Raw genomic sequence first — 45704 nt, forward strand, 5'->3', positions numbered from 1 at the left:
TCTCGGGGCCGAAGGGGAACTTGGTGATGTTCTCGACCGAGTCCTCACCGATCACGAGGATGTCGTGCTCGCGGTAGCCGCCCGCGCCGGGGAGGCCGTCGGCGACCGTGATCATCGGCTCCATGGAGACGACCATGCCCGGCTCGAGCACCGTCTCGATGTCCTCGCGGAGCTCGAGGCCGGCCTCGCGGCCGTAGTAGTGCGAGAGGACGCCGAACGAGTGGCCGTAGCCGAACGTCCGGTTGGGGAGGAGGCCGTAGCCGATGTAGATCTCGTTGAGCTCGGCGGCGATGTCCTTGCAGACGGCGCCCGGCTTGATGAGCTCGAGGCCGCGGCGGTGCACCTCGACGTTGATGTTCCACAGGCGCAGGCTCTCCTCGTCCGGCTGGCCCAGGAAGAGGGTGCGCTCGAGGGCCGTGTAGTAGCCGGAGGTCATCGGGAAGCAGTTCAGCGAGAGGATGTCGCCCTTCTCGAGCTTGCGGGTCGTGGCCCAGTTATGGGCGCCGTCGGTGTTGATGCCCGACTGGAACCAGACCCAGGTGTCGCGGACCTCGCGGTGCGGGAACGTCTTGGCGATCTCGTGCACCATGGCCTCGGTGCCGGCGAGGGCGACCTCGTACTCGGTGATGCCCTCGCGGATCGCGTTGCGGATGGCCTCGCCGCCCAGGTCGCCGATGCGGGCGCCGTGCTTGATGACCTCGATCTCCTCGGCGGACTTGATCATGCGCTGGCGCATGGCGTCCTGGGAGATGTCCAGGAGCGCGGCGCCGGGGAACGCGGCGGCGATCTTCTCGCGGGTCAGGGTGGGGAGGGCGTCGTCCTCGACGCCCAGGCGGTTGGCCCGGACGCCGCGCTGGCGCAGGGCCTCCTGGAGGCCGAAGTAGAAGTTGTCGCGGCGCCAGTCGGTGTAGACGATGTTCTCGCCGTAGGAGGTGCGCCACGGCATGCCGGCGTCGATGTTCGCGGTGACGGTCACCGAGTCGTCGGCGGTGACGACCAGGGCGTAGTTGCGGCCGAACGTCGTGTAGAGGAAGTCGGAGTAGTACTTGATGCCGTGGTAGCTCGTCAGGATGACGGCGTCGAGCTCCTTGGCGGCCATGATCTGGCGGAGGCCGCCCAGGCGGCGCTCGAACTCTGCGTCGGAGAACGTGAGCTTGCCCTTGGTGCCGTTGTGGAGCACCTTGAGGCGCTCGAGCTCGGCGACGTTGGTGACGGACGTGGAAGCCGTGTCGACGGACATGGTGTCTCCTTTTCAGGGATCGTTGTGTGGTGTGAAAGAAAGTCATTGGTTGCGTTGGCTGCAACCTCGTTGCATCAGACTAGCTGTGGTACGCGTCACGGTCAAGCCACGCGCACTTCAGTTGCGATGAGCGCAACTTGGCGGTGGTCAGGGCCGGCTGACCTCGGCGGCGATGGACTCCGCGAGGGCCTTGGAGGTGCGCTCGAGCAGGAGTTGCCCTGCCGCCTCCGAGGCGGACTTGGCCGAGGACAGGCAGCCCGAGGCCGGGGTGAGCTCCGGGCGCACGGGGAGCACGTCGTAGCGGGGCAGCTGGGCCGCCGGGAGGTCCATGACACGGTCCAGCTGGACGAGGTGCGGGTAGAGGTGGAGCATGAGCGAGGTCTCGAGGACGCCGCCGTGCTCGACGTCCCAGCCCGGGAACGAGCCGCGGTAGATCTCCTCGATCGTCTCCTCGTCGACGAAGTCCCAGTAGGAGAGCAGGACGGCGGAGAGGTCCTGGCCGCGCAGGCCGAGCTCCGCTGTGGCCTGCTCGACGCCCTCGTAGATGAACTGGTAGTTCTCGAAGTGGCCGTTGAGGAAGATGATCCGCCGCGCCCCGTGCCGGGCGAACTCGAGCGTGAGTGTCCTGGCGATGGAGATGAGCGTCGTGCCGTCGAGGCTCGTCGTGCCGCCCAAGTGGTTGCCACCGCCGGAACGCTGTTGCGACTTGTAGCCGTACACGATCGGGGCGGCGACGAGGCCTCCCAGCGAGGCCGCGAGGCGCTCGCCCATGGCCTTCGACAGCAGGACGTCGGTGTTGAGCGGCAGGTGCGGCCCATGCTGCTCGATGGATCCGACGGGGACGATGACAGGGGCGCCGGAGGCGATTGCCTCCCGGTAGCTGAAGGCGTCGAGCTCCTCCATGAAGACGCTGGTGGCCATGGTTCCTCCTGGATGCAGGGTGTGAAGGCGTGCTGAAGGGCGCCGGCGGCGAGGGTCGTGCCCCGCCGCCGGCGGAAGGTGGTGTCGCGGGACGCTAGGGGATCGTCGGTGCGGTGGCCGGCGCGGTGGCCGGCACCTCCGGCGAGGTCGCGGGCGACGCCGGGGACTCGCCGTCGTGCGCCGCGTTCCCGTGGGCCTCGAGGTAGTCCTCGTCCCGGATGTCGGTGCGGATGCCCAGCGGGACGCCGTGGTGGATCCGGTCGCGGAAGCGCGGGTAGCCGAGTGCGAAGTACGTTCCGCCGGCGACCACGGTTCCGGCCAGCCAGGAGAGGTCCACGCCGCCCATCGCGGTGGCGATCGGGCCCTGGAAGATCGGGATCGCGCCGTACATGAAGAGCCAGGTCGCGAAGAGACCCAGAGCGAAGGCGATGAGCGCGGACGGGTTCACCGCTTTGAGGTGGGTGTCGCGGGGGCTCATGAAGAGGTAGTCGAACTTCTTGTGGCGGCGCTCGAAGATGAAGTAGTGGACCGCCATGATCCCGCCCCAGGTCGCGACCCATGCCGCGATCGCGATGACCCAGGTGTCCAGGAGGGTCGCGAAATCCTCGGCGAAGAGGAAGAGGATGACCGCACACATCGAGAAGCAGCCGACGATGATCGAGATCTTCTTGCGGGAGATCCTGATGTCGAGTGCCTGGGTCGCGACGCCGAACGTGTAGAGGTTGATGATGTTCGTGGCGATCGGGCCGTGGATCACGAGCAGGATCACCGGGATCGCCATGGCGCCGAAGCTCTTCACGATGAGCTCGCCCGGGTCCGCGGTGCCGTTCATGGTCGCGAGGCTCGCGCCGAGGAGGCCCAGCCAGATGACCGGCAGGAACTGGCCCAGGACCGAGGTGAGGTAGAGCTTGCGGGCGGGGATCTTCTTGGACACGAACCGCGAGTAGTCGGGGGCGTAGGTGAACCAGCCGATGCCCCAGCCGATGCCGATGGCGGTCATGATCCCGGACATCGCGGCGATGCGCTCGCCGCCGGTGAGGACGGCGCCAGCCGGGCCCGCGTAGGACCAGTCGATGGGGAGCTGAGTCCACGCGATGATCGACATCCCGACCAGGACCAGGAGCGTGGGCGGCATGGTGATGCGCTCGAACTTGGCGATTGCGCTGTAGCCGCGGTAGCAGATGCCCACCTGGACACTCATGATGATGGCCGCGACGGCGATCTTCCAGACGAGGTTCTCCTCGGCCGGGTCGACCCAGCCGATCATGCCGAACAGGGCCATGACGAGGTCCAGGATGACCCAGGTGTTCACGGCGGACCAGCCCACGGCGACGATCGCCTGGATGGCCGCGGGGATGTAGGCTCCGCGGCGGCCGAAGGCGCCGCGGGCCAGCAGCATGCCGGTCGCGCCGGTCTTCTGGCCGAGGAGGACGAAGAATCCGAACCCGACCATGCCGATGATGTTGCCGAGGACGAGCACGGTCATGGTGTCCGCGAGGCCGAGGCCCATGTTGATGCCCAGGGCGCCGAGGATCCAGTTGATGGGGGCAACGTTGGCCCCAGCCCAGATCCAGAACTGCCCGGAGACCTTGGTGGTGCGAGCAGACTCGGGGACGGGCTGCAGCACGTCTTCGACGACGTGCGTGGCATCCTCAGTCTTGCTCTGAGTGCGAAGGCTCATGTGAGACTACTTTCTCGAAGGTATCGCTTGGGGGAGCGAGTAGCCGGCTGCCTTCAAGCGTAGATGTGCGCCACGTCACCACCTAGACTCGTTCTGTCGCCTGCAGTGCCTGTTGCGGGGGACACTCTGTCTCCTTCCGATGGGATTTGCCGTGGCCCTGCCTCTCACCGAAGTCCTCGCCAGCAGCGTGCTCGCCGTCGGTGCGCCGGTTGTGGTGGGCGGCGGTGCCGCGGTGGAGCAGGCGCGCGTCCGATGGGTGCACTCCTCGGAAGTCCTCGAGATCGCTCCGCTCCTCTCGGGCGGCGAGCTCCTGCTCACCGGCGGGTCCGCCCTCCTCGCGCTCAAGCCGGCCGCGCAGTCCGAGTACATCTGGAGCCTGTCGAACCGGAGGGTCGCGGCGCTCGCCGTGCAGACGGCGGGAACCGGCAGGCGCCTGCCGTCCGAGCTCGTCGCTGCCGCGGACGAGGCGGCCTTGCCGCTCATCGAGCTCAGGCAGGTCGTGCCCTTCGTCGAGGTGGCCGAGTCCGTCAACCGGCGGATCGTCTCGGGCCAGGTCACGGCCCTCCAGCTCGCGGACAGCCTCTCGCAGGCCCTCACCGAGCGCATTGCCAACTCCGGGGCGCTGCTCGGTCCGCTCGTGGCGCTCATCGCCGAGACGATGGGGGTGTACGTGCGGGTGGTCGACACGCGGGGTGCCGTGCTCGCATCGGCCGGCCAGGAGCCGGGCGAAGGCGCGCACGGTCCCGACACCGAGCTCGCCGTCGGCGGGATCGGTGCAGCCCGGCTCGAGCTCATCGGGGGCCGCGACGCCGACGACGAGCTTCTCGAGACCGTCCTCGCGCGGGTCCGCAGCATCGTGGCGCTCGCCCTGGCCCAGCAGCACCGCCCGAGCCTCGCGCGTCTCGCCGAGGACGAGCTCCTGCGGCTCATCGACGCCGGCGGCGGTGGCGACCGGCTGCTCGAACTCAGCCAGGCCGCCGGCATCCCTCCCGAGCAGCCGCTCGTCATGGCCGTGGTCCGCAGGCCCGTCGACCGGTCCGCCGACATCGAGCAGCGGGCCCGCACCGCCCTTCCGTCGGCGCTGCTGGCGGTCGACGGCGACTGGGTCGACATCCTCATGACCCTGCCCCCGGGCGCCGGGTCCCAGGACCGGGAGCGGGTACTCGCCGTCCTGCGCGAGGCTGTCACGCCCCGGGGGCTCACAGGAGCCCTAGGCCCCACCGCCCCGACCATCCGCCAGGCCGCCTACTCCCTCGCGGAGGCCAGGGCGACGTGGCGGATCGGCCGGTCGTCGAAGTGGACCGACGCCATCCACGACGCGTCCGACTTCCTGGTGGAGCGGATGGCCGAGCGCTCGCTGTCCCGCGGGGCCGTCGACGCCATCGTGGAAGAGTCCATCGGCGAGCTCATCCGCCTCGATCAGCGCAACGGCGGCGAGCTCGTGCGGACGCTCGACGTGTGGATCACCACCGGGTGCAACGCCACTGAGGCGGCCGAGCTCCTCTTCCTCGAGCGCCAGTCGCTCCACAAGCGGCTCCGGCGGATCTTCTCGGCGCTGGGCGGGGATCCGCGGGGGCGGGGGAAGCTCGGGGCGCTCGCGTTCGCCGTCAAGCTGGTGCGCGGCAACGCCCAGCTCCGGGACGACGCCCGTCCCTGATCCCCCGCCGAGGTCACCCCGTGTGGCGCCGAGGTCACCCCGTGTGGCGCCGAGGTCACCCGGTGTGGCGCCGAGGTCACCCCGTGGGGTGCTTCAAGGGGTGACGTCGCCGTCAGAGGGGGTGACTTCGCGGTCAGAGGGGGTGACTTCGGCGGGGGTGTGCGCGGCCGAGGCGCGCGACGTCGTCGACCATCAGGACACCGATCCGCGGATCGAGCTCGAGCACCTCCCGCTCACCCTCGCGCCGGTCGTCGTGGCGCACGACGGCGCGGCGCTGCAGCTCCCGCTCGACGACGCCCGCGCGCTGGCGGCGGCTGAGCGGGAGGGCGTGAACCTGAAGGCGACGGCGCGCGAAGCCCAGGCATGCGGCGAGCAGCCGGTCGCGTCGGGGATGGGGCGCGCCGTCTGACCCGACGGAGCGCGAGGACACTACGGTCCGGCCGTTCAGGAGCGATCCTGGGCGGCCGGACCTCCCATGAGTTCAGTGATCTCCTCGCCCGCGGCGATCACGGCCTTGACGAGCGCGGGGTCGGTGTCGGGGTCGAAGCGGAACGCAGGGCCGGAGATGCTCACGGCCCCGATGACCTCCCCGGTGTGCCCGAAGACTGGTGCCGCGATCGCGTTGAGGCCCTCCTCGAGCTCCCCCCGGGTCGCGGCGTAGCCCAGGCGCATGATCTCGGGCAGCTGCTCGTCCAGCTGCTGGCGCGTGAGGGTGCGCGGCGTGAGCGTCTCGGGAGGGGCATCCCGCAGCACGTCGTCGCGCAGGCCCGGGTGCATGTAGGCGAGGAAGACCTTGCCGCTCGAGGTGGCGTGCAGGGGCGTGAGGTTGCCGATCCAGTCGAAGCTCGCGAGGTTGGTGGGGCCCATGGCCTGGTCCACGTTGACCGCGTACCCGCCGCGGAGCACGGCGAGGTTGACCGTCTCGCCGTACTGCTGTGCGAGGTCCTCGAGGACGGGCCTGGCCGCATGGACCAGGCTGAGGCGGCGCGGGATCGAGCTCGCGATCCGCAGGAGGCCCACGCCCAATTGGTACTTGCCGCGCCGGGAGCTCTGCTGCACGAACCCGTGGGCCTCGAGCGCGCCGAGGATGCGCGACGCCGTCGACTTGTGCACGCCGATGCGGTCCGCGACGTCGCCGACGGCGGCGCTGCCCTCCCTGGCGAGGATCTCGAGGGCCTGGACGACGCGCTCCACGGCTTGGACGCCATTGGCTGAGCGGCCCACGTCCGGATCATCGTCGCCGGATGTTCTGCTCATGGCCTGATTCTGCCAGACCTGTCGAGCCGGCCCCCGGAGCGCCGAGGTCACCCCGTGTGGCGTCGAGGTCACCCCGTGTGGTGCCGAGGTCACCCCGTGTGGCGTCGAGGTCACCCCGAGCGGTGCCAGCTGAGGTTTCGAGATGACGGGCGGTTGAGGCACAACAACGGCCGGCACCTTCCGCAGGGAAGGTGCCGGCCGTTGTCCGTCGGTCCAGGTCGTTCTGGATGCCAGCACGGGGTGACCTCGGCCTTACACGGGGTGACCTCGGCCTTACACGGGGTGACCTCGGCCTTACACGGGGTGACCTCGGGCTCACGCGGGGTGACCTCGGGCCCACTAGGGGTGACCTCGGCGGGCCCAGACGGGCGCAGAGGGACCTCGGCGGACCTCGGCGGCGGCGGGGCGGGGTGGGGTCAGTGGCCCCGGTCGATCCACTCCTGCAGGTGCGGGGCCTCGTCGCCGATGGTCGTCGAGTCGCCGTGGCCGGTGTTCACCACCGTCTCGGGCGGCAGCGTGAGCAGCCGGCCCTCGATGGACTCGATGATCGTCCCGAAGTCCGAGTAGGACCGCCCGGTCGCGCCCGGGCCGCCGGCGAACAGCGTGTCGCCGGTGAAGACCGTCCCGAGCGCCTCGGCGTAGAACGACACCGAGCCGGGGGAGTGGCCCGGCGTGTGCAGGGCGCGCAGCTCGGCCCCGCCGACGCTGAACACCTCCCCATCGGCAATCTCGGCGTCCGGCGCGGTTCCCGGGTACACGTCCTCCCACAGCATGAGGTCGCCGGGGTGAAGGAGTACGGGCGCCCCGACCTTGTCGGCGAACTCCCGCGCGTGGCGGATGTGGTCGTCGTGCCCGTGCGTGAGCAGCACCGCGGTCACGGTGCGGCCCGCGACGGCGTCGGCGACAGCCCCGGCGTCGTGCGCGGGGTCGATGACGATGGCATCCGCGTCGTCGCCCACGATCCAGACGTTGTTGTCCACATTCCACGTGCCCCCGTCGAGGGAGAACGTGCCGGACGTGACCAGGCGCTCGATCCGAGCCGTCACAGCTCGACCACCGAGCGCAGGACCTCCCCGCGGTGCATCTTCTCGAATGCGGCCTCGACGTCGTCAAGCCCGATCCGCTCGGTCACGAACGCGTCCAGCGGCAGGCGGCCGAGCTTGAACTGCTCGACGAGCATCGGGAAGTCGCGGCTCGGGAGGCAGTCGCCGTACCAGGAGGACTTGAGCGAGCCGCCGCGGCCGAACACGTCCAGGAGCGGCAGCTCGAGGGTCATCTCGGGCGTCGGCACGCCGACGAGGACCACGCGGCCGGCGAGGTCGCGGGCGTAGAACGCCTGCTTGTACGTCTCCGGGCGGCCGACGGCGTCGATTACCACGTCCGCGCCGAAGCCGTTGGTGAGGTCGCGGATCGCCTCGACCGGGTCGGTCTCCTTCGACACGACGCCGTGCGTCGCGCCGAGTCCCTTGGCAAGCTCGACCTTGGCGGGGTCGAGGTCGACGGCGATGATCGTCGTCGCGCCCGCGAGCTTGGCGCCCGCGATGGCGGCGATGCCCACGCCGCCGCAGCCGATGACGGCCACGGACTCGCCGCGCTTGACCTCGCCGGTGTTGATCGCGGCGCCGATGCCCGCCATGATGCCGCAGCCGAGGAGGCCGACGGCGGCGGGGTCGACGTCGTCGTCGATCTTCGTGCACTGCCCGGCGGCGACGAGCGTCTTCTCCGCGAAGGAGCCGATCCCGAGGGCAGCGGTGAGCGGCGTGCCGTCCTTCAGGGTCATCTTCTGCGTCGCGTTGTGGGTCGCGAAGCAGTACTGGGGCTGGCCCTTCTTGCACGCACGGCACTCGCCGCAGACGGCGCGCCAGTTCAGGATGACGCGGTCGCCCGGCTTGAGGTCGGTCACGTCCGGCCCGACCGCCGAGACGACCGCGGTGGACTCGTGGCCGAGGAGGTAGGGGTAGTCGTCCCCGATCCCGCCGAGCTTGTAGTGCAGGTCTGTGTGGCAGACGCCGCAGGTGAGGACGTCGACGAGGGCCTCGCCCGGCCCCGGGTCCGGGACGAGGATCGTCTCGACCGTGGCGGGCGCGTTCTTCTCGCGCACGACGACGGCCCTCACCTCGTGCAGCTGCGTTCCGTTGGCGGTGGTGGTCATGAAGGAACCTCCAGATGGGTCTGAGGGGACGGTGCCTAGACGACCATAGCCGGTCGGGCGCGGACGCATCGGCGCTCACGGCTCAGGTACACGTCTGATATACCTGACCAGCCTAGGGAGCCTTTGGCCTCTGGTCAACGCCCTGGCCACAGCCCGTGTTTCGTGCCGGTGACATTCTTCTCCGGCTTCCCGAAACGCTTGACAGCCATCTGTGAAGCACATCACTGTTGTGCATGCCGAAGCTTGTTGCATCTTTTGCAAGTGATGAAGGAGAAGGCATGCCCGCTGGAAAGAAACCCCCGGTTCAAGGAGCTGCGCACATCATGTCAGGCAAGCAGTACGACTACATCATCGTCGGCGGTGGCAGCGCCGGCTCGGTCCTGGCGGACAGGCTCAGTGCGGAGGGGGACCGCACCGTTCTCGTCCTGGAAGCGGGGCGCAGCGACTACCCCTGGGACCTGTTCATCCAGATGCCGGCGGCGCTGACGTTCCCCAGTGGGAACCCGCTGTACGACTGGCGCTACGAGTCGGACCCGGAGCCTTTCATGGGCGGCCGGCGCGTGGCGCACGCCCGCGGCAAGGTTTTGGGCGGGTCCAGCTCCATCAACGGGATGATCTTCCAGCGCGGGAACCCGCTGGACTACGAGCGGTGGGGCGCCGATGCGGGGATGGAGACCTGGGACTTCGCGCACTGCCTGCCCTACTTCAAGCGCATGGAGACCTGCCTCGCCGCGGCCCCGGAGGACCCGTACCGTGGCCACGAGGGCCCGCTGATCCTCGAGCGCGGCCCGGCGCAGAACCCGCTGTTCCAGGCGTTCTTCGACGCCGCCGTCGAGGCCGGCTACCCCCGCACCGAGGACGTGAACGGCTTCTGCCAGGAGGGCTTCGGCCCGTTCGACCGCAATGTGCACAAGGGCGAGCGCTACTCGGCCTCCCGCGGCTACCTCCGCCCCGCGCGCCGGCGGCCCAACGTCACGGTGCAGACCCTGTCCTTCGTCACGGGGATCGTCATGGACGGCGCGCGGGCCACCGGCGTCCGCTACCGCCGGGGCCGGCAGGAGCATGTGGTCTCGGGCGGGGAGGTCATCCTGTGCGGTGGCGCGTTCAACACCCCGCAGCTGCTCCAGCTCGCGGGCATCGGCGACCCGGAGCACCTGCGCTCGGTCGGGGTCGCGCCCCGCGTGGCGCTGCCCGGGGTGGGGGAGAACCTGCAGGACCACCTCGAGGTCTACATCCAGCACGCGTGCCTGCAGCCCGTCTCCCAGCAGCCGTCCCTGGACCTGTGGAGGATGCCGTTCATCGGCCTCCAATGGCTCCTGGGCCGCACCGGCCCGGCCTCGACCAACCACTTCGAGGGCGGCGGGTTCGTCCGCTCCAACGACGAGGTGGGCTACCCCAACCTCATGTACCACTTCCTGCCGGTGGCCGTGCGCTACGACGGGAAGAAGGCCGACGTCCAGCACGGCTACCAGGTCCACGTGGGCCCCATGTACTCCGACGCCCGCGGCCACCTGAGGATCCGCTCCGCCGATCCCGCCGAGCGCCCCTCCATCCTCTTCAACTACCTCTCCACGGAGCAGGACCGCCGCGAGTGGATTGAGGCCATCCGCGTCTCCCGCGAGATCCTCCGGCAGCCGGCCATGGCCCCGTTCAACGGCGGGGAGATCTCCCCCGGCGCCGCAGTCACCACCGACCAGGAGATCCTGGACTGGGTCGCCCGCGACGCCGAGACCGCCCTCCACCCCTCCTGCACCGCCAAGATGGGCCCCGACTCGGACCCCATGGCCGTCGTGGACCCCCTGACCATGAAGGTCCACGGCACCGAGGGCCTGCGCGTCGTGGACGCTTCCGCGATGCCCTACGTGACCAACGGGAACATCTTCGCCCCCGTCATGATGCTGGCCGAGAAGGCCGCAGACCACATCCTCGGACGCGCCCTCCCCGCCGAGGACCTCGCCTACCACCGCCACGAACTGGCCCAGACCGAGGAGGCAGCATGAGCGCCACCGTCCTGGATCCGACCGCGACCGGACGCCACGCCGCCGCCGGCCGGGACTCCCGAGAGCCCGCGCTGAAGGTCGAGGGGCTGTGGAAGATCTTCGGGGCGAAGGCGGACAGGATCATCGGCACGCCCGACGAGCATCTGGGCCGCAAGGAACTCCAGGCCAAGACCGGGTGCCTGGCGGCGGTGAAGGACGTCTCGTTCGAGGTCGCCCCTGGCGAGGTCTTCGTCGTCATGGGCCTCTCCGGCTCGGGGAAGTCCACGCTCGTGCGCCTCCTGACCCGGCTCATCGAGCCCACCGCGGGCACCGTCACGATCGACGGCGAGGACGTCACCCGGGCGGGCAGGGCCAGGCTGCGCCAGATGCGCCGGAACCACATGGCCATGGTCTTCCAGCAGTTCGGCCTGCTGCCGCACCGGAAGGTGATTGACAACGTGGCCTACGGCCTCGAAGTCCGCGGGGAGTCGAAGCCGAAGCGGCTCGCGAGGGCCCAGGAGATGGTGGACCTCGTGGGCCTTTCCGGCTACGAGGGCTCCTTCCCGGACCAGCTCTCGGGCGGGATGCAGCAGCGCGTCGGGCTCGCTCGGGCGCTGGCCGTCGACCCGCAGGTCCTCTTCTTCGACGAGCCGTTCTCGGCGCTGGACCCGCTGATCCGCCGCGACATGCAGAACGAGGTCTGCCGCCTGCACGAGGAGGTGGGCAAGACGATGGTCTTCATCACCCACGACCTCCAGGAGGCGCTCAAGCTCGGGGACCGGATCCTCATCATGCGCGACGGCGAGGTCGTCCAGATCGGCACGCCCGCCGAGGTCGTGGCGAACCCCGCCGACGACTACGTGCGCGACTTCGTCTCCGACGTGCCCCGCTCGCACGTGCTCACGCTGCGCTACGTGGTCCGGCCCCCGCGCGCGGGCGAGTCCCTCGAGGGCCCGGTCATGCAGGCCGACTGCGTGGTGCGGGACGCGGCAAGGCAGGTCCTTGCCTCGGCGCTGCCGGTGAGGGTGTTCGAGGGGGAGCGGTTCCTGGGCGTGGTCGACGACGAGGACGTCCTCCGCGTCGTCGTCGCCGAGGAGCCCGCTGCGCTGGGCGGCGCGGGGGCGGCCTCGCCCGGGGGTGCGGCATGAGCACCGTCACCACGGACCGCGCGGACGCCGCGGTGTCGGCGCCCGCCAATGCGCGGGAGCGCGCCGCCGAGCCCGCCACGCGGCCGCCGACACGCACCGGCGGGCTGCGCCGCCACTGGCGCGCGGCCGTGCTGGGCGCCGTGGTCCTCGTCTGGCTTCTGACGTGGGCGGCCCTGCGGGGCAGCCAGACCCTCGAGCTGGGAGGGGCCGAGCGGACTGATGTCCACACGTGGCTCAACGGCCTCCGGGACAGCTTCGACGCCGCGCGCGGCACCTCGGCCGTGTTCGAGTACCTCATCCAGCCGATCACCAACGGACTCAACGGTGCCGTCGCCTTCCTCCAGCACCTGCTCAGCCAGCCCTCAGCGGTGCGGCCCGTGCCCGAGATCGGATGGCTCGGCGTCGTCGCGCTGCTGGCCTGGGCGACGTTTGCGGCCGCCGGGGTCCGGTCGATGCTGCTCGTCGCGGCGTGCGTGCTGCTGTTCGGGTTCTTCGGCTACTGGCAGCAGAGCATCGACACGCTCATCGTGACGTTCGTTGCCGTCGCCATCTGCGCGGTCGTCGGGCTCCCGCTGGGCGTGCTCACGGCCCGCAACCGCAGGGCCGCCTCGGTCGTCACCCCGGTGCTGGACCTCATGCAGACACTGCCCTCGTTCGCGTATCTGGCCCCGCTCGCCCTCGTGTTCGGGATCGGCCCCGCCGCGGCCATCGTGACCACGATCATCTACTCGCTCCCGCCGCTCGTGCGCATCACCGAGCACGGCATCCGCGCCGTCTCCCCGGTCACGCTCGAGGCGGTGGAGTCCATGGGCGGGACCGCGTGGCAGACCCTGCTCAAGGTCCAGCTGCCCATGGCGCGGCGCACGATCGTCGTCGGGATCAACCAGTGCACGATGGCCGCGCTCTCGATGGCCACCATCGCGACGCTCATCAACGGCCCCGGACTCGGAGGACCCGTGCTCCAGGCCCTGCAGTCCCTGGACGTCGGTTCGGCGTTCGTCTCGGGGCTCGCGATCGTGCTGATGGCGATCATGCTGGACCGCACGACGACGGCCGCCTCCGAGCGCTCGGGGATCGAGGCCCGCGTCCAGCGCGGGACGGCCCCGACCGGGATGCGCGGCCGGCGCGGGAGGAAGATCGCCGTCGTCGTCGGGGCCGGGGTCGCCGCCGTCGCCGTCTACCTCTCCCGCACCTACCTCGCGTTCGCCCAGTTCCCCGCATCACCGGACCTCGGCGCCCCGCTCGCGAAGGCGGTCTCGGGCGCGACGGACTGGACGGTTGGGACGTTCTCGGGCTTCACGAACTGGCTCCGGGAGGCCGTCACCGCGGCCCTGGTCAACCCGCTCGAGTCGCTCCTGGCGCAGTCGCCGTGGTGGGCGATGGCGCTGGTGCTGCTCGCGCTCGCCTTCACCCTCGGCGGCTGGCGCCCGGCAGCCGTGACCGTGGCCTGCGAGGCCGTGATCCTGGGCACCGGGCTGTGGAACGAGAGCATGAAGACCCTCGCCACCACGCTCGTGGCCACCCTGCTCGTGGTCGTCGCCGCGGTCGCCGTGGGCGTCTGGATGGGCAGGAGCAGGCTCGTCGACTCGGCCATCCGCCCCGTTCTGGACGCATTCCAGACCATCCCCCCGTTCGTCTACCTCGTCCCCGCCCTGGCCCTGTTCGGCCCGACCCGCTTCACCGCCATCGTCGCCGCCCTGGCGTACGGCGTCCCGATCGCGACCAAGCTCGTCGCCGACGGAATCCGCGGGGTCTCACCGGTCACCGTGGAGGCTGCCGAGTCCATGGGAACGACCGGGTGGCAGATGGTCTCCCGCGTCCAGCTGCCCATGGCCCGCGCCGCAGTCGTCCTGGCCGCCAACCAGGGCCTGCTCTACGTCCTCGCGATGGTCGTCGTCGGCGGCCTCGTCGGCGGCGGGGGCCTCGGCTACCTCGTCGTCTCCGGCTTCTCCCAGGGCCAGCTGTTCGGCAAGGGCCTGGCCGCCGGAATCGCCATCACCGCACTCGGAGTCATGCTCGACCGCATCGCCCAGCACGCCGCTGCCCGCTACGGCCGCGTCTAGTCCCACGGAACTCCCCCCCGTACGAAGGAAACCCCATGAAACCCTGGATCAAGCACTGCCCCCGCCCGCTCAAGCGCACCGGGTCCGCGAAGGCCGCCGCCGCCGTCGTCCTCGCCGCGACCCTGTCCCTGACCGCCTGCGGCGGGGACATCTCCACGGCCTCCACCGCCTCCTCCGGCGGGGCCGCCCCGTGCGGGACGTTCAACATGGCCGTGAACCCCTGGGTCGGCTACGAGGCCGACGCCTACGTCGTCGGGACGCTGGCCAAGGAGAAGCTCGGCTGCACGGTGAACTACAAGACCCTCAAGGAAGAGGTCGCCTGGCAGGGCTTCGGCAGTGGCGAGGTCGATGCCGTCATAGAGAACTGGGGCCACCCCGACCTCACCGAGAAGTACATCAAGCAGCAGAAGACCGCCGTGGACGCCGGCCCGACCGGCAACACCGGAGTGATCGGCTGGTTCGTCCCGCCATGGATGGCCAAGCAGTACCCGGACATCACCGACGGGGCCAACCTGAACAAGTACGCGGACCTCTTCAAGACCTCCGAGTCCGGCGGCCAGGGCCAGCTCCTGGACGGCGACCCCTCCTTCGTCACCAACGACGAGGCCCTCGTGAAGAACCTCGGCCTGAACTTCAAGGTGGTCTACGCCGGCTCCGAGCCCGCGCTGATCCAGGCGTTCCGCCAGGCCGAGCAGAACCACACCCCCCTGATCGGCTACTTCTACGACCCGCAGTGGTTCATGGCCGAGGTGCCCCTGGTCAAGGTCAACCTCCCCGCCTACACCGACGGCTGCGACGCGGACGCCGCCAAGGTCGCCTGCGACTACCCCAAGTACGACCTGAACAAGATCGCCTCCACGAAGTTCGCCAACTCAGGCAGCCCCGCGTACAAGCTGGTCAAGAACTTCAGCTGGACCAACGAGGACCAGAACACCGTAGCCGGCTACATCGCCCGCGACGGCATGGACCCGGCGGCCGCCGCCAAGAAGTGGATCGACGCCAACCCCGACAAGGTCGCAGCATGGCTGAAGTAGCGACGGCGCCCGCAGACGCTGGGCCCGACGCAGCCGCCGGGCCCGCAGCCGGGCCCGCAGCCGGGCCCGCAAAGGGCCTGTACGTGGATGGGGCCTGGCAGGACGCACAGGACGGCGCGACCTCCACCGTGCGCTGCCCGGCAGACGGGCGGGAGGTCGCCGTCGTCGTCTCGGCCGGCGCCGTGGACGCCGAGCGGGCGATCGCCAGTGCCCGGGCCTCCTTCGACCACGGCCCATGGCGGCGCCTGACCGACACCGAGCGCGGCGCGGTCATGCTGCGGGTCGCCGACCTCCTCGAGCGGGACAAGGCCGCCTACGCCCGGGCTGAGGCCCTGGACACCGGCAAGCGGCTGGTCGAGGCCGAGTACGACCTGGACGACATCGCCGCGTGCTTCAGGTACTACGGCAGGGTCGCCGGACTCGACGCCGGCCGGGTCGTGGACACCGGCAGGCCGGGGGCGATCAGCCGGGTCGTGTACGAGCCGCTGGGTGTGTGCGCGCTCATCGCCCCGTGGAACTACCCCCTGCTGCAGGCGGCGTGGAAGGTCGCCCCGGCCCTGGTGGCGGGGAACTCGTTCGTCCTCAAGCCCAGCGAGCTCACGCCCTCGACCTCGATCCTGCTCATGGAGACCCTCGCCGAGGCCGGCGTGCCGGCTGGCGTGGCGAACCTCGTCACTGGGCGCGGATCGGTGGTGGGCGGGCCGCTGAGCGCGGACCCGCGCGTGGACCTGGTCTCCCTCACCGGCGGGCTGTCCACCGGGCAGACGATCATGGCCGCCGCCGCGCAGACCGTGAAGCGCGTGGCGTTCGAGCTCGGCGGGAAGAACCCCAACGTCGTCTTCGCCGACGCGGACTGGGACGCCGCCGTCGACAATGCCCTCACCGCCGTCTTCCTGCACTCCGGGCAGGTCTGTTCGGCTGGCGCCCGGCTCGTGGTGGAGGAGTCGATCGCCGAGCGGTTCGTCGCCGAGGTGGTCCGGCGGGCGAGGCTGATCCGGCTCGGCGGCCCGTTCGACCCCGAGGCCGAGGCCGGCCCGCTCATCTCCGCCAGGCACCGGGAGCAGGTCCACGCCTACGTCCAGGCCGGGCTCGCCGAGGGCGCGGAGCTGCTGTGCGGCGGGTACATCCCCGACGAGGGCGCCCTGGCCGAGGGGTTCTTCTACCCGCCCACGGTGCTGGGGAACTGCCGGCGGGGGATGAGCGTGGTCCGCGAGGAGTCCTTCGGTCCGGTGCTCACGGTCGAGACGTTCCGCGATGAGGCCGAGGCCATTGCGATCGCCAACGACACCGAGTACGGCCTCGCCGGGGCCGTGTGGACCTCGGACGCCTCACGCGCCCAGCGCGTCGCGGCGGCGCTGCGGCATGGGACGGTGTGGATCAACGACTACCACCCCTACGTGCCCCAGGCGGAGTGGGGCGGGTTCGGCAAGTCCGGTATCGGCCGGGAGCTCGGCCGCGCCGGCCTCGACGAGTACCGTGAGGCCAAGCACATCTGGCAGAACATCGCCCCGGCGCCCAGCGGGTGGTTCGGGGGTTCGGCCCCGGGCTGACCACGGTTCAGGCCCGGGCTCCGCTCTGCCGGGCCTCGGCGGCGACGGCGATTGCCCCCCCGAGGAGCTGGAGGACCTGTTCCTCGCGCTCGCCCAGCCCCCATTCCGCCGCCTCGCGGGATGGGGGCTTCGGCGCGTCGAGGGCAGGGACACGAAGACATCCGCGCCCCATCCCGGCATTGCCTCGATCCGGAGCCTTCCGTCGAGGGCCTGGACGCGCTGCTCGATGCGCCGCACGCCGTCGTGCGCGGGCGAGAGGCTTCCCTGCCCGTCGTCGCGGAGGTCGATGAGGAGGTTCGTCCCGTCGCAGTCCCACTGGACGCGGGTGAGATCCCGCTGAAGCGCTCTAGCGGGCGGAGCTCGCCCTGCAGTCGCTCGAAGGCCCTCGCGACCGGCTCCTCGAGCAGCGAGGCGGCGCGGTCCGCCGAGGCTCTCAGCCGCACGAGCGCCGCGGCCGCGATGTCCGTCGCCGCGCGCCGTGCCGACTCGTCGGGCTCGTGCGGGGACCGGAGCGCGGCGAGGACCGTCTCGAGCGTCGTGGAGTGCTGGTCGGTGAGCTCGGCCGTGAGCCGGGACCGCTCGGCGCTCGCCGCACGGGACTCCCGCAGGTACGACGGCGCCGCTTCCGCCACCTTGTCCCGGATCCGCACCGCTGCGAGGTGCCAGAGGCGCACGACGGCGGGCATCGCCGCCTCGTGCGGCCACCCGGCCGCCGGCGACGGGTCGGTGAGGACCAGCAGTGCGTTCGTCGCGGACCGGGCCGCCAGGACGGGCCGCGGCTCGCCCGCGATGAGCTCCGTGGCGTAGCTCGACGCGATCCGGAAGGGTGGACCGGATCGCGTCGAGCTCGTCGAGCGAGACCCGGCTGATGATGTGCTCGGCCCCGGCCTTCTTCTGGGGGCGGCCCGTGCAGTCCTCGGTGAAGATCACGAGCGCGGAGCAGCGCACATACGGGGCCAGTGCGGTCCGCAGCGCCTCCGCGACCCACCCGTGTGGGTGGCGGGATGCTGGAGGCATGCACGGGCCGACAGCAAAGGAGCGCGTATGAGCGTGCAGACGACCACACGGGCGCGGCCCGTCACCGCGGACGCCGTCCACCATAACTTGGGCCTCATCCACGGCGAGGTCCTCACCGCCGCGGGGGCCCTGCACCGCGGCGACATGGCCGACGTCGCGCGTCTTATCGGCGAGGCGCCCCGGGTCTTCCTCGCCGGGGCCGGGCGCTCGGGCCTCGTGCTCCGCATGGCGGCGATGCGCCTCATGCACCTCGGACTCGACGTCCACGTCGCGGGGGACACGACGACCCCGGCGATCCGCGAGGGGGACCTGCTCATCGCGGCCTCCGGCTCGGGCACCACGGCAGGGGTCGTGAAGGCCGCGAGCACCGCAGCTGCAGTCGGGGCCCGCATCGTCGCCTACACGACCGACCGCGACTCGCCGCTTGCCGCGCGGGCCGACGTCGTCGTCGTGATCCCCGCGGCGAGGAAGACCGACCACGGCGGCGCCGTCTCCCGCCAGTACTCGGTGACCCCCCCAAGACGACACGACGCCCTGCCGCGGAGCGGAGCGCCTGAAAGGCGTTCCGCTCCGCGGCAGGGCGTCCGTCGTGCTGTCCCGCTCAGGCGCGATCGTGGACCGGGGCATGGGGCGCCGTCACACGTCCGTCGAGCGGGCGGTGCGCCGTCTCGGGCAGCAGCCACGCCGCGATGAGCGCCCCGGCAGCGATCGCCGTGAGGTAGATGGCCGGCGCCATGGGGTTGCCCGTGGCGGCGATGAGCCAGGTCGCGACGAACGGCGCGGTCCCGCCGAACACGGCGTAGCTGACGTTGTACGTGATGGCTGACGCCGTGTACCGCACCTCGGTCGGGAAGACCTCCGAGACCAGGACGGCGGTCACGACGTTCGCTGTCACAGCGCCGACGGCGAGCAGTGCCTGTCCGCCGAGTGCCGCGCCGAAGGACCCGCCGGAGGCCAGCAGGTACGCCGGCACCGCGAGCGCGCCCAGCAGCAGGGACGAGGCGACCATGGTGGGCTTGCGTCCGATCCGGTCGCATACGCGGCCGAGGACCGGGGCGAGCGCGGCGGCGAACGCGAGGGCGATGACGTTGCTGAACAGCACGAGGTCCGCGGGCATCTTCACCACCTCGCGCAGGAACGTGGTCATGTACGTCGAGAACGTGTAGAAGCTCAGCGCGGTGAGGGCGATGTATCCGCCCAGGATGAGCATGGGCCGCCACTGGAGGGCGAACGTGCGGCGGAGCGGAGCGTGCTCCTTGCCCCGCTGTGCCTCGAGGGCCTCCTGGAACACCGGCGACTCGTCGAGGCGGCGCCGGATGTAGAACGCGACGACGCCGAGCGGCGCGGCGACGAGGAACGGGATGCGCCAGCCCCACTCGTTCATCGCTGCGGTGCCGAGTCCTGCCGTGAGCCCCCAGCACAGCAGCGCAGCGCCCGAGAACGAGCCGAACGTCGCCGCGGGCATCCAGGAGGAGTAGCGCGAGCGCTGGTCGGCGGGCGCGTGCTCGATCACGTACGCGACGGCGCCGGCGTACTCGCCACCGGCGGAGAGGCCCTGGACGCTGCGGGCGAGGGTCAACAGGAGGGGTGCGAGGACGCCGACGGCGCCGAACGTCGGGAGGAGGCCGATTGCCATGGTGGCGCCGGACATGAGGAGGACGGTCAGGGCGAGCACTCGCTTGCGGCCGATCCGGTCGCCGAGGACCCCGAACACGGCCCCGCCGATGGGCCGGAGCGCGAACGCGACCGCGAACACGGCGAAGGTCTGGAGCAGGCCGACGACATCGTCGCCTGCGGGGAAGAAGGCGTGGGCGAGCTGGGTCGCGAGGAAGCCGTACACGGCGAAGTCGAACCATTCGACGACGGTGCCCGCGGCTGCGGCGCCGGTGACCTTGCGGAGCACTGACTGGGGGACGGGGGCGGTCGCGCTGCCAGGGGTGGAGGGGACTGCGGGGTTCATGGAGGGGCTCCCGGGGAGGCTGGGGATCGTTCGGGGGCGTCTGGGGTGTCGACGCCAGAGTATGGCAGCGCCCGCTGTCGAAGAAGACAGCGGGCGCTGCGGGGCGACTCAGGCCGGGTCCGCGGGGGCCTCCACCTCGGGCTGGGGATCCGAGAGGGTCTTCGGGACGGTGTCCTCGAACTGCGGGAGCCCGTTCAGGTAGGCCACCACCGAGTCCGTGGACTCCACGTCACCGAACTTGTTGTCGATGTCGTAGAGGTTCCACTGCACGACGCCCGGGACACGGTCGCCGATGGTCTCCCTGGCGATGATCGGCCGGAAGCCCTTCGCGATCGCGTCCTCGACCGTGTGGCGCACGCACCCGGCCGCCGTCGCGCCGGTCACGATCAGCGTGTCGATGCGGTTGGAGGTCAGGAAGAGCTCGAGGTTGGTCCCCGGGAACGCCGAGGCGCGGTTCTTCTCGATCACGACCTCGCCTTCTGCGGGCGCGATGCGGTCGTCGATCTGGGCCCAGTAGGAGTCCGCCGGAAGGGTCTCCACGGGGATCTTCGAGTACCACAGACCCATGTCGTTCGTCCCGGAGGAGGCGTCGCGGTTGCGGTACACGTTGGTGGTGTAGAAGACCGGGACCCCCTTGGCGCGTGCGGCCTCGTTGATCCGCTGGACATTGGGGATGATCTCCTCCATGCCCGGGCAGCTGAACGGGTGGCCCGGACGGGTCCAGGCGTTCGCGAGGTCGATGTGGATGACGGCGGGGCGGTTGCCGTAGCCGATCCGACGCTTGAAGCCGCGCTCGTTGTAGATGTCTGTGCCGGCTTCGAAGGCCTCCTCCAGCACTGCTGCAAGGCGGGCTTCGATGTCCTGGTTCACTGCGACGTCCTGGCTCATGGTGTACTCCTTCATTTGCTGTGCTCAGTGGCCATTTGCTGTCTTAGCAACAACCGGAAACTGTGTGATGTGCATCTCGCGTGTTGCTGTATCACCAATCTATTTGCTCTTTCAGCAACGCACAAGGGGTGCGGAGGACTTTCTTCTCGCGGCCGGGGGCTAGTCCTGGCGGATGGTGCGGGGGTTGACGTTCCTCGCGGCGAGGATGAGCAGCCCGGAGGCGAAGATCGGCACGCAGCCGATCCAGAAGGCCGCGGTAGTCCAGCTCCAGCCAGCACCCAGGGCGAGCGTGACGAGGAAGCTGCTGATGATCGCCCCGACCTGCCCGCCGGCGTTGATGATCGAGCCGCCTGTGGCACGCGTCCGTACCGGGAAGCTCTCGCCGTTGAAGAACAGCAGGGCGGAGAACGGGCCGATGAGGAAGAACAGGCCGGCGCTGTAGAGCGCGACGACGATCCCGAAGTTCCCCGAGGGCGCGAGGAGCATGGCCGTGAACGACGCGCCGCACAGGACCCAGCCGAGGGCAATCGTGTTGCGCCGGCCGATCCTGTCGCCCAGCCAGCCGTGGAACACGTAGCCGGCGAACGCAGTGGCATTGGAGACGACGAGGATCACCAGGGCGTTCGTGAACGGGATGTCCTTGCCGTCCGGGGCGCTCAGGAGGGACGTGCCGAGGATCGCGAAGACGAGGACGCCGACCCAGTTGAGCAGGAAGGACAGGCCGATCACTACAGTCGAGCGCAGGGACTCGCCCCGGAACGCCTCTGCGAGGGGAGACCCTCCGCCCGTGTTCGCGTGCCGGTGCGCCTCGAACTGCGGGCTCTCCTTGAGCCAGCGTCCCGCGATGACGATGAAGATGGCCGGGAAGGCGGCGACGATGAAGCACAGCGCCCACCCGCCCACGGGGAACAGCAGGTAGATCGACGCCGCCGCGAGCACCGAGCCGATCGGCCAGCCGGACTGCACGAGGGAGTAGATCAGGCCGCGCCGCCGCGCCTTGGCCGGATCCGTGTAGGCATGCGCGAAGAGCTCGTTGAGGTACGCCGCGTTGACTGACTGCTCGGCGTAGCCGAGGCCGGCGGCCGAGCGCACGAGGATCAGGAGCACGACCCCGAGCCCGCCCACGACGCCGACGGCCCACCCTGCGACGGCCGTCAGGAGCGAGGCGATCGCGGCACCGATCACGGAGATCAGGATGCCCTTGCGGCGCCCGATCCGGTCCACGAGCGGGCCGACGGCGAACGCGACGAGGGCCGTCCCGGCCGTCACCCAGGTGTTGACCTCCGTGGACTGTGCGGGGGCCCAGCCGACCTCCGCCGCGAGGACGGGCAGCAGATTGCCGAACAGGACGAAGTCGTACACGGCGAACGTCCACGCGAAGAAGCAGATCCAGGTGGCGATGCGGACGTCGCGCGCGGTGAGCTCTCCTGCGGGGGGAGGCGCCGCCGTCGTGCGTGTGCGCGGTGACCCAGACGCCGTCGTCGGGTCGAGGGTGCTTTCCATCGGTTCCATGGGTACTCCTGGGGTAGGGCGGACGTGGTTGAGGGCATGGAAAGGGCGGCCGGGAGGGACGCTGTGCGTCCCCCCGGCCGCCCCAGTGAGTGGATTCAGTGCGTTACTGCTGGGTGTTGCCTTCCTGGAACGCGCTCAGGAAGCGGCATGGACCGTCGCCGCGGAGCGGCGCTGCGCCGTGCGTGCGGCGTCGACCGTCATCGTCGCGGCATCGATCACGACGCCGTAGTCGCGCTCGGCGAGCTCGAGCGTCGTGAAGCCGTCGAGGACGTCCGAGAGGACCTGCTCCGGGCTGCGCTTGAGCGGGTCGCCGTAGCCGCCGGAGCTCGGGACCGTGATCTCGAGCGAGTCCCCTGCGTGCAGCTGGCGGGCGGTGACCTTGGACGGCCAGCTCTCCTCGCCGGCGCGCCCCGGGTTCTTCGTCAGCGAGCCGTTGAGCCCGTCGTGGCCGCCGAAGACGCCCCACGGCTCGTCGGACTCGTGCCGCTCGCCCTCGCACGTGACCACCGTGTCGGTGAGGAACGTGTTCTCGCGGACGATCCCGATGCCGCCGCGGAACTCGCCCGCCGCGGCCGCGTCGCTGCGGAGCTCGTAGCGGTCCGTGCGCATCGGGAACCGCCACTCGAGCTCCTCGATGGGGTTGTTGCGGGTGTTCGCGATGAGGTTGTCCACGGAGTCCAGGCCGTCGCTGTCCGGGCGCCCTCCGTACGAGCCCTCGTTGACCTCGAGGTACACCCAGTACTCGCCCGCCTTCTCGCTCCATCCCGAGTAGGAGATGAAGTGGATGTGGGCCGAGTTGCCGGCCGTGACCTGCTGCGGCAGGACCGGGGACAGGGCGCGGAGGGCGAGGTCGACGGCGCGCTGCACCTGGGCGAAGCGCGCGAAGCACGCCGCCGGGTACGTCGGGTTGAAGATCGTGCCCTCGGGGGCGATGACCTTGACCGGCTTGAGCATGCCCTCGTTCTGCGGCACGAAGACCTTGTGGGCCACCTCGTCGAGGAAGATCATGCGCGTGATGAACGTGAACGCGGAGACCGTGGTGCCCTCGAATGGGCAGTTGTACGCGGTGGGCACCTGGGGGCTCGAGCCGGTGAGGTCGTAGGTGATCTCGTCGCCCTCGATGATGACCTTGACCTTGATCGGCAGCTTCTCGCCGTAGTTCTTGCCGTCGTCGTCGAGGTAGCCGACCTCCGTCTCGTACACGCCGTCCGGGACCTTGGCGATCTCGGCGCGGAGCATCTTCTCCGAGTAGTCGATCCAGCCCTGGCCCGCCTGCTCGATGGCCTCGCGGCCGTACCGGCGGGTGAGGTCGAGGAAGCGGCTCGTGGCGAGCTCGCACGCGGCGATCATGGCCTCGAGGTCGCCCGCGTTGTGGGTGGGCGTGCGGGTGTTGCCGAGGATGTGCTTCAGGAGCGACTCCTGCCGCACGCCCTTCTCCTGGATCTTGAGCGCGCGGAAGATCTGGCCCTCCGCCTTGTTGTCCACGATGTCGATCGCGAGCCCGGGGAACGCGCCGCCGATGTCGAGGAGCTGGCCCGATGCGCCGGCGAAGCCGATCCGCTCGCCCTCGTGGAAGATCGGCATGATGATCGCGACGTCGGGGGAGTGGGTCGCCCCGAGGTACGGATCATTGTGGAGGATGATGTCGCCCTCGTGGATGTCGTCGCCCAGGACGCTGATGACGCCGCGGACGATCTTGGGCATGGCGCCCATGAACATCGGCGTGGAGTCGGACTCCGCGAGCACGTGCCCCTCGGCGTCGAAGATGCCCGCGCCGAGGTCCTCGGACTCGCGGATGATCGACGAGTAGGACATGCGGAACAGGACCGAGGCCATCTCCTTGGCCATGGAGTTGAACGCGCCGCCGATCACGCGCATGAGGATGGGGGTCGCAAGCTCGCCGCCCTCCGCGTCGGCCGCGGCCTTCTTCGGGCAGTCGATGACGATGTTGCCGTGCGGATCGATCGCAGCCGAGAAGTGCGGCGGCACGACGACGGTCGAGTCGTACTGTTCGATGATGGCCGGCCCCTCGATGCGCACCCCCGCGCTCAGCTTGGAGCGGTCGTAGTACGGCGTGTCGAAGCCCACGGCCTTCCCGCCCTCGTCGAAGACCACCGACTGGCGGTCGACGATCGCGTCGGCGAGTGCCGTCGTCGTGCCCTCAGCCTTCGGTGCGGGCAGCTCGTCCATGGTGCCGATGCCCTCGACCCGGATGTTGACGATCTCGACGCCGCCGGTGGCAAAGCGGTGCCCGTACTCGGCCTCGTGCGCCTCGTGGAAGAGCTCGACCAGGCCCTCGAGCCACTCGGGCGTGACCTCGCCGTCGGGGACCTCGAAGCGGACCTCGTAGCCCTGGCCCTCGTACCGGCCGTCCGCGAGGCGGCGCAGCTTCTGCCGCTCGGCGGGGACGCCGTCGGCGGAGAGCTGGTGCTTGGCCTCGAGCGCGAGGGAGTCGAAGCGGGACTGGAGGCCGGCGGCGTCCGCGTCCGGCAGCGAGTAGCGCGCGGTCGCGACGAACTCGTATTTCTGGTCCGTGGCCAGCAGGCCCGTCGCGGCGATGATGCCTGGGTGGGCCGGGACGAGGACATGCGGGATGTCGAGCTCGGCCGCGATCTCGCATGCGAAGAGGGCCCCGGCCCCGCCGGCCGCAACGAGCGTGAAGTCGCGGGGGTCGTAGCCGCGGCGCACGGAGTTGAGCTCGATGGCCTGGCTCATGCCGAACTTCTGGATCTGGAGCGCTCCGAGGGCCGCCTCCTCGATGCTCATGCCGAGCCGGTCCGCGACCTTGGACATCGCGTCGCGGGCCAGGTCGACGTCGAGCTTCATGTCGCCGCCCGCGAGGCTGCGCCGCGCCCGGAGGCGGCCGAGGACGAGTTGCGCGTCCGTAGAGGTCGGCTCGGTGCCGCCATGGCCGTAGCACGCGGGGCCCGGGCGGGCGCCCGCGGACTGCGGGCCGACGCGGAAGATGCCGCCGTCGTCGACGAACGCGATCGAGCCGCCGCCGGCGCCGATGGTGTCGATGTCCACCATCGGCACCATCGCCTGGTAGTCGCCGACCTTGGTGTCGAGGAGGTGGCGCATGCGCAGGGTGCCCTGCGGCGCGACGCCGATGTCCGCCGAGGTGCCGCCGATGTCCAGTGTCACGACGTTCTCGAATCCCGCCTGCCGGCCAGCCCAGATGCCGCCGATGAGGCCGCCGACAGGTCCGGACATGAGGAGGTTGACGGGCTGCTTGGCGGCCTGGGAGATGGGTGTCATGCCGCCGGAGGACTGCATGAGCAGGACCTCGCGCTGGTAGCCGAGCGCCTTGACCTCGTTCGCGAGGCGGTCGAGGTACTTGGAGACTTTGGGGCCGACGTAGGCGTTGAGCGCGGTCGTGGAGAAGCGCTCGAACTCGCGGTAGAGCGGGACGACCTCGCTGGAGACGGACAGGTACGCCTCGGGGAACTCCTCCGCGACGATCTGCTTGATTGCCTGCTCATGCATCGGGTTGAGGTAGGAGTGGAGGAGGCACACTGCGATGGCCTCCACGCCGGCGTCCTTGAGCTGCCGCACACGCTCCCGCACCTCGGCCGGGTCGAGCGGGACGAGGATGTCGCCGTTCGGAACGGTGATCCGCTCCTTGACCGTGAGGCGGTTGCGGCGCTTCACGAGAGGATGCGACTGCCACGGGAGGTCCTGCTGGAGCGAGAAGTTGAAGGGCTTCTTGTGCCGGGCGATGTGGAGGATGTCGCGGAAGCCCTCGGTGGTGATCATGCCGACCTCGGCGCCGGTGTGCGTCAGGGCGATGTTCGTGGCCACCGTCGTGCCGTGGACGAGCTGGTCGATCTCGGCCAGGCTCGTGCCGGCCTTCGCGACGAGCCGGTTGAGGCCGTCGATCAACGCCCGCGAGGGGTCGTCGGGCGTGGAGGGGACCTTCTCAATGACGACAGCCCCGACTTCATCGTCGGAGAAGTAGAGGTCGGTGAATGTGCCGCCGACGTCAACGCCTATACGCTTCATGTGGCTTTCCTTTCGATGGTGCCGGTCGTGGGCTGATCGGCACGTAGCGGGTTGCTCACTCCACAAGGTATTTGCGCAGAGAGCAACGTAGGTTTCGGGCAGGTAAGACATTTCGCACCGTGAGGTGCATCACACATGATGTTGCTGTGAGACCAAAGTAGTTGCTGCCCTAGCATCGGACAAGAGTTGCGGCGAAGATGATCGTGGACTCTAAGATGGTTCAGCCGAGCCGACCGTTAGGAAGTGCATTGTGGTAGGACGCCCCCGCACGAGCGATGAGGCCCCCCAGGGGGCGGCTGCATCCCTGCTCAACGGCCTCGGCGTGCTCGAGGCCTTCTCGATCGAGAAGCCCATCCTCGGCGTCACCGAGATCGCGCAGCGCGTAGGGCTGCACAAGAGCACCGTCTCCCGGATCCTCGCCGGCCTCGCGGAGGCGGGATACGTCCAGCGTGACGAGGCCAGCGGCCGCTACCGCCTCGGGCTGGGACTCCTCGCGCTGTCCGGCCCCCTGCTCGCGGATCTAGACGTCCGCCGCGCCGCCCTGCCCTACCTCGAGGAACTCACCGAGCAGACGGGTGAGACCAGCGCGCTGGCGGTGTGGAACGGCGAGGAGGCGATCGTCGTCGAGCAGGTCCCCAGCCCCCACCAGGTCAAGCACACCGCGTCGATCGGTACGCGCTACAACAAGTTCGCCTCGTCCTCAGTCCAGGTGTTCCTCGCCGGGCTCACCCCGGACGCGGCGCGCGAGCTGCTCGCCTCGGGTGCCGTGGTGCTGCCCGGGGCGCACGACGCCGGGCCCCAGACTGCCGCCGCCCGGCGGGCGCTGGATGTGCTCACCAACGTGGCGGCGGATGGCGTCGCCGTGAACGACGGCGCCACGACGCCGGAGGAATTCGGCGTGTCCGCCCCCGTATGGGACTACCGGGGGCGCATGGTCGGCTGCGTGACGGCGTCCGCCCCGCGCTCGCGGGCCCGGGGCGAAGTTGCCGAGCGGCTGGCTGGGGCGGTCGTCGAGACTGCCGGGCGTGTGTCCGCCCGTCTCGGGTACGGGGCCAAGCGCGCCGAGGCCTGACTCCCGTCGGGCTTCCGCCCGCCGTGCCGCCCCCCGAAGCCGCGATGAGGGCCTCCGAGCGGGTGGGGGTCGGGTTCGTGAGAGGGGCGTCGGCCGACGTGGCAAGCGCCGTTGGCGTCGACAAGTCGTCGAAACGGCGACTTATGGATGGGAACGGCACTTCCAACGGCGCAGCCGAGGCCGGGCTGCGATGGCGGCATCGCGCGGGTGACGTCGGCGCCACAGGGGGTGACGTCGGCGCCACACGGGGTGACGTCGGCGGGTCAGAGGGCCTGGCGGATCGTGGTCTCGAAGCTCGTGACGTGCTCGAGGGCCATGCGTCCCGCGGCCTCCTCGTCACCGTCTGCGATCGCGCGCAGCAGATCGGCATGCTCCTTGACGTGCCCTGCCACCGAGGGCACCTTGTCCAGGACGAGGCACCAGATGCGCGTGGCGAGGTTGTCGTACCGGATGAGCGTGTCGGTGAGGTGCGGGTTGCCGGCGGCTTCGTAGATGAGACGGTGCACCGTGATGTCGTAGCGCATGAGCTCGCGCTGGTCGAGCGGCTCCGACAGCGACTCGATGCGGTCGGCAGTCTCGCGCAGCTTTGCGCGAATGGCCGGCGATGCGTCCCGGGCTGCGCGTCGGGCCGCGAGCGGCTCGAGCTGCTCGCGGATCTCGGAGACGTCGGCGAGCTCGGTGATGTCCACGATGGTCGCGAACGTGCCGCGGCGGGGGTAGGACACCACGAGGTGGTCCACCTCGAGCCGCTTGAGCGCCTCGCGTACCGGTGTCCGGCCGACCCCGAGCTCGGCGGCCAGGGCGGTGTCGTTGATGGGGTCGCCGGGCTTGATCTCGAGCATGATGAGCCGGTCCCGCACGGTCAGGTACGCCTGCTCGGCGAACGAGGCGGCGGACGCCCCGGCCGTCTCGGCATGGGCTGTGATGGTCACCTTTCGCCTCCTTCCGGGGTGCGCTTGACTCCCCTGTGATGTGAACCATAGTATCGATGCCAGAACTAATATATCAGTTGATGATTAGTTAGATATCAATTCCGGTATCAAGCAGACGACAGACCAAGGAGGCACCGTGGAGAACCTTCTCGACCTGCCGCTCGTCCAGGCCGACCCCGAGGTCGCGGCAGCCATCGCCGCTGAGCTCGGGCGCCAGCAGGGGACGCTCGAGATGATCGCGTCGGAGAACTTCGCCCCGACGGCCGTCATGGAGGCGCAGGGTTCGGTCCTGACCAACAAGTACGCCGAGGGCTACCCGGGCAAGCGCTACTACGGCGGCTGCGAGCACGTCGACGTGATCGAGCAGCTCGCGATCGACCGGGCCAAGGCCCTCTTCGGCGCGGAGTATGCGAACGTCCAGCCGCACTCGGGCGCCCAGGCGAACGCCGCCGCGATGCACGCGCTCATCCAGCCCGGAGACACGATCATGGGCCTCGACCTGGCGCACGGCGGCCACCTGACCCACGGGATGAAGATCAACTTCTCCGGCAAGCTCTACAAGGTGGTCCCGTACCAGGTCTCCGAGAAGGACCACCGGATCGACATGGCGGAGGTCGAGCGGCTCGCCGTCGAGCACCGGCCCCAGCTCATGATCGCGGGTTGGTCCGCCTACTCCCGCCAGCTCGACTTCGCCGAGTTCCGCCGCATCGCTGACAAGGTCGGGGCCTTCCTGCTCGTGGACATGAGCCACTTCGCGGGCCTCGTCGCCACCGGCCTCCACCCGAACCCCGTTCCGCACGCCCACGTCACCACGACGACGACCCACAAGACGCTCGGCGGCCCGCGCGGCGGGATCATCCTCACCAACGACGCCGCCCTCGCCAAGAAGGTCAACTCCGCGGTGTTCCCCGGCCAGCAGGGCGGCCCGCTCGAGCACGTGATCGCCGGCAAGGCCGTCGCCTTCAAGTTCGCCGCGACTGAGGAGTTCCGCGACCGCCAGCGCCGCACGCTCGAGGGCGCGCGCATCCTCGCCGACCGACTCACCCAGTCCGACCTCACGGAGGCGGGGATCGGCGTCGTGAACGGCGGCACCGACGTCCACCTCGTCCTCGTCGACCTGCGCCACTCGGAGCTCGACGGGCAGCAGGGCGAGGACCGCCTCCACCGGATCGGCATCACGGTCAACCGCAACGCCGTCCCGTTCGACCCGCGCCCGCCGATGGTGTCCTCCGGCCTGCGGATCGGCACGCCCGCCCTGGCCACCCGCGGCTTCGGCGCCGCCGAGTTCACCGAGGTCGCCGACATCATCGCCGACGCCCTCAAGCCCGAGTTCGACGACGAGCTGGCCGCAGCGCTGCGGTCCCGCGTCGCCGTCCTTGCCGACAAGCACCCCCTCTACCCGCACCTGACCCCGGCCGAGTCCGGGGCCGCAACCGAGAACGGAGCCCAGTGATGGCGGACCTCCTGCCCGAACACCCGGACTTCCTCTGGAGGAACCCGGACCCGAAGCCCTCCTACGACGCCGTGATCGTCGGCGGCGGCGGCCACGGCCTCGCCACCGCGTACTACCTCGCGGCCCACCACGGCATGACCAACATCGCCGTGCTCGAGCGGGGCTGGCTCGCCGGCGGCAACATGGCCCGCAACACCACGATCATCCGCTCGAACTACCTGTGGGACGAGTCCGCGGCGATCTACGAGCACTCCCTCAAGCTGTGGGAGGCCCTGCCCGAGGAGCTCGAGTACGACTTCCTCTTCAGCCAGCGCGGCGTCATGAACCTCGCCCACACGCTCCAGGACGTGCGCGAGTCCGTCCGCCGCGTCGGCGCGAACAAGCTCAACGGCGTCGACGCCGAGTGGCTCGACGCCGACCAGGTCAAGGAACTCTGCCCGATCATCAACACCAGCGAGGACATCCGCTACCCGGTCCTCGGCGCGACCTACCAGCCGCGCGCGGGCATCGCCAAGCACGACCACGTCGCGTGGGCCTTCGCCCGCAAGGCGGACGAGCTCGGCGTCGACATCATCCAGAACTGCGAGGTCACCGGCTTCGTCAAGGACGGCAACCGTGTGGTCGGCGTCCAGACGAACCGCGGCACGATCGCCACGGGCAAGGTCGCGCTCTGCGCCGCCGGCCACTCCTCGGTCCTGGCCAAGCTCGCCGGCTTCGACCTGCCCATCCAGTCGCACCCGCTCCAGGCGCTCGTCTCCGAGCTCCACCACAAGGTGCACCCGACGGTGGTCATGTCGAACCACGTCCACGTGTACGTCTCCCAGGCGCACAAGGGCGAGCTCGTCATGGGCGCCGGCATCGACTCGTACAACGGCTACGGCCAGCGCGGCGCGTTCCACGTCATCGAGGAGCAGATGGCCGCCGCGGTCGAGCTCTTCCCGATCTTCGCCCGCGCACACCTGCTGCGCACCTGGGGCGGCATCGTGGACGTCACGCTCGACGCGTCCCCGATCGTGGGCAAGGCCCCGGTTGAGGGCATGTACGTCAACTGCGGCTGGGGGACGGGCGGCTTCAAGGGCACCCCGGGCGCTGGCTGGACCATGGCCCACACGATCGCGACCGACGAGCCGCACGCCCTCAACGCGCCGTTCGCCCTCGAGCGCTTCGAGACCGGCGCCCTCATCGACGAGCACGGCGCCGCCGCCGTGGCCCACTGAGCCCCAGGCTCAGACAGACACAGAAAGGAGCACGAGCATGCTGCTCATCACCTGCCCCAACTGCGGGCCGCGCGACGAGACCGAGTTCCACTACGGCGGCCAGGCCCACGTGGCCTACCCCGAGAACCCCGCCGAGCTGACCGACGCCGAGTGGTCCCGCTACCTCTTCTACCGTGAGAACCCGAAGGGCGCCTTCGCGGAGCGCTGGGTCCACACCGGCGGCTGCCGCAAGTGGTTCAACGCCATCCGTGACACCGTCACCTACGAGTTCAAGAGCATCTACACCGGCGCCGCGCCAGCGGCAGCCACCGCAGCACCTGCGCAGACCGGCGCATCCGCGACCACGAATGGAGGCCAGAAGTGACCAGCCAGAGCCACCGTCTCCCCGCCGAGAAGTCCGCCGGACGGCGGTTCGGAACAGAGCGGATCGACCGCGACGCCGTCGTGCGCTTCACGGTCGACGGGACCGAGTACACGGGCTTCGCCGGCGACACGGTCGCCTCGGCCCTCCTCGCCAACGGCGTCGTCGAGACCGGCCCGTCCATGTACCTGGGCCGCCCGCGCGGCATCCTCGCCGCAGGCGTCGAGGAGCCCAACGGCCTGCTCACCGTCAAGGACCGCGGCGCCGGCGGCGTCGACGAGACGATGCTCCCGGCCACCATTGTCGAGCTCACCGAAGGGCTCGAGGCCACGTACCTCTCGGGCCTGGGCACCCTCGACCCGCGCACCGACGAGGCCGTCTACGACAAGAAGCACGTCCACACCGACGTCCTCGTCGTCGGCGGCGGCCCCGCCGGCCTCGCCGCGGCCCGTGAGGCCGCGTCCACCGGCGCCCGCGTCATCCTCATCGACGACCAGCCCGAGCTGGGCGGCTCGCTGCTCTCCTCTCCCGGCGAGACGGTCGACGGCGTCCCCGCACCCGAGTGGATCGCGGCCGCTGCCGCCGAGCTCGCCGCCGGGGACGAGGTCACCGTGCTGACCCGCACCAACGCGTTCGGCTCCTACGACTCGAACTACATCGTGGCCCTCGAGTCGCGCACCGACCACCTCGGCGCCGAGAAGGCCCGCGAGCTCAGCGCCCAGGGCGTCTCCCGCCAGAGGCTGTGGCACATCCGCGCCGCCCAGGTCGTCCTCGCGACCGGCGCGCACGAGCGTCCGGTCGTCTTCGCGGACAACGACCGCCCGGGCATCATGCTCGCCTCCGCCGCCCGCACCTACCTCAACCGGTACGGTGTGCGCCCGGGCTCGTCCGCGGTCGTCTTCACGACCAACGACTCCGCCTACGCGACCGCCAGCGACCTGGCCGCCGCAGGCGTCCCGGTCGCAGCCGTCGTCGACGCCCGCGCCGAGAAGACCGAGGCGGCCCTTGCCGCCGAGGCCGCTGGCCTGCGCGTCATCGCCGGCTCCGTGGTGAGCGGCACCGAGGGCTCGGCCGAGAGCGGCCGGGTGAGCGCCGTCGTCGTGCGCGGCGTGACGTCCGAAGACGACGGAACGGTGTCCCTGACCGGCGACGCCGAGCGCATCGAGGCGGACCTCCTGGCCGTCTCGGGCGGCTGGAGCCCGGTCGTGCACCTGTTCAGCCAGCGCCAGGGCAAGCTGCGCTGGGACGAGGACCTCGCCGGGTTTGTGCCGGCCGGCACCGTCACCGGCCAGCAGATCGTCGGCTCGGCCCGGGGCTCGTACCTGACCTCCGACGTGGTCTCCGAGGGCGCGCACGCGGGCGCGGTGGCCGCGTTCAACGCGGGCTTCGTGACCGAGGCCGGCGAGCACGCCACGGCGGTCTCGTCCCGCCCCGCCGTCGCCTCCGCCCCGACCCGCCAGGTCTGGCTCGTCCCGGGCGAGACCGGCGAGCCCGCGGACTGGAACACCCACTTCGTGGACCTCCAGCGCGACCAGACCGTCCACGACGTCCTCCGCGCCACCGGCGCCGGCATGCGCTCTGTCGAGCACGTCAAGCGCTACACCTCGATCTCGACCGCCAACGACCAGGGCAAGACCTCGGGCGTGAACGCGATCGGCGTCATCGCGGCGGCGCTCAAGGGTGAAGGCGCCGCCCCCGGCATCGGCGAGATCGGCACGACGACGTTCCGCGCCCCGTACGCGCCCGTCGCCTTCGCTGCGATGGCCGGCCGGAAGCGCGGGGAGCTGTTCGACCCCGAGCGGATCACCTCGATCCACCCGTGGCACGTGGCCCACGGCGCCAAGTTCGAGTTCGTCGGCCAGTGGCTTCGCCCGTGGTACTTCCCGCAGGGCGAGGAGACCATGGACGAGGCCGTGCTGCGCGAGTGTGCCGCGGTGCGCGAGTCCGTGGGCTTCATGGACGCCACTACGCTCGGCAAGATCGAGATCTGGGGCGCGGACTCGGGCGAGTTCCTCAACCGCATCTACACCAACGCGTTCAAGAAGCTCGCCCCCGGCATGGGTCGCTACGGCGTCATGTGCGGCCCGGACGGCATGATCTTCGACGACGGGGTGACCCTGCGCCTGGACCAGGACCGCTACTTCATGACCACCACGACCGGCGGCGCCGCGAAGGTCCTCGACTGGCTCGAGGAGTGGCACCAGACCGAGTGGCCCGAGCTCGACGTGAACTTCACGTCCGTGACCGAGCAGTGGACCACGGTCGCCGTCGTGGGCCCGAAGTCCCGCGCGGTCATCGCGAAGGTGGCCCCGGAGCTCGACGTCGACAACGACGCGTTCCCGTTCATGGCCTGGCGCGAGACCACCCTCGCCTCCGGCATCCCCGCCCGCGTGTGCCGCATCTCGTTCTCCGGCGAGCTCGCCTTCGAGATCAACGTGGCCGCCTGGTACGGGCTGCAGGTGTGGGAGGACGTGGCCGAGGCTGGCGCGGAGTTCAACATCACCCCGTACGGCACCGAGACCATGCACGTGCTGCGCGCGGAGAAGGGCTACCCGATCGTCGGCCAGGACACCGACGGCACCGTGACCCCGCAGGACGCGGGCATGGAGTGGATCGTGTCCAAGGCCAAGGACTTCGTGGGCAAGCGCTCCTACTCCCGCCTCGACACCGCCCGCACCGACCGCAAGCACATGGTCTCGCTGCTCCCCGTGGACCCGTCCTTCCGCCTCCCGGAGGGCACGCAGGTGATCGAGCAGGGGATCTCCACGAACCCCGCGTATGGGCCCGTGCCGATGCAGGGCCACGTCACGTCGAGCTACCACTCGGCGGCGCTCGGGCGCTCGTTCGCGCTCGCGCTCATCAAGAACGGCCGCAACCGGATCGGCGAGACCCTCACCGCCGTCGCCGGCGACCGGCTCGTGGATGTCCTGGTCGGTGAGACCGTCCTCTTTGACCCCGAAGGGAAGCGCCGTGATGGCTGAGACGATTGAAGTGACTGCACCTGCTCCCACCGCCCTCCGCGGAGACGCCGCGGCCCTGCGCCGCAGCCCCGCCGCCCAACTGGCGGACGCCTTCGCGGCGGCGACGGTTCAGGGCGAGCGCGGCGTGGCCGTGCGCGAGATCCCGTTCCTGACCCAGCTCGGCGTCCGCGCCGTCCCCGGGTCTGCCGGCGCCGCGGCCGTCGAGTCCGCTCTCGGCGCGTCCCTGCCCTCGGGCCACGGACGCACGACGACGGGCGGCGGCTACACCCTCCTGTGGGTTGGACCGGACGAGTTCCTCGCGGTAGCGGACGAAACGCCGACCTCCGCCGTCGAGGACCGCGGACCCGCCGAGGCCGCCCGGGTGGGCGATGCGCTGGGCGAGGCCGGCACGCGGGCCGCGGGCGCTGTCGTCGACCTCTCGGCGAACCGCACCACGTTCGAGCTCAGCGGCCCGAGCGCGCTCGCGGTGCTCGAGAAGGGCATCTCCTACGACCTGCACCCGCGCCGCTTCGAGGTGGGCACGGCCATCGCGACGGTCCTGGACCACGTGCCGGTGCTCCTGTGGAAGACCGGCGAGGACACCTACCGGGTGCTGCCGCGGGCCTCGTTCGCGGACCACGTGGGCCGGTGGCTCGTGGACGCGATGCGCGAGTTCGCGGTCAGCGGCGCCGCGGCAGCGGGCGTACGGTGAAAGCATGACTACCGAATACGTCCTGACGCTGGACTGTGCCGAGGGGCCGGGGATCGTGTACGCGGTCTCCGGGTTCCTGGCCGAACGCGGGTGCGACATCATCGACATCAAGCAGTTCGGCGACCGCCGCGGAGGCCACTTCTACATGCGGGTGCACTTCGAGGCCCCGGGTGACGAGCAGGGGAGTGCCGACGCCGCCGACCGCCTCCGGGAGGAGTTCGCGCCGGTCTCCTCGAAGTTCGGCATGGAGTGGACGCTGCGGCCGGCGGGGGAGAAGACCCGCGTGCTGCTCATGGTCTCCAAGTTCGGGCACTGCCTGAACGACCTCCTGTTCCGGGCCCGGATCGGGGAGCTGCCCGTGGAGATCGTGGCCGTCGTGTCGAACCACGAGGACCACCGCGGCCTGGTCGAGTGGCACGGCATCCCGTACCACCACATCCCCGTCACGAAGGAGAACAAGCCCGAGGCCGAGGCGAAGCTCCTGACGCTCGTGGACGGGTATGGGGTGGAGCTCGTGGTCCTGGCCCGCTACATGCAGGTCCTGTCCGACCAGCTCGCGACGAAGATGTCCGGTCGGGTGATCAACATCCACCACTCGTTCCTGCCGTCCTTCAAGGGCGCCAAGCCCTACCACCAGGCGTGGGAGCGGGGAGTCAAGACGGTCGGCGCCACGGCGCACTACGTCAACGCCGAGCTCGACGAGGGCCCGATCATCGCCCAGCAGGTCATCGAGGTGGACCACACCCACTCGCCCGAGGACCTCGTGGCCGTGGGCCGCGACGCCGAGTGCAAGGCGCTCTCCAACGCTGTGCGCTGGCACTGCGAGGGACGCGTGATCCTCAACGGCAACCGCACGGTGGTGCTCCGCTAGGGCCCCGCCCTTCCAGGGGTCACCTTCTGGGGGTCACCTCCTGATGGTCTTTGTCACGACATTGGCCATCAGGAGGTGACCCCCAGACGCGCATAAGGGGGCGTCGGGTCATTCCGCGGCGGCCACGTGCAGTCGCCAGGGGACGGCGGGGAGTGCCACGCTCCGTGCCACCCCGCCGTCCGGGGAGAAGATGTCGCCGACGAGGCTGCCCGAGTTGGCGGCGATGACCACGTCCATCTGGTCCACAATGCATGAGCCGGCCGGAAGCGTTTCGAGGAAGGGCGCGAACTGCTCCTGGATCCGTGAGACAAGGACGTCGGCCGCCGCCACGCCCACCGACCGGCCGTCCTTCACCACCCGCTTGCTGAACGTGACGAGGTACGCGTTGGAGCCGAGCGCGTCCACGTATGAGTAGCTCGCCTGCACACTGCCCTTCTCATCCTTGGGCCACCACGGGGAACTCGTGTAGTCGTAGTACTGGAGGTCCATCTCCAGGCGCTCGGGCGACGGCCGCCCCACCGGCACGTACGACCACACGATGCCCGTGTCCCCGAAGTAGGCCGTGTCGGCGAGGAACCCGACCCCGTAGAGCACCGGACGGGCGGCGGACAGGGAGCCCAGCGTCACGCCGTAGACGGCCTCGAGGGCGGCGAGTCCCCTGTCCGGCGCGGCGTCGAGGGCCGTCAGGACGGCCTCGTCGACAGCGCGGATCGCAGCGACGGCGCGCTTCTCGATCTCGACGGCCAGGGACTCGATGCCGGCGACCGCCTCGGACTCGGCGCTCCCGCCACGGCGCTGGCGCGCGGCCATCGGTGCCGAACCGTCCATGGACATGCGCAGGTCGATGAGGGCGTTCATCTCGTGCCGGACGTGCTCTTCCGCGCGCACGCGTGCCTCGGCGGGCTGGCCGAGCCGGATCGCCTCGACGATGGCAGCGTGTTCCTCGGCCGCCCGGCGTCCGTTTCCCGCGGCGCTCGTCCAGATGAGCGGCCCGACCTCCGCATGGAGCGCCATCTCCTGGCGCGTGAGGCGCACGGAGCGTGACGCTGCCGCCAATTCGAGGTGGAACCTGCTGTCCGCCCTGGCCATGCCGGCGGGCTCGGGGGCCGATTCCACCATGGCGCCGAGCGAGGCCAGACGCGCCACCGAGATCTGCTGCGGCCTCGCCGCTGCTGCTGCAGCCGCCGAACCGGCCAGGACGGCGCGGTACTCGCGGATGTCGCGCAGGTCGTCCAGCGTGTAGGCGGCGAGCGTTTCCCGCCGCACCCGGGCGAGCTCGCCGGTGTTCGCCTTGACGAAGCTCCCACCGCCGCGCCCGCGGCGGGTCTCCACGAGGCCCAGATGGCGCAGTTCGGCAAGCGCGGTCCGCAGCGTCTGCGTCGAGACGCGCATCATCGCGGCCAGGTCGGTCTCGCTGGGCAGCTGGGTCCCGTCTTCGAGGACCCCCAGCTCGATGGCGTGGCGGATCCGGCGCCCGATCTCCTCGCCGCGCTCCCCGGTCTCCAAAGGGGCGAACGCGAGCTGTTCCCTCCAGCTGGTCATGATCCCATCCTCCTCCCGCGGATGTTTTCAGTATAACTCTTGACATGTGATTTCACAGGTTTAAAGTTTAAGGATCAGCGGAACGGGATGGGGGCCCGGACCGACCGCCACAGAGAAAGACCTAAGGAGGCGGGGGCCATGGTGGATGTCAACGAAGTCGTCCATGTGTGGAGCCGCGCCGGTCACGGAACTCCGGATGACCGACTGGGCCGCTACGCCCGAGCACTCACTGCCGATCGTCCCGTCGGTCCGTACCGGGCCCTCGACGACGCCCAGGAGGACCAGGCGATCCTCGCCCTCTACCGCGTGGACCGCCCGCAGGCGACGATCGCGGACCTCCACCAGATGCCGCCGCTCGCGCTGGCCAGCTACCACCAGATGCTCCACGACCTGGCCCGCGAGGGGCTCGGCCCGCTGCGGGACTCCCGCTCGGTCCCGATCGGGGGACTGCGGTGAAGCGGCGCATCCCGCGGGCTCCGCGCGGCCTCGGAAACCCCGTCCCTTCCCCTGCCCGCGGCGCGGCGCCGCTGCCCGGTCAGGTCCTCGAGGAGGAGCGCGAACGGCTCATCCGCCGGCTGGACGTGGAGATCATCGTCGCAGACTTCGTCTGAGGCGCTGTGGAACGGCCCTTCCCCGGCCGCATTCCCGCCCAGCTGCCCGCGAGGACGAGCAGGCCGCCGACCGCCAGGCCCGGGGTGAGGGGCTCGGCGTCGATGAGGGCGGACAGCACGATGGCGGGGATCGGGATCAGCAGGAACTGGTACGACGTCGCGGAGGCGCTCCATCGCCGCAGGACGAACAGGAACGCCGCGAAGATGACCACCGTGGACACGACCAGGAAGCCGAGCGCGACCCATGTCGAGGGAGCGGCGGGAAGCGTCCAGTGCTCACCGCTTGCGGCGGAGGCGATGGCGAGGAGGCCGGCGCCGACCGCCATGCCGATGGCATTGAGGGCGGCGATCGGCAGGGGCGGGAACCGCTTGACGACGACGGCTCCCGCGCCGACCGACACCGCGGCTGCGGTGATCGCGAGCACGCCGAGGATCGAGAACTGGGGCGCACCGCCCGTGCCGATCCCGCTGACGACGGCGATTCCCCCGAGCGCGACGACGGTGCCGAGCACCCGGCGCCAGCTGAAGACCTCGAGCCCGAAGGCTGCGGCGAGGAGGATCGTGGCCAGGGGCACCGAAGCGAGGATGATCTGGGCAAGGCCCGCGTGGACGGTGCGCAGTCCCTCGTAGATGAATCCGTAGGCGAGCCCGAAGTTGAGCAGCCCGTACAGGAGGGCCCCGGCAAGCTGCCGACCACGCGGCCAGGCCTTGCCGCTGAGGGCCATGATGACCACGAACACGAGTGCTGCGGCGGCGAACCGTGCTGCCGCCCCGAAGAGGGGATCGAGCTCCCGGTTGCTGACGCGGATCGCCACGGCGTTGCCTCCCGCGACGACCACTGCACCGGCGAAGACCAGGGCGGTCAGGGCGCCGCCGCGCAGTGCGCTGCGGCCGCTGTCCAGGGACCGAGGGGTCTCCGCGGGTTCGGCGATGTCCATGGGGACAGTGTGCGCCGATGCCACCCCCGCCGCCATCGCGCGAACGCGCGCCCGCGCGCCCGGGTGCGTCAGCGGTACTCGGGGTTGGGGTGTTCCTTGTTCGACAGGTCCCAGTTCGAAATCACGTTGCCGTGGGCCGGGATGCCGCCGGCGTCCTTGAGGCGCCGGGCCGTGTGCAGCATGTTCCACGCCGCGAACACCGTGTTCCGGGTGGTCCAGTGGTTCTGCGCGCCCCGGTTGTCGTCGAGGTACGACGGGCCCGGGCCGGCCTCCCCGTTCCAGTAGGCGTCCGCCTGCGGAGGGATCGTGAAGCCGATGTGGCTCAGGGCGTAGAGCAGCTGCGAGGCGCAGTGCTTGCCGCCGTCCTCGTTGCCGGTCACGATGACGCCGCCCACCTTGCCGTAGTAGGCCCACTGCCCCTTCTCGTTGGCCTCGCCGGAGTAGCCGTACAGCCGCTCGACCATCAGCCGGGTGACCGAGGACTGGTCGCCGAGCCACGTCGGGGTGGCGAGCACGACGATGTCCGCGGGCTCGATGAGGGAGTGGTAGAGCTCGGGGAAGGTATCTGTGGGCCAGCCGTGCTCGCGCATGTCGGGGTAGACCCCCGGCGGGATGTCGTGGTCCACCGTCCGGATCTCGTCCACGCGCGCGCCCACGCCCGCGACCACCCGCCTGCTGACCGCAATGAGGCCGTCGGTATGGCTCTGCTCGGGGCTGGGCTTGAGCGTGCCGTTGATGTACACCGCCCTCAGGTCCGAGAAGTCCGTAGTGCTCGCAGCGACCTCGGCGTCGATGAACGCCTGCACTGACTCCGGCAGCATGGCCGGCTCCTTCCGTTGTGGGTCGTTCCCGCTCTCGTCCACACGATGCTAGGCGCGCCGGGAGCGGGAGGGGAGGGGCGGCGTCGTGCGTCAGCGCGTCCGGATCGCCGCGAAGCCGCTGGCAGCCATGACGAGGACGGCGCCGAGGATGAGGGTGAGCGGCGCGGTCCAGCCGCCCGCCCAGGCACGCAGGCCGCCCATCACGATCGGCCCGGAGGACGCGACGGCGTAGCCGACGGTCTGGATGAGGGCGGTCATGCGGCGGTTCTCGTCGAGCGTGCGGGCCCGCTGGATCACCACCGTGAACACGACCGTGAATGTCCCTCCCTGGGCGATGCCGCCGAGGACGGCCCAGGCCAGCCAGGCGCCCGGCGCCGCGAGCAGCCCCGCCGGAAGGGCCACCCAACACGCGGCGACGAGGGCGAAGAGCCGGGTCGGGCCCCACGAGAACGCGTGCGCGAGCGCCGGGACGAGCAGCGGTCCTCCGATGGCGAGCACCTGGAACAGGCTCGCGGCGAGGCCGGCCTCGGACGGCGTCATGCCCCGGGTCTCGACCAGGAACGTGGGGAACCACAGCGTGACCGCGTAGTAGCCCAGATTGTGCAGCCCGAACGTGACTGTGAAGAGCCACATCATGCGCCTGTTCGCCGGGCTCACCTTCGCCCGTGGGACCGTCGCCGTGGGTGCGGCCTGCGCACGACGGCGCGCGGCCGCCCTGGCGAGCGGACCGGGGAAGTCCGCGTCCGACCACCGCGGCCCGTCCTTGCCGGGCGGGAAGACGAACAGCCAGGCGCCTGCCGCGACGGCTGTGACCGCGAGCCAGGAGGCGAGCGAGGCCTGCCATCCGACTGCAGCTGCGAGGGGCGCTGTGAGCGCCGAGGCGAGGGTCGTGCCCACGTTGACCGCCGCCGTCGTGAGCCCCGTCATGAGCGCCGCACGGTGCGGGAAGTCGCGGCCCACGAGCAGGGGAGTGGCGACGTTGACGATGGTCATCGCGGCTCCGATCGCCACTGTGCCCGCCAGTGCTCCCTCCGCCCCGCCATACGAGCGCAGCAGGATGCCCGCCGCGAGGCCGCCGAAGAAGTACAGGAGTGCATGGTTGATCCCGATCCGGCCGATGAACCAGGCCGCCGCCGGCGTGATGAGCCCGAAGCACAGGACGGGAATCGCGGTGAGGAGCCCGACGACGGCGGCCCCAAGGCCGGTGCCGCTCTGGATGTCCGGCAGCACCGGGCCGAGCGCGACGAGCGGCGCGCGGGCGTTGAGCGAGACGAGGCCGACGGCGAGCAGGGCCAGCGCCGCGGCGCGGCTCATCCGGCTGGTCACGGGGAGTCCTTTCGACGTGGGGCCGCCGGCGGGCTCCCACGTCGAATGCGGTTCCTGGCGGCGTCCCCACTCTCTCACGGCGGGGATGAGACGGTCCGACGATTTGACAGGACAAAGTGTTGCAGAGAAAGCCGGTTCCGCATATTGTAGTTATGTCAGGACAAAGTACCTAGCAAAAGGATTCGAGCCCATGCCCCTCATCCGCATCGACGTCGCCGCAGGCCGCACCCCGGAGCAGCTCGCAGGCATCAGCCGGGCCATCCACGACGCTGTCCTCGCTGAGTACCGGATCCCCGAACGCGACTACTTCCACATCATCACCGAGCACGCCCCCGGCCAGATCGTGGCACAGGACGCCGGGCTCGGCTTCGACCGGACCCCCGGGGTCGTGATGATCCAGATCTTCACCCAGGGCGGCCGGGCGCAGGAGGCCAAGGAGGGCCTGTTCGAGGCGATCGCCCGGAATCTCGGCGAGGCGGGCGTGCCGGGCGAGGACGTGTTCATCGGCTATGTCGAGAACACCGCCGGCGACTGGTCCTTCGGCTTCGGCCGGGCCCAGTACGTGACCGGAGAACTGGCCGTCCCTGCCCGCTGACGCCGCTGGGTCGACAATGGCAACTTGTCAGTACAAACCTTTGACAGGACATTAAATCTGTAGCAGAGTGGACCTGTGGCCGCCGCCACAGGCAGCGAAGCCGGCCCGGGTCACCGGGCTCCCAAGGAAAGGCACGCAGTAGTGACCTACGACGTTCTCACGATGGGGCGCATCAGCGTCGACATCTACCCCAACGACATCGGCGTCGGCCTGGCGGACGTGACGAGCTTCGGCAAGTACCTGGGCGGTTCGCCGTCGAACGTCGCCGTCGCAGCTGCCCGCCATGGGCGCGCCACCGCCGTCGTCACCCGCACGGGCGACGACCCGTTTGGCGAGTACCTCCATCGCGAGCTCGCCAAGTTCGGCGTCGACGACCGCTTCGTGACCCCGGTCGCCGGCCTCCAGACCCCTGCGACGTTCTGCGCGATCATGCCCGCCACGCACGATTTCCCGCTCTACTTCTACGGCCGATTCCCCACCGCCCCGGACCTGCAGATCCGGGCCGACGAGCTCGACTTCGACGCCGTCAAGGATGCGCGCATCTTCTGGTCCACGGTCACGGGCCTGTGCCAGGAGCCCAGCCGGTCCGCGCACATCGCCGCGCATGAGGCCCGGCCGCGCGCCGGCCTCGCCGAGGCCACCAGCACAGCGGGCCAGTTCACCGTCCTCGACCTGGACTACCGCCCGATGTTCTGGGACTCCGAGGAGGCCGCCCGCGAGCAGGTCGCCAAGGTCCTGCCCCACGTCACGGTCGCGATCGGCAACGAGGAGGAGTGCGCGGTCGCCGTCGGCCACGGCACCCCGGACGAGCAGGCGGACCGCCTCCTCGCTGCGGGGGTCGAGATCGCCGTCGTCAAGCTCGGCCCCGAAGGCGTCATGGCCAAGACCCGCACCGAGCGCGTCGTCTCCGCCCCGGTCCCGGTCGAGACCCTCAACGGACTCGGCGCCGGCGACTCGTTCGGCGGCGCGTTCTGCCACGGCCTCCTGGCCGGATGGCCGCTCGCCCAAGTCCTCGACTACGCCAACGCCTCAGGGGCGATCGTCGCCTCCCGCCTCGCCTGCTCCGACGCGATGCCGACGCCGGAGGAAGTCACCGCGCTGCTGGCCGAGCGCGGCCGCCTCGTCCCCGAGGCGGTGGCCCAGTGACTGCCGCCTCCGCCACCGACGCCGGGTCCCCGTCGGCAGCCCTCGCCAACCCGCACGACGACGACCCGCGCCGCTACGAGCACCTGACCAAGATCCGGCTCGAGGACCCGCAGGCGGTGGCCCGCGCGGCGGCCTCCCGCCGCCGCCACCCGGGCGCCGTCCTCGGGAAGCAGAACTTCATCGTCGCGGCCGACCACCCCGCCCGCGGGGCGCTCTCGGCGCAGGGCCAGCCCGAGGCCATGGCCGACCGGCGCGAGCTCCTCGACCGCCTCCAGACCGCCCTCGCGAACCCGGCCGTCGACGGCGTGCTCGCGAGCCCGGACATCATGGACGACCTGCTCCTGCTCGGCGCGCTCGAGGGCAAGCTCGTCTTCGGCTCGATGAACCGCGGCGGCCTCGCCGGGTTCGTCAACGAGCTCGACGACCGCTTCACCGGCCACACCGCCGAGGCGCTCGCGGCCCTCGGAGCCGACGGCGGGAAGATGCTCACGCGCATCGCCCTCGGCGATCCCGCCACGGCGTCCATCCTCGAGAACACGGCCAAGGCCGTGGACTCGCTCGCCGCCCACGGCCTCATCGCGATGGTCGAGCCCTTCCTCTCGAGCTGGGTCGATGGCAAGGTCAAGAACGACCTCTCCACTGAGGCCGTCGTCAAGTCGGTCGCGATCGCGTCCGGCCTCGGCTCCACGAGCGCGTACACCTGGATGAAGCTGCCGGTGGTGCAGGACATGGAGCGCGTCATGGCGGCGACGACCATGCCGACCGTGCTCCTCGGCGGCGATCCGGCCGGCCACCAGGACGAGGTCTTCGCCTCGTGGGGCCGGGCGCTCGCCCTTCCCGGCGTGCAGGGACTCACGGTGGGGCGCACCCTCCTGTACCCGGCCGACGGCGACGTGGCCGGCGCCGTCGCTGCCGCAGCATCGCTGCTGCGCGCCGAAGAGATCACCCCCGCTGCGGCGGCCAAGCCAATGGAGGCATCGAAGTGACATCCACCCGCACGATGACGGTCGCCCAGGCCCTCGTCGAGTTCCTCGGCCGCCAGTACACGGTGGACTCGGTGGGCGGCCCAGACGGTGGCGCCTACCGCGAGCGGCTCATCCCGGGCATGTTCGGCATCTTCGGGCACGGCAACGTGGCCGGCGTGGGCCAGGCGCTCAAGCAGTGGCAGGTCGTCGACCCCACGCTGATGCCGTACTACCAGGGCCGCAACGAGCAGGCGCAGGTCCACCAGGCCGTGGGCTACGCCCGCCATACGCGCCGCCGGCAGACGTTCGCCATCTCGACCTCGATCGGCCCGGGCTCGTCGAACATGCTCACCGGCGCGGCGCTGGCCACGGCCAACCGCCTCCCGGCCCTGCTCCTGCCGAGCGATACGTTCGCGACCCGCGCCGCGGACCCGGTCCTGCAGCAGCTCGAGCAGCCGCACGGCTACGACATCACGGTCAACGACGCGTTCCGGCCGCTCTCGAAGTACTTCGACCGGGTGAACCGCCCCGAGCAGCTCTTCTCCGCGCTCCTGCACGGCCTGCGCGTCCTCACGGACCCGGCTGAGACCGGAGCCGTGACCATCGCCCTCCCGCAGGACGTCCAGGCCGAGGTCTTCGACGTTCCCGAGGAGTTCCTCGCCGAGCGCGAATGGCGCATCCGCCGCCCCGAGCCCGAGGCCGAGGACATCGCCGAGGCCGCCCGCCGCATCCGCGCCGCGAAGCGCCCGGTCATCATCGCCGGCGGCGGCGTCCTCTACGCCTTCGCCACGGACCAGCTCCGCGCGTTCGCCGAGGCCACGGGCATCCCGGTCGGCTGGACACAGGCCGGCGTCGGCTCCCTCGCCTGGGACCACCCCCAGGCGCTCGGAGCGGTCGGTTCCACGGGCACCACGGCCGCGAACGCCGTCGTGCGCGATGCGGACCTCGTCATCGGCATCGGCACGCGCTACGAGGACTTCACCACGGCCTCGCGCACCGCATTCCAGGACCCGGACGTGAGCTTCGTGAACATCAATGTCGCTCCCATCGACGCCTACAAGCACGGCACCTCCCTGCCGATCGTCGCAGACGCCCGCAAGGCCCTCTCGGCGCTCGCGACGGCGCTCGGCGGCTACCGCGTCGGCGCGGAGCTCGAGCGCGTGGTCGCCGACGAGAAGGCCCGCTGGGACGACACGGTCGACACTGCTTTTGCCGAACGTCCGGCGTTTGCCGAGGACCACCAGCCGCTCGTGTCCCAGAACGCGATCATCGGCGCGGTCAACCGCGCGATGGACCCGCGCGACGTCGTGATCTGCGCCGCCGGCTCCCTCCCGGGCGACCTGCACAAGATGTGGCGGATCCGCGACCCGTTCGGCTACCACGTCGAGTACGCCTTCTCCTGCATGGGCTACGAGATCCCCGGCGGCCTCGGCGTCAAGCGCGCGGCCCTGGACGCCGCGGCACGCCCCAGCGCAGAAGGCCGCGAGGAGAACCGGGACGTCGTCGTCATGGTCGGGGACGGCTCCTACCTCATGATGCACACGGAGCTCGTCACCGCCGTCGCCGAGGGCATCAAGCTCATCACGGTGCTGATCCAGAACCACGGCTACGCCTCGATCGGTGCGCTGTCCGAGCAGCTCGGCTCGCAGCGCTTCGGCACCAAGTACCGCACCCTGGACCGTGAGCACCACACGTTCGACGACGGCGAGAAGCTCCCGATCGACCTCGCCACGAACGCCGAGAGCCTCGGCGTGACGGTGTACCGGATCGAGCCGGGGCCCGACGCCATCGCCGACCTCGAGGCCGCCATCGGCAAGGCCAAGGCCGCGCCGGAGGGCTCGGGCCCGATCGTGATCCACATCGAGTCCGATCCGCTCGTGGACGCCCCGAGCTCCGAGTCCTGGTGGGACGTTCCCGTCTCCGGCGCCTCCGAGCTCGAGTCCACCAAGCAGGCCTTCGCCACCTACATCGACCACAAGTCGCGTCAGCGGCCGTTCCTCGGCTGAACCGACACCACCGATCCGCACCTTCATCAGGAGCACATGAGATGACTGTCAAGACCATTCCGCATTTCCTCAATGGTGAGGAGTCCAACGGCGTCGGGGAGCGGACGCAGCCGGT

36 protein-coding genes are annotated in these 45704 nt (G+C 70.5%); 21 read left to right on the forward strand and 15 right to left on the reverse strand.

Annotation, left to right across the window (positions count from 1 at the left end):
- The 3 genes from ABD298_RS15630 to ABD298_RS15640 all read right to left on the reverse strand — a co-directional run.
- On the reverse strand, positions 1-1240 hold a 1240-nt coding region (locus ABD298_RS15630), incomplete at its 3' end, for an aminopeptidase P family protein (protein WP_344300685.1).
- Positions 1241-1387: 147 nt separating this feature from the next.
- Entirely contained in the window at positions 1388-2161 is a 774-nt protein-coding gene (locus ABD298_RS15635) for a creatininase (RefSeq protein WP_344300686.1), read from the reverse strand.
- A 94-nt stretch (positions 2162-2255) separates the two neighbouring features.
- Positions 2256-3842: a purine-cytosine permease family protein gene (locus tag ABD298_RS15640; protein WP_344300687.1), complete on the reverse strand. Its 1587-nt coding sequence runs from the start codon at positions 3840-3842 to the stop codon at positions 2256-2258.
- A 151-nt stretch (positions 3843-3993) separates the two neighbouring features.
- Between ABD298_RS15640 and ABD298_RS15645 the strand changes: the two genes are divergently transcribed.
- Both ABD298_RS15645 and ABD298_RS15650 read left to right on the forward strand, forming a co-directional pair.
- On the forward strand, positions 3994-5499 hold the full coding sequence (locus ABD298_RS15645; RefSeq protein ID WP_344300688.1) for a PucR family transcriptional regulator: 1506 nt from the start codon (positions 3994-3996) through the stop codon (positions 5497-5499).
- A 142-nt stretch (positions 5500-5641) separates the two neighbouring features.
- A complete protein-coding gene (locus ABD298_RS15650; protein ID WP_344300690.1) occupies positions 5642-5908 on the forward strand; it encodes a hypothetical protein in 267 nt (88 codons plus the stop codon).
- Between the two features lie 35 nt (positions 5909-5943).
- Here ABD298_RS15650 and ABD298_RS15655 read toward each other — a convergent pair whose 3' ends face one another.
- The 3 genes from ABD298_RS15655 to ABD298_RS15665 all read right to left on the reverse strand — a co-directional run bounded on the left by ABD298_RS15655 (position 5944) and on the right by ABD298_RS15665 (position 8908).
- Positions 5944-6756 (reverse strand): IclR family transcriptional regulator, encoded by an 813-nt coding sequence (locus ABD298_RS15655; RefSeq protein WP_344300692.1) that lies wholly within the window; start codon positions 6754-6756, stop codon positions 5944-5946.
- Between the two features lie 416 nt (positions 6757-7172).
- On the reverse strand, positions 7173-7802 hold the full coding sequence (locus ABD298_RS15660; RefSeq protein ID WP_344300693.1) for an MBL fold metallo-hydrolase: 630 nt from the start codon (positions 7800-7802) through the stop codon (positions 7173-7175).
- On the reverse strand, positions 7799-8908 hold the full coding sequence (locus ABD298_RS15665) for an S-(hydroxymethyl)mycothiol dehydrogenase (protein WP_344300694.1): 1110 nt from the start codon (positions 8906-8908) through the stop codon (positions 7799-7801). The genes ABD298_RS15660 and ABD298_RS15665 overlap by 4 nt, the downstream gene beginning before the upstream one ends.
- 323 nt (positions 8909-9231) lie before the next feature.
- On the opposite strand from ABD298_RS15665, the gene betA reads away from it, so the two are divergent.
- The 7 genes from betA to hxlB all read left to right on the forward strand — a co-directional run bounded on the left by betA (position 9232) and on the right by hxlB (position 18392).
- Positions 9232-10908, forward strand: coding sequence for a choline dehydrogenase (gene betA, locus ABD298_RS15670; protein ID WP_344300695.1), 1677 nt, complete (start codon positions 9232-9234; stop codon positions 10906-10908).
- Positions 10905-12035, forward strand: a complete 1131-nt coding sequence (locus tag ABD298_RS15675; RefSeq protein ID WP_344300696.1) for a quaternary amine ABC transporter ATP-binding protein — start codon at positions 10905-10907, stop codon at positions 12033-12035. Before betA ends, ABD298_RS15675 begins: the two co-directional genes overlap by 4 nt.
- Positions 12032-14098 carry an ABC transporter permease subunit gene (locus ABD298_RS15680; protein ID WP_344300697.1) on the forward strand — a complete coding sequence of 689 codons (2067 nt, stop codon included), beginning with the start codon at positions 12032-12034 and terminating at the stop codon, positions 14096-14098. The genes ABD298_RS15675 and ABD298_RS15680 overlap by 4 nt, the downstream gene beginning before the upstream one ends.
- A 35-nt stretch (positions 14099-14133) precedes the next feature.
- Complete coding sequence (locus ABD298_RS15685; protein WP_344300698.1) at positions 14134-15132, forward strand: ABC transporter substrate-binding protein; 999 nt, start codon at positions 14134-14136, stop codon at positions 15130-15132.
- Positions 15120-16682 carry an aldehyde dehydrogenase family protein gene (locus tag ABD298_RS15690; protein WP_344300699.1) on the forward strand — a complete coding sequence of 521 codons (1563 nt, stop codon included), beginning with the start codon at positions 15120-15122 and terminating at the stop codon, positions 16680-16682. The genes ABD298_RS15685 and ABD298_RS15690 overlap by 13 nt, the downstream gene beginning before the upstream one ends.
- Before the next feature lie 120 nt (positions 16683-16802).
- On the forward strand, positions 16803-17489 hold the full coding sequence (locus ABD298_RS15695) for a hypothetical protein (protein WP_344300700.1): 687 nt from the start codon (positions 16803-16805) through the stop codon (positions 17487-17489).
- Between the two features lie 237 nt (positions 17490-17726).
- Entirely contained in the window at positions 17727-18392 is a 666-nt protein-coding gene (gene hxlB, locus ABD298_RS15700) for a 6-phospho-3-hexuloisomerase (protein ID WP_344300701.1), read from the forward strand.
- Here hxlB and ABD298_RS15705 read toward each other — a convergent pair.
- From ABD298_RS15705 to ABD298_RS15720, 4 genes are all read right to left on the reverse strand, one after another.
- Positions 18301-19659, reverse strand: coding sequence for an MFS transporter (locus ABD298_RS15705; RefSeq protein WP_344300702.1), 1359 nt, complete (start codon positions 19657-19659; stop codon positions 18301-18303). The two genes, hxlB and ABD298_RS15705, sit on opposite strands and share 92 nt — an antisense overlap.
- Positions 19660-19767: 108 nt before the next feature.
- Positions 19768-20547, reverse strand: coding sequence for an N-carbamoylsarcosine amidohydrolase (locus ABD298_RS15710; RefSeq protein WP_344300703.1), 780 nt, complete (start codon positions 20545-20547; stop codon positions 19768-19770).
- A 159-nt stretch (positions 20548-20706) separates the two neighbouring features.
- Positions 20707-22059 carry an MFS transporter gene (locus ABD298_RS15715; RefSeq protein ID WP_344300704.1) on the reverse strand — a complete coding sequence of 451 codons (1353 nt, stop codon included), beginning with the start codon at positions 22057-22059 and terminating at the stop codon, positions 20707-20709.
- Positions 22060-22194: 135 nt separating this feature from the next.
- Entirely contained in the window at positions 22195-26061 is a 3867-nt protein-coding gene (locus ABD298_RS15720) for a hydantoinase B/oxoprolinase family protein (protein WP_344300705.1), read from the reverse strand.
- 250 nt (positions 26062-26311) lie between these two features.
- Here ABD298_RS15720 and ABD298_RS15725 point away from each other — a divergent pair, with 250 nt between their 5' ends.
- Complete coding sequence (locus ABD298_RS15725; protein WP_344300706.1) at positions 26312-27133, forward strand: IclR family transcriptional regulator; 822 nt, start codon at positions 26312-26314, stop codon at positions 27131-27133.
- A gap of 263 nt (positions 27134-27396) precedes the next feature.
- Here ABD298_RS15725 and ABD298_RS15730 read toward each other — a convergent pair whose 3' ends face one another.
- Positions 27397-28065 (reverse strand): GntR family transcriptional regulator, encoded by a 669-nt coding sequence (locus tag ABD298_RS15730; protein ID WP_344300707.1) that lies wholly within the window; start codon positions 28063-28065, stop codon positions 27397-27399.
- Positions 28066-28201: 136 nt separating this feature from the next.
- Here ABD298_RS15730 and glyA point away from each other — a divergent pair, with 136 nt between their 5' ends.
- The 6 genes from glyA to purU are packed head-to-tail and all read left to right on the forward strand — an operon-like array spanning position 28202 to position 35639.
- A complete protein-coding gene (gene glyA, locus ABD298_RS15735; RefSeq protein ID WP_344300709.1) occupies positions 28202-29518 on the forward strand; it encodes a serine hydroxymethyltransferase in 1317 nt (438 codons plus the stop codon).
- A complete protein-coding gene (locus ABD298_RS15740) occupies positions 29518-30735 on the forward strand; it encodes a sarcosine oxidase subunit beta family protein (RefSeq protein ID WP_344300710.1) in 1218 nt (405 codons plus the stop codon). The genes glyA and ABD298_RS15740 overlap by 1 nt, the downstream gene beginning before the upstream one ends.
- Before the next feature lie 37 nt (positions 30736-30772).
- A complete protein-coding gene (locus ABD298_RS15745; RefSeq protein ID WP_344300711.1) occupies positions 30773-31099 on the forward strand; it encodes a sarcosine oxidase subunit delta in 327 nt (108 codons plus the stop codon).
- The gene (locus tag ABD298_RS15750; RefSeq protein WP_425564460.1) at positions 31096-34077 is read left to right on the forward strand and encodes a 2Fe-2S iron-sulfur cluster-binding protein; all 2982 of its coding nucleotides are present in this window, start codon (positions 31096-31098) and stop codon (positions 34075-34077) included. The genes ABD298_RS15745 and ABD298_RS15750 overlap by 4 nt, the downstream gene beginning before the upstream one ends.
- Positions 34070-34768 carry a sarcosine oxidase subunit gamma gene (locus tag ABD298_RS15755; RefSeq protein ID WP_344300712.1) on the forward strand — a complete coding sequence of 233 codons (699 nt, stop codon included), beginning with the start codon at positions 34070-34072 and terminating at the stop codon, positions 34766-34768. Before ABD298_RS15750 ends, ABD298_RS15755 begins: the two co-directional genes overlap by 8 nt.
- A 4-nt stretch (positions 34769-34772) precedes the next feature.
- Positions 34773-35639, forward strand: coding sequence for a formyltetrahydrofolate deformylase (gene purU, locus ABD298_RS15760; protein WP_344300713.1), 867 nt, complete (start codon positions 34773-34775; stop codon positions 35637-35639).
- A gap of 108 nt (positions 35640-35747) precedes the next feature.
- On the opposite strand, the gene ABD298_RS15765 is transcribed toward purU, so the two are convergent.
- A complete protein-coding gene (locus ABD298_RS15765; protein WP_344300714.1) occupies positions 35748-37181 on the reverse strand; it encodes a GntR family transcriptional regulator in 1434 nt (477 codons plus the stop codon).
- Positions 37182-37319: 138 nt separating this feature from the next.
- Here ABD298_RS15765 and ABD298_RS15770 point away from each other — a divergent pair, with 138 nt between their 5' ends.
- Positions 37320-37637 (forward strand): hypothetical protein, encoded by a 318-nt coding sequence (locus tag ABD298_RS15770; protein WP_344300715.1) that lies wholly within the window; start codon positions 37320-37322, stop codon positions 37635-37637.
- A gap of 79 nt (positions 37638-37716) precedes the next feature.
- On the opposite strand, the gene ABD298_RS15775 is transcribed toward ABD298_RS15770, so the two are convergent.
- The 3 genes from ABD298_RS15775 to ABD298_RS15785 all read right to left on the reverse strand — a co-directional run bounded on the left by ABD298_RS15775 (position 37717) and on the right by ABD298_RS15785 (position 40877).
- Entirely contained in the window at positions 37717-38730 is a 1014-nt protein-coding gene (locus ABD298_RS15775) for a DMT family transporter (protein WP_344300716.1), read from the reverse strand.
- 68 nt (positions 38731-38798) lie between these two features.
- A complete protein-coding gene (locus ABD298_RS15780) occupies positions 38799-39551 on the reverse strand; it encodes a flavodoxin family protein (protein WP_344300717.1) in 753 nt (250 codons plus the stop codon).
- Positions 39552-39641: 90 nt separating this feature from the next.
- Complete coding sequence (locus ABD298_RS15785; RefSeq protein WP_344300718.1) at positions 39642-40877, reverse strand: MFS transporter; 1236 nt, start codon at positions 40875-40877, stop codon at positions 39642-39644.
- A 190-nt stretch (positions 40878-41067) separates the two neighbouring features.
- Between ABD298_RS15785 and ABD298_RS15790 the strand changes: the two genes are divergently transcribed.
- The 4 genes from ABD298_RS15790 (at position 41068) to iolD (ending at position 45589) form a co-directional block, all read left to right on the forward strand.
- On the forward strand, positions 41068-41472 hold the full coding sequence (locus ABD298_RS15790) for a tautomerase family protein (protein WP_344300719.1): 405 nt from the start codon (positions 41068-41070) through the stop codon (positions 41470-41472).
- Between the two features lie 141 nt (positions 41473-41613).
- Positions 41614-42618 carry a 5-dehydro-2-deoxygluconokinase gene (gene iolC / locus ABD298_RS15795; RefSeq protein ID WP_344300720.1) on the forward strand — a complete coding sequence of 335 codons (1005 nt, stop codon included), beginning with the start codon at positions 41614-41616 and terminating at the stop codon, positions 42616-42618.
- A complete protein-coding gene (locus ABD298_RS15800; RefSeq protein ID WP_344300721.1) occupies positions 42615-43604 on the forward strand; it encodes a Cgl0159 family (beta/alpha)8-fold protein in 990 nt (329 codons plus the stop codon). Before iolC ends, ABD298_RS15800 begins: the two co-directional genes overlap by 4 nt.
- Positions 43605-43618: 14 nt before the next feature.
- A complete protein-coding gene (gene iolD / locus ABD298_RS15805) occupies positions 43619-45589 on the forward strand; it encodes a 3D-(3,5/4)-trihydroxycyclohexane-1,2-dione acylhydrolase (decyclizing) (RefSeq protein WP_344300732.1) in 1971 nt (656 codons plus the stop codon).
- Positions 45590-45704: the final 115 nt, after the last annotated feature.

Origin of the sequence: Sinomonas flava, from assembly GCF_039531875.1 — a bacterium.
Classification (GTDB): domain Bacteria; phylum Actinomycetota; class Actinomycetes; order Actinomycetales; family Micrococcaceae; genus Sinomonas; species Sinomonas flava.

Excerpts from the sequence above, each read along its gene's own strand:
- ABD298_RS15765 (WP_344300714.1), bottom strand. The coding sequence starts at position 37,181 with ATGACCAGCTGGAGGGAACAGCTCGCGTTCGCCCCTTTGGAGACCGGG.
- iolD (WP_344300732.1), top strand. The coding sequence starts at position 43,619 with ATGACGGTCGCCCAGGCCCTCGTCGAGTTCCTCGGCCGCCAGTACACG.
- ABD298_RS15780 (WP_344300717.1), bottom strand. The coding sequence starts at position 39,551 with ATGCTGCCGGAGTCAGTGCAGGCGTTCATCGACGCCGAGGTCGCTGCG.
- ABD298_RS15680 (WP_344300697.1), top strand. The coding sequence starts at position 12,032 with ATGAGCACCGTCACCACGGACCGCGCGGACGCCGCGGTGTCGGCGCCC.
- ABD298_RS15790 (WP_344300719.1), top strand. The coding sequence starts at position 41,068 with ATGCCCCTCATCCGCATCGACGTCGCCGCAGGCCGCACCCCGGAGCAG.
- ABD298_RS15715 (WP_344300704.1), bottom strand. The coding sequence starts at position 22,059 with ATGGAACCGATGGAAAGCACCCTCGACCCGACGACGGCGTCTGGGTCA.
- ABD298_RS15665 (WP_344300694.1), bottom strand. The coding sequence starts at position 8,908 with ATGACCACCACCGCCAACGGAACGCAGCTGCACGAGGTGAGGGCCGTC.
- ABD298_RS15655 (WP_344300692.1), bottom strand. The coding sequence starts at position 6,756 with ATGAGCAGAACATCCGGCGACGATGATCCGGACGTGGGCCGCTCAGCC.
- ABD298_RS15695 (WP_344300700.1), top strand. The coding sequence starts at position 16,803 with ATGGGGGCTTCGGCGCGTCGAGGGCAGGGACACGAAGACATCCGCGCC.
- ABD298_RS15705 (WP_344300702.1), bottom strand. The coding sequence starts at position 19,659 with ATGAACCCCGCAGTCCCCTCCACCCCTGGCAGCGCGACCGCCCCCGTC.
- ABD298_RS15690 (WP_344300699.1), top strand. The coding sequence starts at position 15,120 with ATGGCTGAAGTAGCGACGGCGCCCGCAGACGCTGGGCCCGACGCAGCC.
- ABD298_RS15635 (WP_344300686.1), bottom strand. The coding sequence starts at position 2,161 with ATGGCCACCAGCGTCTTCATGGAGGAGCTCGACGCCTTCAGCTACCGG.
- ABD298_RS15720 (WP_344300705.1), bottom strand. The coding sequence starts at position 26,061 with ATGAAGCGTATAGGCGTTGACGTCGGCGGCACATTCACCGACCTCTAC.
- ABD298_RS15685 (WP_344300698.1), top strand. The coding sequence starts at position 14,134 with ATGAAACCCTGGATCAAGCACTGCCCCCGCCCGCTCAAGCGCACCGGG.
- ABD298_RS15740 (WP_344300710.1), top strand. The coding sequence starts at position 29,518 with ATGGCGGACCTCCTGCCCGAACACCCGGACTTCCTCTGGAGGAACCCG.
- betA (WP_344300695.1), top strand. The coding sequence starts at position 9,232 with ATGTCAGGCAAGCAGTACGACTACATCATCGTCGGCGGTGGCAGCGCC.
- hxlB (WP_344300701.1), top strand. The coding sequence starts at position 17,727 with ATGAGCGTGCAGACGACCACACGGGCGCGGCCCGTCACCGCGGACGCC.
- ABD298_RS15710 (WP_344300703.1), bottom strand. The coding sequence starts at position 20,547 with ATGAGCCAGGACGTCGCAGTGAACCAGGACATCGAAGCCCGCCTTGCA.
- purU (WP_344300713.1), top strand. The coding sequence starts at position 34,773 with ATGACTACCGAATACGTCCTGACGCTGGACTGTGCCGAGGGGCCGGGG.
- ABD298_RS15755 (WP_344300712.1), top strand. The coding sequence starts at position 34,070 with ATGGCTGAGACGATTGAAGTGACTGCACCTGCTCCCACCGCCCTCCGC.
- ABD298_RS15745 (WP_344300711.1), top strand. The coding sequence starts at position 30,773 with ATGCTGCTCATCACCTGCCCCAACTGCGGGCCGCGCGACGAGACCGAG.
- ABD298_RS15775 (WP_344300716.1), bottom strand. The coding sequence starts at position 38,730 with ATGGACATCGCCGAACCCGCGGAGACCCCTCGGTCCCTGGACAGCGGC.
- ABD298_RS15770 (WP_344300715.1), top strand. The coding sequence starts at position 37,320 with ATGGTGGATGTCAACGAAGTCGTCCATGTGTGGAGCCGCGCCGGTCAC.
- ABD298_RS15675 (WP_344300696.1), top strand. The coding sequence starts at position 10,905 with ATGAGCGCCACCGTCCTGGATCCGACCGCGACCGGACGCCACGCCGCC.
- ABD298_RS15640 (WP_344300687.1), bottom strand. The coding sequence starts at position 3,842 with ATGAGCCTTCGCACTCAGAGCAAGACTGAGGATGCCACGCACGTCGTC.